General features: G+C 58.1%; 58 protein-coding genes and 1 pseudogene (2 of these 59 running past the window's edge). 27 read left to right on the top strand and 32 right to left on the bottom strand.

Going from position 1 to position 56,614, the window contains the following annotated elements:
• From alr to dadA, 3 genes are all read right to left on the bottom strand, one after another.
• Nucleotides 1-347, bottom strand: the beginning of a protein-coding gene (alr, locus tag ACWR1S_RS02255; protein ID WP_454562283.1) for an alanine racemase. 727 nt of this gene lie to the left of the window's left edge; the window shows 347 of its 1,074 coding nt (coding positions 1-347); the start codon lies at nt 345-347; its stop codon lies off the left edge, out of view.
• Between the two features lie 94 nt (nt 348-441).
• The gene (locus ACWR1S_RS02250) at nt 442-795 is read right to left on the bottom strand and encodes a RidA family protein (RefSeq protein ID WP_034152045.1); all 354 of its coding nucleotides are present in this window, start codon (nt 793-795) and stop codon (nt 442-444) included.
• On the bottom strand, nt 767-2,071 hold the full coding sequence (gene dadA / locus ACWR1S_RS02245; protein WP_064389549.1) for a D-amino acid dehydrogenase: 1,305 nt from the start codon (nt 2,069-2,071) through the stop codon (nt 767-769). The genes ACWR1S_RS02250 and dadA overlap by 29 nt, the downstream gene beginning before the upstream one ends.
• Before the next feature lie 156 nt (nt 2,072-2,227).
• On the opposite strand from dadA, the gene ACWR1S_RS02240 reads away from it, so the two are divergent.
• Nucleotides 2,228-2,716 carry an Lrp/AsnC ligand binding domain-containing protein gene (locus tag ACWR1S_RS02240; protein WP_003177284.1) on the top strand — a complete coding sequence of 163 codons (489 nt, stop codon included), beginning with the start codon at nt 2,228-2,230 and terminating at the stop codon, nt 2,714-2,716.
• 110 nt (nt 2,717-2,826) lie between these two features.
• Here ACWR1S_RS02240 and ACWR1S_RS02235 read toward each other — a convergent pair whose 3' ends face one another.
• Complete coding sequence (locus ACWR1S_RS02235) at nt 2,827-3,180, bottom strand: YkgJ family cysteine cluster protein (RefSeq protein WP_064389779.1); 354 nt, start codon at nt 3,178-3,180, stop codon at nt 2,827-2,829.
• Nucleotides 3,181-3,329: 149 nt separating this feature from the next.
• Between ACWR1S_RS02235 and ACWR1S_RS02230 the strand changes: the two genes are divergently transcribed.
• Nucleotides 3,330-4,640: an NAD(P)/FAD-dependent oxidoreductase gene (locus tag ACWR1S_RS02230; protein ID WP_454562282.1), complete on the top strand. Its 1,311-nt coding sequence runs from the start codon at nt 3,330-3,332 to the stop codon at nt 4,638-4,640.
• Between the two features lie 114 nt (nt 4,641-4,754).
• Here the strand turns inward: ACWR1S_RS02230 and ACWR1S_RS02225 are convergent, their stop codons facing one another.
• Nucleotides 4,755-4,997, bottom strand: a complete 243-nt coding sequence (locus tag ACWR1S_RS02225) for a DUF1127 domain-containing protein (RefSeq protein WP_007920387.1) — start codon at nt 4,995-4,997, stop codon at nt 4,755-4,757.
• A 179-nt stretch (nt 4,998-5,176) separates the two neighbouring features.
• Here ACWR1S_RS02225 and ACWR1S_RS02220 point away from each other — a divergent pair, with 179 nt between their 5' ends.
• Nucleotides 5,177-6,598, top strand: coding sequence for an aminotransferase-like domain-containing protein (locus ACWR1S_RS02220; protein WP_454562281.1), 1,422 nt, complete (start codon nt 5,177-5,179; stop codon nt 6,596-6,598).
• Nucleotides 6,599-6,658: 60 nt separating this feature from the next.
• Nucleotides 6,659-8,227, top strand: coding sequence for a phospholipase D family protein (locus ACWR1S_RS02215; RefSeq protein WP_454562280.1), 1,569 nt, complete (start codon nt 6,659-6,661; stop codon nt 8,225-8,227).
• Between the two features lie 86 nt (nt 8,228-8,313).
• Here the strand turns inward: ACWR1S_RS02215 and ACWR1S_RS02210 are convergent, their stop codons facing one another.
• Both ACWR1S_RS02210 and ACWR1S_RS02205 read right to left on the bottom strand, forming a co-directional pair.
• Nucleotides 8,314-9,459 (bottom strand): MFS transporter, encoded by a 1,146-nt coding sequence (locus tag ACWR1S_RS02210; protein WP_454562279.1) that lies wholly within the window; start codon nt 9,457-9,459, stop codon nt 8,314-8,316.
• Between the two features lie 188 nt (nt 9,460-9,647).
• Complete coding sequence (locus ACWR1S_RS02205) at nt 9,648-11,141, bottom strand: aldehyde dehydrogenase (RefSeq protein WP_454562278.1); 1,494 nt, start codon at nt 11,139-11,141, stop codon at nt 9,648-9,650.
• Between the two features lie 239 nt (nt 11,142-11,380).
• On the opposite strand from ACWR1S_RS02205, the gene ACWR1S_RS02200 reads away from it, so the two are divergent.
• Nucleotides 11,381-11,743 carry a cupin domain-containing protein gene (locus ACWR1S_RS02200; protein ID WP_397484126.1) on the top strand — a complete coding sequence of 121 codons (363 nt, stop codon included), beginning with the start codon at nt 11,381-11,383 and terminating at the stop codon, nt 11,741-11,743.
• Nucleotides 11,744-11,923: 180 nt separating this feature from the next.
• Here the strand turns inward: ACWR1S_RS02200 and rpmG are convergent, their stop codons facing one another.
• Together rpmG and rpmB are read right to left on the bottom strand one after the other, a co-directional pair.
• A complete protein-coding gene (gene rpmG / locus ACWR1S_RS02195; RefSeq protein ID WP_003177274.1) occupies nt 11,924-12,079 on the bottom strand; it encodes a 50S ribosomal protein L33 in 156 nt (51 codons plus the stop codon).
• A gap of 11 nt (nt 12,080-12,090) precedes the next feature.
• Nucleotides 12,091-12,324 carry a 50S ribosomal protein L28 gene (rpmB, locus tag ACWR1S_RS02190; protein WP_007920377.1) on the bottom strand — a complete coding sequence of 78 codons (234 nt, stop codon included), beginning with the start codon at nt 12,322-12,324 and terminating at the stop codon, nt 12,091-12,093.
• Between the two features lie 448 nt (nt 12,325-12,772).
• On the opposite strand from rpmB, the gene ACWR1S_RS02185 reads away from it, so the two are divergent.
• Nucleotides 12,773-14,359, top strand: a complete 1,587-nt coding sequence (locus ACWR1S_RS02185; protein ID WP_454562277.1) for an ABC transporter substrate-binding protein — start codon at nt 12,773-12,775, stop codon at nt 14,357-14,359.
• Between the two features lie 134 nt (nt 14,360-14,493).
• Here ACWR1S_RS02185 and radC read toward each other — a convergent pair whose 3' ends face one another.
• Entirely contained in the window at nt 14,494-15,168 is a 675-nt protein-coding gene (radC, locus tag ACWR1S_RS02180) for a RadC family protein (protein ID WP_454562276.1), read from the bottom strand.
• Between the two features lie 135 nt (nt 15,169-15,303).
• Here radC and coaBC point away from each other — a divergent pair, with 135 nt between their 5' ends.
• The 7 genes and pseudogenes from coaBC (at nt 15,304) to ACWR1S_RS02145 (ending at nt 21,019) form a co-directional block, all read left to right on the top strand.
• Nucleotides 15,304-16,512, top strand: coding sequence for a bifunctional phosphopantothenoylcysteine decarboxylase/phosphopantothenate--cysteine ligase CoaBC (gene coaBC / locus ACWR1S_RS02175; protein WP_454562275.1), 1,209 nt, complete (start codon nt 15,304-15,306; stop codon nt 16,510-16,512).
• A 5-nt stretch (nt 16,513-16,517) separates the two neighbouring features.
• Nucleotides 16,518-16,973: a dUTP diphosphatase gene (gene dut / locus ACWR1S_RS02170; protein WP_454562274.1), complete on the top strand. Its 456-nt coding sequence runs from the start codon at nt 16,518-16,520 to the stop codon at nt 16,971-16,973.
• Nucleotides 16,974-17,297: 324 nt separating this feature from the next.
• A pseudogene (locus ACWR1S_RS02165) lies at nt 17,298-18,674 on the top strand (phosphomannomutase/phosphoglucomutase); the annotation flags it as partial.
• Nucleotides 18,675-18,691: 17 nt separating this feature from the next.
• A complete protein-coding gene (gene argB, locus ACWR1S_RS02160) occupies nt 18,692-19,597 on the top strand; it encodes an acetylglutamate kinase (protein WP_003229488.1) in 906 nt (301 codons plus the stop codon).
• A gap of 209 nt (nt 19,598-19,806) precedes the next feature.
• Nucleotides 19,807-20,058: a hypothetical protein gene (locus ACWR1S_RS02155; RefSeq protein WP_454562273.1), complete on the top strand. Its 252-nt coding sequence runs from the start codon at nt 19,807-19,809 to the stop codon at nt 20,056-20,058.
• An 18-nt stretch (nt 20,059-20,076) separates the two neighbouring features.
• Nucleotides 20,077-20,649: a hypothetical protein gene (locus ACWR1S_RS02150; RefSeq protein ID WP_454562272.1), complete on the top strand. Its 573-nt coding sequence runs from the start codon at nt 20,077-20,079 to the stop codon at nt 20,647-20,649.
• On the top strand, nt 20,636-21,019 hold the full coding sequence (locus tag ACWR1S_RS02145; protein ID WP_454562271.1) for a hypothetical protein: 384 nt from the start codon (nt 20,636-20,638) through the stop codon (nt 21,017-21,019). The genes ACWR1S_RS02150 and ACWR1S_RS02145 overlap by 14 nt, the downstream gene beginning before the upstream one ends.
• A 102-nt stretch (nt 21,020-21,121) precedes the next feature.
• Here the strand turns inward: ACWR1S_RS02145 and pyrE are convergent, their stop codons facing one another.
• A complete protein-coding gene (gene pyrE, locus ACWR1S_RS02140) occupies nt 21,122-21,766 on the bottom strand; it encodes an orotate phosphoribosyltransferase (RefSeq protein ID WP_008078597.1) in 645 nt (214 codons plus the stop codon).
• Nucleotides 21,767-21,848: 82 nt separating this feature from the next.
• Here pyrE and ACWR1S_RS02135 point away from each other — a divergent pair, with 82 nt between their 5' ends.
• On the top strand, nt 21,849-22,628 hold the full coding sequence (locus tag ACWR1S_RS02135; RefSeq protein WP_007920349.1) for an exodeoxyribonuclease III: 780 nt from the start codon (nt 21,849-21,851) through the stop codon (nt 22,626-22,628).
• 78 nt (nt 22,629-22,706) lie between these two features.
• On the opposite strand, the gene gltS is transcribed toward ACWR1S_RS02135, so the two are convergent.
• From gltS to rph, 3 genes are all read right to left on the bottom strand, one after another.
• Nucleotides 22,707-23,915, bottom strand: a complete 1,209-nt coding sequence (gene gltS / locus ACWR1S_RS02130) for a sodium/glutamate symporter (RefSeq protein WP_454562270.1) — start codon at nt 23,913-23,915, stop codon at nt 22,707-22,709.
• A gap of 381 nt (nt 23,916-24,296) precedes the next feature.
• Nucleotides 24,297-24,665: a DUF4870 domain-containing protein gene (locus ACWR1S_RS02125; RefSeq protein WP_422610121.1), complete on the bottom strand. Its 369-nt coding sequence runs from the start codon at nt 24,663-24,665 to the stop codon at nt 24,297-24,299.
• Between the two features lie 28 nt (nt 24,666-24,693).
• Nucleotides 24,694-25,416 carry a ribonuclease PH gene (rph, locus tag ACWR1S_RS02120; RefSeq protein WP_277759837.1) on the bottom strand — a complete coding sequence of 241 codons (723 nt, stop codon included), beginning with the start codon at nt 25,414-25,416 and terminating at the stop codon, nt 24,694-24,696.
• A gap of 270 nt (nt 25,417-25,686) precedes the next feature.
• On the opposite strand from rph, the gene ACWR1S_RS02115 reads away from it, so the two are divergent.
• From ACWR1S_RS02115 to ACWR1S_RS02090, 6 genes are all read left to right on the top strand, one after another.
• A complete protein-coding gene (locus tag ACWR1S_RS02115; protein ID WP_454562269.1) occupies nt 25,687-26,550 on the top strand; it encodes a YicC/YloC family endoribonuclease in 864 nt (287 codons plus the stop codon).
• A 12-nt stretch (nt 26,551-26,562) separates the two neighbouring features.
• Complete coding sequence (gmk, locus tag ACWR1S_RS02110; protein ID WP_008078609.1) at nt 26,563-27,183, top strand: guanylate kinase; 621 nt, start codon at nt 26,563-26,565, stop codon at nt 27,181-27,183.
• 167 nt (nt 27,184-27,350) lie between these two features.
• Entirely contained in the window at nt 27,351-27,614 is a 264-nt protein-coding gene (gene rpoZ, locus ACWR1S_RS02105; RefSeq protein ID WP_016985812.1) for a DNA-directed RNA polymerase subunit omega, read from the top strand.
• A gap of 57 nt (nt 27,615-27,671) precedes the next feature.
• A complete protein-coding gene (spoT, locus tag ACWR1S_RS02100; protein WP_007920338.1) occupies nt 27,672-29,777 on the top strand; it encodes a bifunctional GTP diphosphokinase/guanosine-3',5'-bis pyrophosphate 3'-pyrophosphohydrolase in 2,106 nt (701 codons plus the stop codon).
• A gap of 24 nt (nt 29,778-29,801) precedes the next feature.
• Nucleotides 29,802-30,182, top strand: a complete 381-nt coding sequence (locus tag ACWR1S_RS02095) for a RidA family protein (RefSeq protein WP_003229509.1) — start codon at nt 29,802-29,804, stop codon at nt 30,180-30,182.
• A 67-nt stretch (nt 30,183-30,249) separates the two neighbouring features.
• Nucleotides 30,250-30,990 carry a hypothetical protein gene (locus ACWR1S_RS02090; protein ID WP_454562268.1) on the top strand — a complete coding sequence of 247 codons (741 nt, stop codon included), beginning with the start codon at nt 30,250-30,252 and terminating at the stop codon, nt 30,988-30,990.
• A 138-nt stretch (nt 30,991-31,128) separates the two neighbouring features.
• Here ACWR1S_RS02090 and ACWR1S_RS02085 read toward each other — a convergent pair whose 3' ends face one another.
• A complete protein-coding gene (locus ACWR1S_RS02085; RefSeq protein ID WP_454562267.1) occupies nt 31,129-31,986 on the bottom strand; it encodes an SDR family oxidoreductase in 858 nt (285 codons plus the stop codon).
• Nucleotides 31,987-32,174: 188 nt separating this feature from the next.
• On the opposite strand from ACWR1S_RS02085, the gene exbB reads away from it, so the two are divergent.
• From exbB to ACWR1S_RS02055, 6 genes are all read left to right on the top strand, one after another.
• Nucleotides 32,175-33,128 (top strand): tonB-system energizer ExbB, encoded by a 954-nt coding sequence (gene exbB / locus ACWR1S_RS02080; protein WP_454562266.1) that lies wholly within the window; start codon nt 32,175-32,177, stop codon nt 33,126-33,128.
• A 6-nt stretch (nt 33,129-33,134) separates the two neighbouring features.
• Nucleotides 33,135-33,563, top strand: a complete 429-nt coding sequence (exbD, locus tag ACWR1S_RS02075) for a TonB system transport protein ExbD (RefSeq protein WP_454562265.1) — start codon at nt 33,135-33,137, stop codon at nt 33,561-33,563.
• Nucleotides 33,560-34,312, top strand: a complete 753-nt coding sequence (locus tag ACWR1S_RS02070) for a TonB family protein (protein WP_454562264.1) — start codon at nt 33,560-33,562, stop codon at nt 34,310-34,312. Before exbD ends, ACWR1S_RS02070 begins: the two co-directional genes overlap by 4 nt.
• Before the next feature lie 183 nt (nt 34,313-34,495).
• Nucleotides 34,496-35,425: a hydrogen peroxide-inducible genes activator gene (locus ACWR1S_RS02065; protein WP_007920331.1), complete on the top strand. Its 930-nt coding sequence runs from the start codon at nt 34,496-34,498 to the stop codon at nt 35,423-35,425.
• 9 nt (nt 35,426-35,434) lie between these two features.
• A complete protein-coding gene (gene recG / locus ACWR1S_RS02060) occupies nt 35,435-37,510 on the top strand; it encodes an ATP-dependent DNA helicase RecG (protein WP_454562263.1) in 2,076 nt (691 codons plus the stop codon).
• 79 nt (nt 37,511-37,589) lie between these two features.
• Complete coding sequence (locus ACWR1S_RS02055; RefSeq protein ID WP_016985804.1) at nt 37,590-38,990, top strand: aminoacyl-tRNA deacylase and HDOD domain-containing protein; 1,401 nt, start codon at nt 37,590-37,592, stop codon at nt 38,988-38,990.
• A 157-nt stretch (nt 38,991-39,147) separates the two neighbouring features.
• Here ACWR1S_RS02055 and ACWR1S_RS02050 read toward each other — a convergent pair whose 3' ends face one another.
• Nucleotides 39,148-39,531 carry a helicase gene (locus ACWR1S_RS02050; RefSeq protein WP_016985803.1) on the bottom strand — a complete coding sequence of 128 codons (384 nt, stop codon included), beginning with the start codon at nt 39,529-39,531 and terminating at the stop codon, nt 39,148-39,150.
• A gap of 584 nt (nt 39,532-40,115) precedes the next feature.
• Between ACWR1S_RS02050 and ACWR1S_RS02045 the strand changes: the two genes are divergently transcribed.
• A complete protein-coding gene (locus tag ACWR1S_RS02045; protein ID WP_454562262.1) occupies nt 40,116-40,487 on the top strand; it encodes a DUF6124 family protein in 372 nt (123 codons plus the stop codon).
• Between the two features lie 115 nt (nt 40,488-40,602).
• Here the strand turns inward: ACWR1S_RS02045 and ACWR1S_RS02040 are convergent, their stop codons facing one another.
• The 16 genes from ACWR1S_RS02040 to ACWR1S_RS01965 all read right to left on the bottom strand — a co-directional run.
• The gene (locus ACWR1S_RS02040) at nt 40,603-40,764 is read right to left on the bottom strand and encodes a hypothetical protein (RefSeq protein WP_223026512.1); all 162 of its coding nucleotides are present in this window, start codon (nt 40,762-40,764) and stop codon (nt 40,603-40,605) included.
• Between the two features lie 280 nt (nt 40,765-41,044).
• Nucleotides 41,045-41,485 (bottom strand): hypothetical protein, encoded by a 441-nt coding sequence (locus ACWR1S_RS02035; protein WP_163004676.1) that lies wholly within the window; start codon nt 41,483-41,485, stop codon nt 41,045-41,047.
• A 58-nt stretch (nt 41,486-41,543) separates the two neighbouring features.
• Entirely contained in the window at nt 41,544-42,617 is a 1,074-nt protein-coding gene (locus ACWR1S_RS02030) for a tetratricopeptide repeat protein (protein WP_454562348.1), read from the bottom strand.
• A 2-nt stretch (nt 42,618-42,619) separates the two neighbouring features.
• On the bottom strand, nt 42,620-43,468 hold the full coding sequence (locus ACWR1S_RS02025) for a tetratricopeptide repeat protein (RefSeq protein ID WP_150749851.1): 849 nt from the start codon (nt 43,466-43,468) through the stop codon (nt 42,620-42,622).
• Entirely contained in the window at nt 43,455-44,000 is a 546-nt protein-coding gene (locus tag ACWR1S_RS02020; protein WP_454562261.1) for a hypothetical protein, read from the bottom strand. Before ACWR1S_RS02020 ends, ACWR1S_RS02025 begins: the two co-directional genes overlap by 14 nt.
• A gap of 4 nt (nt 44,001-44,004) precedes the next feature.
• A complete protein-coding gene (locus ACWR1S_RS02015) occupies nt 44,005-44,511 on the bottom strand; it encodes a hypothetical protein (RefSeq protein ID WP_454562260.1) in 507 nt (168 codons plus the stop codon).
• A 37-nt stretch (nt 44,512-44,548) separates the two neighbouring features.
• Entirely contained in the window at nt 44,549-45,253 is a 705-nt protein-coding gene (locus ACWR1S_RS02010) for a hypothetical protein (RefSeq protein ID WP_454562259.1), read from the bottom strand.
• 20 nt (nt 45,254-45,273) lie between these two features.
• Entirely contained in the window at nt 45,274-47,724 is a 2,451-nt protein-coding gene (locus tag ACWR1S_RS02005; RefSeq protein ID WP_454562258.1) for an alpha/beta hydrolase, read from the bottom strand.
• A gap of 9 nt (nt 47,725-47,733) precedes the next feature.
• The gene (locus ACWR1S_RS02000; RefSeq protein ID WP_454562257.1) at nt 47,734-49,128 is read right to left on the bottom strand and encodes a TIGR01777 family oxidoreductase; all 1,395 of its coding nucleotides are present in this window, start codon (nt 49,126-49,128) and stop codon (nt 47,734-47,736) included.
• 139 nt (nt 49,129-49,267) lie between these two features.
• Nucleotides 49,268-50,632 (bottom strand): lysozyme inhibitor LprI family protein, encoded by a 1,365-nt coding sequence (locus tag ACWR1S_RS01995; RefSeq protein ID WP_454562256.1) that lies wholly within the window; start codon nt 50,630-50,632, stop codon nt 49,268-49,270.
• A gap of 20 nt (nt 50,633-50,652) precedes the next feature.
• A complete protein-coding gene (locus tag ACWR1S_RS01990; RefSeq protein WP_454562255.1) occupies nt 50,653-51,114 on the bottom strand; it encodes an XAC2610-related protein in 462 nt (153 codons plus the stop codon).
• Nucleotides 51,115-51,122: 8 nt separating this feature from the next.
• On the bottom strand, nt 51,123-51,548 hold the full coding sequence (locus ACWR1S_RS01985; protein ID WP_454562254.1) for a hypothetical protein: 426 nt from the start codon (nt 51,546-51,548) through the stop codon (nt 51,123-51,125).
• A 47-nt stretch (nt 51,549-51,595) separates the two neighbouring features.
• The gene (locus ACWR1S_RS01980) at nt 51,596-52,345 is read right to left on the bottom strand and encodes a lysozyme inhibitor LprI family protein (protein ID WP_414894551.1); all 750 of its coding nucleotides are present in this window, start codon (nt 52,343-52,345) and stop codon (nt 51,596-51,598) included.
• 224 nt (nt 52,346-52,569) lie between these two features.
• The gene (locus ACWR1S_RS01975) at nt 52,570-52,974 is read right to left on the bottom strand and encodes a hypothetical protein (RefSeq protein ID WP_415761063.1); all 405 of its coding nucleotides are present in this window, start codon (nt 52,972-52,974) and stop codon (nt 52,570-52,572) included.
• An 8-nt stretch (nt 52,975-52,982) separates the two neighbouring features.
• Nucleotides 52,983-56,000, bottom strand: coding sequence for a pesticin C-terminus-like muramidase (locus ACWR1S_RS01970; protein WP_454562253.1), 3,018 nt, complete (start codon nt 55,998-56,000; stop codon nt 52,983-52,985).
• A protein-coding gene (locus ACWR1S_RS01965) for a sel1 repeat family protein (RefSeq protein ID WP_454562252.1) crosses the window boundary here: on the bottom strand, nt 56,000-56,614 show its 3' portion. Its footprint extends 387 nt past the window's final position; 615 of the gene's 1,002 nt are visible here — the last part of the coding sequence; its start codon lies beyond the right edge, outside the window — the gene reads right to left on this strand; it ends in the stop codon at nt 56,000-56,002. The genes ACWR1S_RS01970 and ACWR1S_RS01965 overlap by 1 nt, the downstream gene beginning before the upstream one ends.

The raw sequence follows: 56,614 nt of genomic DNA, 5'->3' as shown, positions 1-56,614 counted from the left end.
GGTTTGCTCAGCGCTGCCTGCTCGATCGCTTCGAGCTGCCAAAGCGAGTGCACCACCGTCCAGAAATCATGCTCGACGATCAACGCCAGCTCATCGGCCTCGAAAAAACCTTCCAGCAACAACACCGGCGCACGAATACCAGCGGCGCGCAGCTCCAAAGCCTCTTCGATGCAAGCCACGGCAAAACCGTCGGCCTCGGCTTTCAGCGCCTGGGCGCAACGCACCGCGCCATGGCCGTAGGCATCGGCCTTGATCACCGCAAGCGCCTTGGCGCCGGTGACTTCGCGGGCAATTCGGTAGTTGTGGCGCAGGGCTTCTAGGTCGATCAGGGCACGGGCAGGACGCATGGCGGCAGACTTCTAGGCGGTCATGGGAAGAAAAACCGGCGCCGACTGACGACGTGAACCGCCAACAGCGCCGGGAGAGGGATCTTTACAACGGTTACGGCAGCGCGGCGACGATGGAAATCTCAACGAGGATGCTCGGCTTGGCCATTTTCGCTTCGACGGTAGCGCGGGCCGGGGCAGCGCCTTTTGGCAGCCACTGATCCCACACCGAGTTCATCCCGGCGAAGTGCGCCTCGATGTCGTTCAGGTAGATCGTCGCCGAGAGCAGATGCTGTTTGTCGGTGCCGGCCAGATCAAGCAAACGCTCGATATTGGCCAGTACGTCGCGGGTCTGCTGTTCAATCCCGGCGTCGAAGTCGTCGCCGACCTGTCCGGCCAGATACACGGTGCCGTTGTGGCTGACGATCTGACTCATGCGCTCATTGGTGAGCTGGCGCTGGATTGACATGTTTTGCGGACTCCTGAATTTTGTTGCCGTAACGGGAAATATCGAGGCCTTCGGCGCTGATCTGCGGCTTTTTCTTCGCCATCAGGTCGGCCAGCAAACGGCCGGAACCGCACGCCATGGTCCAACCGAGCGTGCCGTGACCGGTGTTGAGGAACAGGTTCTTGAACGGTGTGGCGCCAACGATCGGCGTGCCGTCCGGGGTGGTCGGACGCAGACCGGTCCAGAAACTCGCCTCGGCCAGATTACCGCCCTGAGGATAAAGGTCGTTGACGATCATCTCCAGGGTTTCGCGGCGACGCGGGTTCAGCGACAGGTCAAAACCAGCAATCTCGGCCATGCCGCCGACGCGGATGCGGTTGTCGAAACGGGTGATCGCGACCTTGTAGGTCTCGTCGAGAATAGTCGAAGTCGGGGCCATCGCCGGATTGGTGATCGGCACGGTCAGCGAGTAACCCTTGAGCGGATACACTGGGGCCTTGATGCCCAGCGGCTTGAGCAGTTGCGGCGAGTAGCTGCCGAGCGCCAGCACGTAGCGGTCGGCGGTTTCCAGCTTGCCGTCGATCCACACACCGTTGATGCGATCACCGGCGTAGTCGAGTTTCTGAATGTCCTGGCCGAAACGGAATTCGACACCGAGTTTCACCGCCATTTCGGCGAGACGGGTGGTGAACATCTGGCAGTCGCCAGTCTGATCGTTCGGCAGGCGCAGGGCACCGGCGAGGATGTCGGTGACGCCCGCCAGCGCCGGCTCGACGCGGGCAATGCCGGCACGGTCGAGGACTTCAAACGGCACGCCGGATTCTTTCAGCACGGCGATGTCTTTGGCGGCGCCATCGAGCTGTGCCTGGGTGCGGAACAGCTGGGTCGTACCAAGGCTGCGGCCTTCGTAGGCGATGCCGGTTTCGGCGCGCAGTTCATCGAGGCAGTCACGGCTGTACTCGGACAGACGCACCATGCGCTCCTTGTTCACCGCGTAACGGTTGGCGGTGCAGTTGCGCAGCATCTGCGCCATCCACAGGTACTGGTCGATGTCGGCGGTGGCTTTGATCGCGAGAGGGGCGTGGCGTTGCAGGAGCCACTTGATCGCCTTCAGCGGTACGCCCGGCGCGGCCCACGGCGAGGCGTAGCCCGGCGAGACCTGGCCGGCGTTGGCGAAACTGGTCTCCATGGCCGCAGCAGGCTGCCGGTCGACCACCACCACTTCAAACCCGGCACGGGCCAGATAGTAAGCACTGGCGGTACCGATGACGCCGCTACCCAAGACCATTACGCGCATTTTTGTATCCCTCATCGCGGCAGGGCCGCGTACGTCTGTTGTTAGAGCAATGATGCGCGCAGTGTAAAAAAGAAATGCCAGTGCTTTTCACTATATAAGCGCCTATATTTGGCGACAATTCTCGGCAAAAACCCTTTTCACGGAGGCGCATCCCCTATGCGTACCAACACTCAGACCAAACGTGAGCTGGATAAGATCGACCGCAACATCTTGCGGATCCTGCAGGCGGACGGGCGGATTTCCTTTACCGAACTGGGAGAGAAGGTCGGCCTCTCGACCACGCCGTGCACCGAGCGGGTACGGCGTCTGGAGCGCGAAGGGATCATCATGGGCTACAACGCCCGGCTCAATCCGCAGCACTTGAAGGGTAGCTTGCTGGTGTTCGTCGAGATCAGCCTCGACTACAAATCCGGCGACACGTTCGAGGAGTTCCGCCGCGCGGTGCTGAAGTTGCCGCACGTGCTGGAGTGCCACCTGGTGTCAGGGGATTTCGACTATCTGGTGAAGGCGCGGATTTCCGAGATGGCCTCGTACCGCAAGCTGCTGGGCGACATTCTGTTGAAGCTGCCGCATGTGCGGGAGTCCAAGAGCTATATCGTCATGGAAGAAGTGAAGGAGAGCTTGAGCCTGCCGATTCCGGATTGAAGATCGGTGGCGCTCCATTCGCGAGCAGGCTCGCTCCCACAGGGGAACGCATTCCAAATGTAGGAGTGAGCCTGCTCGCGATGGCGTCGACTCGGTCCCGAGTGAAAGTGTTAAACCAGCACCTGCCGATTCGCCGCCATGTACTCGAATATCTGCTTCTCCACGCGCGGATGAATCAGTTCCACCGGCCGCCGCTCATTCGGGCAAGGCAAGGTTTTGGTCGTGCCGAACAACCGGCAAATCAGCGGCCGCTCTTCATACACCGTGCAACCATTCGGCCCCAGGTGCACGCAGTTCAACTCTTCCATCGCCGCATCCTGTTCGGCGCGGGTCTTGCGCGGCAAGCGGGCCATTTCTTCCGGCGAAGTGGTCACCGGCCCGCAGCAATCGTGGCAGCCGGGCACACACTCGAACGAGGGTATCTGCTGACGCAAGGTGCGGATTTTCTGGCTGTTGCAGCTCATCGAAGCGGTGGCCGAGGCGAATTAGGCGACAATTGTGCCGCAAAAGCCGTGTTCCAGACACCGCAGGCCGACCAGTGTTGCCCGCGTTCGGGCGTGCGGCTTATGCTCCGTCAAATTTTCTCGACACACCCCGCCTCAGGATGACGCCCATGACTGCCCGCGCCCACGCCTTCGCGAGCCAACCCCACGTTGCCTCTTACTACGCCGCCAGCAGCCTGCCGCAGCCCGATCACCCGGTATTGCAAGGTGAAGTGCTCGCCGATGTTTGCGTGGTCGGCGGCGGGTTTTCCGGGTTGAACACGGCGCTGGAACTGGCTGAACGCGGGCTCAGCGTGGTGTTGCTCGAGGCGCACAAGATCGGCTGGGGTGCCAGTGGCCGCAACGGCGGGCAGTTGATTCGCGGCGTCGGCCACGGTCTCGATCAGTTCACCAACGTCATCGGCGCCGACGGCGTGCGCGAGATGAAATTGATGGGCCTGGAAGCGGTGGAAATCGTCCGACAGCGTGTCGAGCGTTTTCAGATCGCCTGTGACCTGACCTGGGGCTACTGCGACCTCGCCAACAAACCCGCCGACCTTGAGGGCTTTGCCGAGGACGCCGAAGAATTGCGTGGCCTCGGTTATCGCTACGAAACCCGTTTGCTGCAAGCCAACGAGATGCACACGGTAGTCGGTTCCAAGCGCTATGTCGGTGGTTTGATCGACATGGGATCCGGGCATCTGCATCCGCTCAATCTGGCCCTCGGCGAAGCCGCCGCAGCGCAGCAATTGGGCGTCAAACTGTTTGAACACTCGGCGGTGACGCGTATCGATTACGGCCCCGAAGTCAAAGTCCACACGGCCCAAGGTTCGGTGCGCGCCAAGACCCTTGTGCTTGGCTGCAACGCGTATCTCAATGGTCTGAATCCACAACTCAGCGGCAAAGTCCTGCCAGCCGGCAGCTACATCATCGCCACCGAACCTTTGAGCGAAGAACAGGCACATAACCTGTTGCCGCAGAACATGGCGGTCTGCGACCAGCGTGTAGCGCTGGATTACTACCGACTCTCGGCGGATCGGCGCTTGTTGTTTGGCGGTGCCTGCCATTATTCGGGACGCGATCCGAAAGATATCGCCGCGTACATGCAGCCGAAGATGCTCGAAGTATTCCCGCAACTGGCCGGGGTGAAGATCGATTATCAGTGGGGCGGCATGATCGGCATCGGCGCCAACCGCTTGCCGCAAATCGGCCGGCTCGCGGATCAGCCGAATGTGTATTACGCCCAGGCCTATTCAGGCCACGGGGTAAACGCCACGCACCTGGCAGGCAAGTTGCTGACCGAGGCGATCAGCGGGCAGCACAGCGGTGGCTTTGATCTGTTTGCCAAGGTGCCGCACATCACTTTCCCGGGCGGCAAGCATTTGCGCTCGCCGCTGTTGGCGTTGGGGATGTTGTGGCATCGGATGAAAGAGTTGGTCTGATTGATCGTTCCCACGCTCTGCGTGGGAATGCATCCAGTGACGCTCTGCGTCACAGCGGACGCGGAGCGTCCGGGGCGGCGTTCCCACGCAGAGCGTGGGAACGATCAGTGGTTATCAGATCCGCCAGAACGGCTTCAACCCCTCCTCCTGCGCCTGTTCACGCGTCAGCCCGATGTCCTTGAGCTGATCCGCCGTCAGCGCCAGCAACGCCTTTCGCGTGTGCAGACGATGCCAGAACAGATTCCAGCGACTCAGGCCGGATGGCGCGTTACGCATGAGATTGCGCGCGTTGTCCTTCTGCCCTGCCGCCAGTTCCTGACTGTGTAACGTCAGCCGCACATCGCTCAAGCCGTTCATTTTCGTTGCTCCTGTTTACTTGGGTAGCCAGAGATTCCATGATGCGCGGGCGAGCAAAACCGTTACAGATTCAAAGCAACTGTATTAACTCCATACAGATTTGCCGCTCTGAAGACTGAATTGTCGATTTCTGCCGCATCTGTACTGGTTTATCGAATCACCTGCACCGAGGCAGTGCCATGACCCTTTACGTAAACCTTGCCGAATTGCTCGGCACGCGCATCGAAAACGGCTTCTATCGACCCGGCGATCGGTTGCCGTCGGTACGTGCCTTGAGCGTCGAACACGGGGTCAGCCTGAGCACGGTGCAGCAGGCTTATCGCATGCTGGAAGACAGCGGTCTGGCCACGCCGAAACCCAAATCCGGCTACTTCGTGCCGGTCGGTCGCGAGCTGCCGGAGCTGCCCGCCGTCGGCCGTCCGGCGCAACGACCGGTGGAAATCTCGCAATGGGATCAGGTGCTGGAATTGATTCGCGCCGTGCCGCGCAAGGATGTCGTGCAACTGGGTCGCGGCATGCCCGACATCAGCTCGCCAACGATGAAACCGCTGCTGCGCGGACTGGCGCGAATCAGCCGCCGTCAGGACATGCCCGGCCTGTATTACGACAACATCCACGGCACCCTCGAACTGCGCGAGCAGATCGCCCGACTGATGCTCGACTCCGGCTGCCAGTTGAGCGCCAGCGACCTGGTCGTCACCACCGGTTGCCATGAGGCGCTGTCCACCAGCATCCATGCGATCTGCGAGCCGGGCGACATCGTCGCAGTGGACTCGCCAAGCTTTCACGGCGCCATGCAGACGCTTAAAGGCCTGGGCATGAAGGCCCTGGAAATCCCCACCGATCCGCTCACCGGCATCAGCCTGGAGGCCCTGGAACTGGCGCTGGAGCAATGGCCGATCAAGGTCATCCAGATCACCCCCAACTGCAATAACCCGCTCGGCTACATCATGCCGGAGTCGCGCAAACGCGCCCTGCTCAACCTCGCGCAGCGCTTCGACGTGGCGATCATCGAGGACGATGTGTATGGCGAACTGGCCTACACCTACCCGCGCCCACGCACGATCAAATCTTTCGACGAAGACGGCCGCGTGCTGCTGTGCAGTTCGTTTTCCAAGACCCTGGCGCCGGGGCTGCGTATTGGCTGGGTCGCACCGGGTCGATACCTCGAGCGCGTGCTGCACATGAAATACATCAGCACCGGATCAACCGCGCCGCAGCCGCAGATTGCGATTGCCGAATTTCTCAAGGCCGGCCATTTCGAACCGCATTTGCGGCGCATGCGCACGCAATATCAACGCAATCGCGACATGATGATCGACTGGGTGACTCGCTACTTTCCTGCCGGCACTCGCGCCAGCCGCCCGCAAGGCAGCTTCATGTTGTGGGTGGAATTGCCGGAAGGTTTCGACACCTTGAAACTGAATCGTGAGTTGCATGACCAAGGCGTACAGATTGCCGTCGGCAGCATCTTTTCCGCCTCGGGCAAATACCGCAATTGCCTGCGAATGAACTACGCTGCCAAACCGACAGCGCTGATCGAAGAGGCGGTGCGCAAGGTTGGCGAGACCGCCATTCGATTATTGGCCGAAGCCGACTGACCTTTTTCCAGAGACCCGCGTCCATATGCCGTCCCTTGCCGCCAACCGGAATGATCCTACGTGAGCTTCAGACAGCCCCTGTTCGCTTTGCTGTTACTCGCCTCGTTCCTGAGCGGCTGCGCCAGTCTCGATGTTCCGCGCGAGCCGAGTCAGGCCTTGCCAGCGGCAGATTCCAGCTTCGGCCGTTCAATCCAGGCGCAAGCGGCGCCCTATCAAGGCCGTTCGGGTTTTCGCCTGCTGTCCAACAGCAGCGAGGCATTCACCGCGCGGGCCGAGCTGATTCGCAACGCCCAGACCAGCCTCGATCTGCAGTACTACATCGTCCATGACGGCATCAGCACGCGGATGCTGGTGGAGGAACTGCTCAAGGCTGCCGATCGCGGGGTGCGTGTGCGCATTCTGCTCGACGACACCACCAGCGATGGTCTCGACCAGATCATCGCCACGCTGGCGGCGCATCCGCAGATCCAGATCCGCCTGTTCAACCCTTTGCATCTGGGTCGCAGCACCGGCGTCACCCGCGCGGCGGGGCGCTTGTTCAACCTGTCACTGCAACATCGGCGCATGCACAACAAACTATGGCTGGCGGACAACAGCGTGGCCATTGTCGGCGGGCGCAATCTGGGCGACGAGTATTTCGATGCCGAGCCGAACCTGAATTTCACCGACATCGACATGCTCAGCGTCGGGCCGGTGGCCGAGCAGCTCGGGCACAGTTTCGACCAGTACTGGAACAGCGCCCTGAGCAAACCGATCGACGAATTCCTCGCCAGCCAACCCACCGCCAAGGATCTGCAGAACACCCGCACCCGCCTGGAAGAATCGTTGGAAGACACCCGTAAACAGAATCACGCGCTGTATCAGCAGTTGATGACATTCAAGACCGCGCCGCGCATGGACATCTGGCGCAAAGAGCTGATCTGGGCATGGAATCAGGCGTTGTGGGATGCGCCGAGTAAAGTGCTGGCCAAGGGCGAACCGGATCCGCAACTGCTGCTGACCACGCAGCTGGCACCCGAGCTCAGAGGCGTGAGCAAAGAGCTGATCATGATTTCGGCGTACTTCGTACCCGGCCAACCCGGACTGGTGTACTTGACCGGGCGCGCCGATGCAGGTGTTGCAGTGAGCCTGCTGACCAACGCGCTGGAAGCCACCGACGTGCCAGCGGTGCATGGCGGCTATGCACCGTATCGCAAAGCCTTGCTCGAGCATGGCGTAAAGCTGTATGAACTGCGGCGCCAGCCTGGGGATAACTACGGCAGTGGTCCGCATGTGTTTTACAGCAAGTCGTTTCGCGGCTCGGATTCAAGCCTGCACAGCAAAGCGATGATCTTTGATCGGCAGAAGTCGTTTATCGGCTCGTTCAACTTCGATCCGCGCTCGGTGTTGTGGAACACCGAGGTCGGGGTATTGGTCGACAGCCCGGAGCTCGCCGAGCATGTGCGCGAATTGGCCTTGCAGGGTATGGCGCCGGCGCTGAGTTATCAGGCAAAACTGGAGAATGGCCAGATCGTCTGGGTCACCGAGGACAATGGGCAGATGCATACGCTGACCAAAGAGCCGGGGAGTTGGTGGCGACGGTTCAATGCGTGGTTCAGCACCACCGTCGGCCTGGAACGCATGCTTTAAAAAGCAAAAGATCGCAGCCTTCGGCAGCTCCTACAGTTGAAATGCATTCCTCCTGTAGGAGCTGCCGAAGGCTGCGATCTTTTGATCTAGGCAGGCTCGGTCACTGGGCCAAACGCACCCTGACGCAAAAGAAGCAGAACCAACCCAAACGCTCCAATTGCCATCAACAGCGGCAACGCATGCCCGCTGATCCACTGACTGCCCGCCCCGGCCGCCAGCGGCCCGACCAGACAACCCACGCCCCATAGCTGCGCAATGTGCGCGTTCGCCCGCACCAGCGCATCGTCGCGATAACGCTCGCCAATCAGAATCAGCGACAAGGTAAACAACCCACCGGCACTGGCGCCGAACAGCACCCACAACGGCCAGATCAGCAGCGTATCGAGCAACAACGGAATCGCCAGACTCGACAGCATCAACACCACCGCGCACCCGGCAAACAACGTACGGCGCGACAAGTAATCTGCCAACGCGCCAATCGGCAATTGCAGCAGTGCATCGCCGACCACCACCGTGCTGACCATCGCCAGAGCGATCTCGGCCGTGAAACCCTGTTGCAGGCAATACACCGGCAACAGCGTCAGGATCATCGCTTCGAATGCCGCAAATAATGAGACCGCCCAGGCAATCGCCGGCAGCTTACGGGCGAAGCTCCACAACTCTCTGAACGTTACGCTGCTGGCCTCACTGCTTGGCGCACCGCTGCGACCCAGCAACAGCAGCGGCGAAACCAGCAGCAAGCCAACACCGACCCAGAAACCGTAATCATGCTCGGTGCCCAACGCCCCCAATAACAACGGGCCCGACAGTTGGCTCAACGCGTAGCTGCTGCCATACAGCGCCACCAACCGCCCGCGCCAGTGCTCGACCACCAGTTGATTGATCCAGCTCTCGCCGAGGATGAACACGATGGTCAGGATCACCCCGATCATCAGCCGCAGCACCAGCCAGATCGGGTAGCTCGGCAGCAGCGCCAGCAAACCGATCGACAACGCCCCGGCCCACAGGCACAGGCGCATCAGGTTCGCCGTGCCGAAGCGCGCCGCCAGATGACTGGAAATCTTCGCGCCGAGCAACACGCCAATCGCCGGCATCGCCGCCATCACGCCGATGGCGAAGGCGCCGTAGCCCCAACCCTCCAGACGCAACGATACCAACGGCATGCTGACCCCCAGGGCCAGGCCGACACTCAAGACAGACGCCAACACGGCGAAATACGTCGCCCACCGCATGTTCCACGCTCCTGTGGATAATTATTATGTGCAACACAAAACCACTGTGGGAGCGAGCTTGCTCGCGAATACGGTTTCACATTCAGCAGGTCTGCTGAGTGATACACCGCATTCGCGAGCAAGCTCGCTCCCACAGGGAATCTCTGTCTGGTTTGAGAGCCTGATTGAATCAGGCTCCCCTCAGCGGCTTACAGCTTGATCCACGTCGCCTTCAGCTCGGTGTACTTGTCGAACGCGTGCAGCGACTTGTCGCGGCCGTTGCCCGACTGCTTGAAGCCACCAAACGGTGCGGTCATGTCGCCGCCGTCGTACTGGTTGACCCACACGCTGCCAGCACGCAGAGCCTTGGCGGTCAGGTGTGCCTTGGAGATGTCCTGGGTCCAGACCGCAGCGGCCAAGCCATACGGGGTGTCGTTGGCGATCTCGATCGCTTCTTCAGCCGTATCGAAGGCGATCACCGACAGCACTGGCCCGAAGATCTCTTCCTGAGCAATCTTCATCGCGTTGCTCACGCCGTCGAAAATCGTTGGCTCGACGTAGGTGCCACCGGTTTCCTGCAGAATGCGCTTGCCGCCCGCGACCAGTTTGGCGCCGTCGGTATGGCCGGATTCGATGTACGACAGCACAGTGTTCATCTGCTGCGTGTCGACCAGTGCACCAACGTTGGTCGCCGGGTCCAGCGGGTTGCCCGGTTTCCAGGCCTTCAGCGCCTCGATCACCATCGGCAGGAATGTGTCTTTGATCGAACGTTCGACCAGCAGACGCGAGCCGGCGGTGCAGACTTCGCCCTGATTGAAGGCGATGGCGCTGGCGGCGGATTCGGCAGCCGCTTGCAAGTCCGGCGCATCGGCAAAGACGATGTTCGGGCTCTTGCCGCCGGCTTCCAGCCAGACACGCTTCATGTTCGATTCGCCGGAGTAGATCATCAGTTGCTTGGCGATCTTGGTCGAACCGGTGAACACCAGTGTGTCGACATCGTTGTGCAGGGCCAGCGCCTTGCCAACGGTGTGACCGTAACCCGGCAGCACGTTGAGCACGCCTTTCGGAATACCGGCTTCAACAGCCAGCGCAGCGATGCGAATGGCGGTCAGCGGGGATTTTTCCGACGGTTTGAGGATCACCGAGTTACCGGTCGACAATGCCGGGCCGAGTTTCCAGCAGGCCATCATCAATGGGAAGTTCCACGGCACGATGGCGCCGACCACACCCACTGGCTCGCGGGTCACCAGACCCAGTTGGTCGTGCGGCGTAGCGGCCACTTCGTCGTAAATCTTGTCGATCGCTTCACCGCTCCAGCTCAGCGCTTGCGCCGCGCCCGGGACGTCGATGTACAGCGAATCGCTGATCGGCTTGCCCATGTCGAGGGTTTCGAGCAGGGCCAGTTCTTCGGCGTGCTGCTTGAGCAGGCCGGCGAAACGGATCATGGTGGCTTTGCGTTTGGTCGGCGCCAGGCGCGACCAGACGCCGGAATTGAACGTGGCGCGGGCGTTTTCCACGGCACGCTGGGCGTCGGCGGCGTCACAGCTGGCAATCTTGCCGAGCAGACGGCCATCGACCGGGCTGATGCACTCGAAGGTCTCGCCGGAGACGGCGTCGGTGTATTCGCCATTGAGGTAGGCGCGGCCTTCGATCTTCAGGTCGCGGGCGCGTTGTTCCCAGTCGGCACGAGTCAGGGTGGTCATTCGAGTGTCCTCCGCTTGTTGAATACGAGCGCCGCGCGATCTTCGCCAGCGTCCTCAAAAATTCTGCCCGGCCAGCCGGTTTTTCGGCCAGAGGCACCCGCCACCCTAAACCAGCGGCCGGGGTTGTTTCAATATATTTGACATAAGGTGGTCATACAGCCTTGCGGTGTTGATTTTAATCAACATAGACTTTGGCCCTTTCCAGCCAATCGCGCCGTATTCACGGGGGGATAACAACAATGAACATCCAGAACGTCGTCGACATCAGCCTTACCAGCAGCGAAGCCGAACGCTATCGCCCGGACCCGGCGAAAGTACTCAAGGGTGACCCTGAACAAGCTGTGTTCCATCAATACGACAGCCCGTGTGGGCAGATGGGCGTTGGCGTGTGGGAAGGTGCGGTTGGGCAGTGGACGGTGAATTACACCGAGCATGAATACTGCGAGATTTTGCAGGGGGTTTCGGTACTGCGTGATGGCGATGGCAATGCCAAGACGTTGCGTGTTGGCGACCGGTTTGTGATTCCGGCGGGGTTTCGTGGCACCTGGGAAGTGCTGGAGGCTTGCCGCAAGATATATGTGATTTTCGAACAGAAGGCCTGAGGACTTTCGCTGGCTGATCCGGCCCTATCGCGAGCAGGCTCACTCCTACAGGTGACCGCATTCCAATGTAGGAGTGAGCCTGCTCGCGATGAGGCCCGGACAGGCGATGCAAATCCGAAGGCAACAAAAAAGGCCCGTATCGTGAGATACGGGCCTTTTTCGTAAGTCGGGAAAAATCAATTACTTGATTTTGCCTTCCTTGTAGATCACGTGCTTGCGAACAACCGGATCATATTTCTTGATCTCGATTTTGTCCGGGGTAGTACGCTTGTTCTTGTCGGTAGTGTAGAAGTGACCAGTACCGGCGCTCGAGATCAAACGAATCAATTCACGCATGATTAGCTCCCTTAAATCTTGCCATCGCGGCGAAGTTCGGCGAGCACGACAGTGATGCCACGCTTGTCGATGATACGCATGCCTTTGGCAGATACGCGCAGACGCACAAAACGTTTCTCTTCTTCAACCCAGAAGCGGTGATGCTGCAGGTTCGGCAGGAAACGACGACGGGTTTTGTTGTTTGCGTGGGAAATGTTATTCCCAGTCACCGGACCCTTACCGGTAACTTGACATACTCTCGACATGCCTCAGCCCTCTAAAACCACATGCCCAACCCGGCATGGGTTGGCCGCTTAATCTCTCAGTCATTTGGCGCCAGGCGCCGCGTTTCTTTAGAGGTCTTACCGGCTACACCTACAGTGAAGGAACCGGGCCCCTAGAAAAGAGCGCTGCTTTATACCAGAAAGACTTCGGAGCAACAACATTCGGTGTGCAAACAATCCACAAAAAGGCGCTTTTTCAGCCTGCGAACGCCTTGGATAAAGGCTGGCATCGATTTTTACCACTCGTCGCAGAAAAGCATCCTTGCGCGCAATTCAGACTTTTCGCTGCGCACCACGGTCTGAAAAATCGCCATCACTGTGCCCCGAAAATGCAAAAGGGGGATAGTCATTTGTAATCCAGACCTCTAGGGTAGGCCTTTTCCAGACTGCACTTGCAGATGGGCCTTCGATCTGTAAAAGGAAACCGACCATGCGCCTCGCTGCCCTACCCCTGTTGCTCGCCCCGCTCCTGCTGAGCCCTCTGGCCCAGGCCGCCGCGCTGAGCGTCTGCACCGAGGCCAGCCCGGAAGGGTTCGACGTGGTGCAATACAACTCGCTGACCACCACCAATGCCTCGGCCGACGTGCTGATGAACCGTCTGGTGGATTTCGATACCACCAGCGGCAAAGTCGTGCCTAGCCTGGCCGACAGCTGGGAAGTCAGCACCGACGGCCTGACTTACGTGTTCAAGCTGCATCCGCAGGTGAAATTTCACACGACTGATTACTTCAAACCGAGCCGCGAGTTGACCGCTGAAGACGTCAAATTCAGCTTCGACCGCATGCTCGACCCGGCCAACCCGTGGCACAAGGTCGCTCAGAGTGGCTTCCCGCATGCGCAGTCGATGCAGTTGCCCGCACTGATCAAGAAGATCGACGCGCTCGATCCGCTGACCGTGCGCTTTACCCTTGATCACCCGGATTCAACTTTCCTGGCGACCCTGAGCATGGGCTTCGCCTCGATCTATTCCGCCGAGTACGCCGACAAACTGATGAAGGCCAACGCCACGGACAAGCTCAACAGCCAGCCGATCGGCACCGGCCCGTTCGTGTTCAACCGGTTCCAGAAAGATGCAGCGATTCGCTACAAGGCCAACCCGGATTATTTCGGCGGCAAGCCTGCGGTCGACCCGCTGATTTTCGCCATCACCCCGGACGCCAACGTGCGCCTGCAAAAGCTGCGACGCAATGAATGCCAGATCGCCCTGTCGCCAAAACCACTCGACGTACAAGCCGCGCTGAAAGAACCGACGCTGAAAGTCGAAAAAACTGACGCGTTCATGACCGCTTTCGTCGGCATCAATAGCCAGCATCCACCGCTGGACAAGCCGGAAGTACGCCAGGCGATCAACCTCGCGTTCGACAAGGCCAACTACATCAAAGCGGTGTTCGAGGACACCGCTGAAGCGGCCAACGGCCCTTATCCGCCGAACACCTGGAGTTACGCGAAGAGCCTGCCGGGTTACCCGCACGATGTCGCCAAAGCCAAGGCGCTGCTGGCCAAGGCCGGATTGAAGGACGGTTTCCAGACCACAATCTGGACGCGCCCGTCAGGCAGCCTGCTTAACCCGAATCCAAGTCTTGGAGCACAAATGCTGCAATCGGATCTGGCGGAAATCGGCATTCAGGCGGAAATCCGCGTGATCGAGTGGGGTGAATTGATTCGTCGCGCCAAGGCGGGCGAACATGATCTGCTGTTCATGGGGTGGGCCGGCGATAACGGCGACCCGGACAACTTCCTCACGCCGCAGTTTTCCTGCGCGGCGGTCAAATCGGGCACCAACTTCGCACGGTACTGCAATGCCGATCTGGACAAGCTCATCAGCGCTGGCAAGACCACCAGCGAACAAGGCGTACGGACCAAGCTGTATGAGCAGGCGCAAGCACAGATTCAGCAGCAGGCGTTGTGGCTGCCGCTGGCGCACCCGACTGCCTATGCACTGACGCGCAAAGACGTGCAGGGTTACTCGGTAAGCCCGTTTGGCCGCCAGGACTACTCCAAGGTCAACCTGAAATAACCTGCCCTGCACATCACCTGTAGGAGTGAGCCTGCTCGCGATGGCGTCATTTCAGTCAACCCATTCGGTGACTGGAGAATGGCTATCGCGAGCAGGCTCACTCCTACAAGGGTTTAGCGTTTTTCCCCTGAGCTTTACATCCAGCCGCACTCCGCCATCGACAGCGGCTCACCATCGCCGATGATGAAGTGATCGAGCACCCGCACATCAATCAACTCCAGCGCCTTTTGCAGACGCTTGGTCAGTAACCGATCTGCCTGGCTGGGGTCGGTGCTCCCCGACGGGTGGTTATGGCACAGGATCACCGCCGCTGCGTTGTTGGCCAACGATCGCTTCACCACCTCACGGGGATGCACACTGGTGTTGTCGATCGAGCCGCGAAACAGCGCCTCGAAATTCAGTACCTGATGCTTTGAATCGAGGAACAGACAGCCGAACACCTCATGGGGCTCATGCCGAAGCATCGCTTTGAGGTAATCGCGCACGACTTGCGGATTCTCCAGCGCCGGCTTCTTGCGCATGCGCTCGGCCAGATGCCGCCGCGCCATTTCCAGCACCGCTTGCAGCTGGGCATATTTCGCCGGGCCAAGGCCCAATTGTTCGCTGAACGCGGCAAGATCGGCTTCGAGCAAAACCCGCAGGCTGCCAAACTGGTTCAACAGGTGTCGCGCCAAGTCCACAGCGCTTTTGCCGGAGACCCCGGTGCGTAGAAAAATCGCCAGTAATTCGGCATCGGAAAGGCTTCCCGAGCCCTGTTCAAGTAGCTTTTCCCGCGGACGTTCCGCCGCAGGCCAATCGCGAATACTCATAGCACTTCCCTGTCTGTGGGCGCCGCTGTTCCGTAGCGGTCGCTGTGATATCTTAGCCCATCTTTTTTGCGGGCGAATTCACCCTGGGGAGGGGGTTTCGCCACGTATGTCACCCACGAAATCAAAGGCAGACCTATGCAGCGGCTGTATCGGAAACGCATCGTTCTGGGCGTCGGCGGCGGCATCGCGGCCTACAAGAGCGCTGATCTGGTTCGTCGCCTGATCGACCAGGGCGCCGAAGTGCGCGTGGTCATGACCCATGGCGGCGCCGAGTTCATCACCCCGCTGACCATGCAGGCCTTGTCCGGCCACCCGGTGCACCTCGACTTGCTCGACCCTGCCGCCGAAGCCGCGATGGGCCACATCGAGCTGGCCAAGTGGGCCGATCTGGTGCTGATCGCCCCGGCTACCGCCGACCTGATCGCCCGTCTGGCCCAAGGCATCGCCAACGATTTGCTGACCACTTTGGTGTTGGCCACCGACGCTGTCGTCGCCGTTGCTCCGGCCATGAATCAGGCGATGTGGCGCGATCCGGCGACCCAGGCCAACCTGCAACTCCTGCAAAGCCGTGGCCTGAAGACCTTCGGCCCAGCCTCCGGCAGCCAGGCCTGCGGCGACGTCGGCATGGGCCGGATGATGGAAGCCACCGATCTGGCGCAATGCGCGGCCGACTGCTTCCAGCGCCAGGCGCTGACCGGTAAACACGTCGTGATTACTGCCGGCCCGACCCAGGAAAACATCGACCCGGTGCGCTACATCACCAACCACAGCTCCGGGAAAATGGGCTTCGCCCTCGCCGAAGCTGCGGTGGAAGCCGGCGCCCGCGTCACGCTGATCAGCGGCCCGGTGCACTTGCCAACGCCAGATCGCGTTACGCGCATCGACGTGGTCAGTGCCCGCGACATGCTCGCGGCGTGTGAATCGGCGATCCCGTGCGACGTGTTTATTGCCTCGGCAGCCGTGGCGGACTACCGCCCAGAAGTTGTCGCCCCGCAAAAACTCAAGAAAGATCCTACGAGCGGTGACGGCTTCGTCCTGCAAATGGTGCGTAACCCGGACATCCTGGCCACCATTGCGACCCGTCCCGATCGTCCGTTCAGTGTCGGCTTTGCCGCCGAGACCGAACACCTGCTCGACTACGCTGCACGCAAGCTGAAGGACAAGAATCTCGATTTGATCGTCGCCAACGACGTCGCCAACCCGAGCATCGGTTTCAACAGCGAAGAAAACGCCTGCAGCGTGATTGACCGTGCGCTGCACGCCACGGTTTTCGCCCAGACCAGCAAGAGCAAGATCGCTCGCCAACTGGTCACCTTTATCGCCGAACGTCTGAACCAGGTTTAATTTACATGCACGCTTTGCAAGCCAAGATCCTCGACCCACGCATCGGCAGCGAATTCCCGCTGCCGCAATACGCCACCCCGGGTTCCGCCGGCCTCGACCTGCGCGCCATGCTGGATCAGGACATCGTGATCAAACCGGGGGAAACCGTACTGATCCCTACCGGCCTGTCGGTTTACATCGGCGACCCGAACCTCGCCGCGCTGATTCTGCCGCGCTCGGGCATGGGCCATAAACACGGCATCGTGCTGGGCAACCTCGTCGGCCTGATCGACTCCGATTACCAAGGCCCACTGATGGTGTCGTGCTGGAACCGTGGCCAGAGCGATTTCACCATGACCGTCGGCGAACGTCTGGCGCAACTGGTGCTGGTACCGGTGGTGCAGGCGCACTTCGAAATGGTTGAAGAGTTCGTCGAAACTGAACGCGGCACCGGCGGGTTTGGCCATACCGGCACCCAGTAACCGGCGTCATCATCTGTTGGAGCTACCGAAGGCTGCGATCTTTTGATTTGGTTTTCTACGATCAAGATCAAAGATCGCAGCCTGGGGCAGCTCCTACAGGGGGAAATTTCAGGCAGATCGGCTGAAAGGTTTACCGCCGTAAATCAAGGTTTTGCCGGCCGAAAGCCACGCCAGCCGAGGCGTCATGGCCCTTTCACACCACGAACTCTCTGTGGAAAACGCCGTCATACCCTTCAGTTTGAGCCTGCCGTCGAATGATTCGTCGGTCTGTCCCGCCACTTTCGAGATGGAGCATTTGTGCAGATGAGCACCCCAGCCAAGATCGCCCCGAAGCTGCCCGACAGCATTTTCCGCGCCTATGACATTCGCGGCACCGTGCCGGAATTCCTCAATGCCGAAACCGCTTACTGGATTGGCCGCGCCATCGGTTCGCAGAGCCTGGCCCAAGGTGAACCAAATGTTTCCGTCGGTCGCGACGGTCGCCTGTCCGGCCCGGAGCTGGTGGCCGAGCTGATTCGCGGTATCGCCGAAAGCGGCTGCCATGTCAGCGACGTTGGCCTGGTGCCGACGCCGGCGCTGTACTACGCCGCCAACGTGCTGGCCGGCAAGTCGGGCGTGATGCTCACCGGCAGCCACAACCCGTCGAACTACAACGGCTTCAAGATCGTCATCGCCGGCGACACCCTCGCCAACGAACAGATTCAGGTGCTGCATGAGCGCATCAAGACCAACAACTTGAGCAGCGGCACCGGCAGCGTCACCCAGGTCGAAATCCTCGACCGCTACAACACCGAAATCGTCCAGGACATCAAACTGGCCCGGCGTATGAAGGTCGTGGTCGACTGCGGCAACGGCGCCGCCGGCGTGATTGCCCCGCAACTGATCGAAGCGCTGAACTGCGAAGTGATTCCGCTGTTCTGCGAAGTCGACGGCAACTTCCCGAACCATCACCCGGATCCGGGCAAGCCTGAAAACCTTGTCGACCTGATCGCCAAGGTCAAGGAAACCAACGCCGACATCGGCCTGGCGTTCGACGGCGACGGTGACCGTGTCGGCGTGGTGACCAACACCGGCAGCATCGTCTACCCGGATCGCCTGCTGATGCTGTTCGCCCGCGACGTGGTGGCGCGCAACCCGGACGCCGAGATCATTTTCGACGTCAAATGCACCCGTCGTCTGGTGCCGCTGATCAAGGAATACGGTGGTCGCCCGCTAATGTGGAAGACTGGTCATTCGTTGATCAAAAAGAAAATGAAACAATCCGGTGCTCTATTGGCCGGTGAAATGAGCGGGCACATCTTCTTCAAGGAGCGCTGGTTCGGTTTCGATGACGGCATCTACAGCGCCGCACGGCTGCTGGAGATCCTCAGCAAGGAAAAATCCACTGCGGAAGAGCTGTTTGCGACCTTCCCGAACGATATTTCTACGCCGGAAATCAATATCCATGTGACCGAAGAGAGCAAATTCAGCATCATTGATGCTCTGCACGACGCACAGTGGGGCGCAGGCGCTGACCTGACCACCATCGACGGCGTGCGAGTCGATTACGCCAAAGGCTGGGGCCTGGTGCGCGCGTCCAACACCACACCGGTGCTGGTGCTGCGTTTCGAGGCCGATGACGAGGCTGAATTGCAACGCATCAAGGATGTGTTCCACGCCCAACTGAAACGCGTTGCACCTGATCTCCAACTACCGTTCTGATCCACCCGGAGCCCTGAATGACCCTCGAACGCGAAGCCGCCGCCCATACCGCCCAGGTCCTGTCCGAAGCGTTGCCTTACATCCGACGCTATGTCGGCAAGACCCTGGTGATCAAATACGGCGGCAACGCGATGGAAAGCGAGGAGCTGAAAACCGGCTTCGCCCGCGACATCGTGTTGATGAAAGCCGTGGGCATCAACCCGGTGGTGGTTCATGGCGGCGGCCCGCAGATCGGTGATCTGCTCAAGCGCCTGTCGATCGAAAGCCACTTCGTCGATGGCATGCGCGTCACCGACGCCGCGACCATGGACGTGGTGGAAATGGTCCTCGGCGGCCAGGTCAACAAAAGCATCGTCAACCTGATCAACCGTCACGGCGGTAGCGCCATCGGCCTGACCGGTAAAGACGCCGGGCTGATTCGCGCGAAGAAACTGACCGTCACCCGTCAGACCCCGGAGATGACCCAGCCTGAAATCATCGACATCGGTCAGGTGGGCGAAGTGGTCGGCATCAACACCGAACTGCTGAACCTGCTGGTCAAAGGCAATTTCATCCCGGTGATCGCGCCGATTGGCGTCGGTGAAAACGGCGAGTCCTACAACATCAACGCGGATCTGGTGGCCGGCAAAGTCGCCGAAGCGCTGAAAGCCGAGAAGCTGATGCTGCTGACCAACATCGCCGGCCTGATGGACAAGTCGGGCACCGTGTTGACCGGCCTGAGCACGCAACAAGTCGACGATCTGATCGCCGACGGCACCATCTACGGCGGCATGCTGCCGAAGATCCGTTGCGCGCTGGAAGCGGTTCAGGGCGGCGTGGGCAGCTCGCTGATCATCGACGGTCGTGTACCGAACGCGATCCTGCTGGAAATCTTCACCGACACCGGTGTGGGTACGCTGATCAGCAATCGCAAGCGTCCTTGATCGGTAATCGCTGAAAAGCAAAAGATCGCAGCCTGCGGCAGCTCCTACAAAAGCGAATTTCGTATGTATGAAATTTCTGTAGGAGTTGACGAAGTCTGCGATCTTTTTTATGCGCGAAAGAAACGTCCGACTTAACACAGCGAAACGTCCGACATCACCTCAGAACAAATCTCCCTAGGATCTTCCCTTCATCCACCGGAGATTGACTCATGCAAAAAGACTACGTCCCTTACGGCAGCGATGTTTCCCCAGGCACTTACGAGTGCGTTGATTGCGGCCATCAGTATTCCAATCAAGCCAAAACCTCGATGCCACCGTGCCCACAGTTTCGCAAAACGGCGCATGCGTTAAATGGCTGGAAAATCCTCACCGGGCAAGGTGATGCGATCAAAGACCCTTATCCAGAACAGTCTGCCAACATCAAAAGCGCCGAGGTCATCACGCCCTCGAACAAAAAATAACCCCGGAGCGCCTGAGCCATGCGGATCTCGTTCACGATCGACGCCGACGCTTTCGAGCTGGAACAAAAGGAACCGGTCAAGAAAACCTTGCGCATCGGCGACGCGGAAATCGCCCACGCCTTGCAGCGTATCGCCAAGGCCAGCCTGACCGAGTACCTGAAAATGCTGGTCGAGGGCAGCATGCCCAGCCGTGCTGACGAGGCCAAGCAGGATCGTCTGCTTTATCTGATTCAAAGCTACTTCGGGCAGACACTGCCGATGGAATCGCAGATCTCGACGATCTTTCAGCTGACCCAAAGCCAAAGCAAAACCTTGCTGAAGAACACCGTGTCGCGTTTTCGCAATCAGCTCGACGACATCCTCCAGCACAGCATGCGTGCCGTGATCGAGACCGCAGAGCACGCGCAAACCGTGTTTCTGGTGGTCATCAGCTCGGACGTGATACGCGATGAGCTGAACATGCTGATCACGCAGAATGAGCCGACCTTCAAACCCATTACCAAGCGCAAGGGCAGCGCCGGGCAGTTCGAGATCAGCGAGGACTCTCACGCCTTGCTCTGCGCGACGCTGGGGCTCAATGCCGTTCAGTGACATCGTCGCGGTCAGTGGCTTGCTGCTGACCCTGACCACGTTCATGTTCAATCTGGCGTGGCCGGCGCTCAGTGAGGCGTTGGCGCTGGATGAATACCAGTCTGGTCCGCTGAACCGAAAACGCAGCAGGGACAAGGTTCGAGAGGCTTTTTACGGGCGGGCGCTGCCGTTGACGTGCGCGTTTGTGGCGCTGTTTTACGTCAACTTGCCGGCTGCGGTGGGGATTATTCGCAGCAGCACGCTGGATCTATGGGATTTTGATGTGGATCGCACGTTGTACGTGATGGTGGTGTTGGCGTTGCTGGCGTTTGCGCTGATCAACGCAGGATTGACCCTGAAACTGCTGAAAAAATGGAGAAACCTGCGCTGAATCGAAACCCCTGTAGGAGCTGCCGAAGGCTGCGATCTTTTGATTCTGTTTTTAAGATCAAAAGATCGCAGCCTCCGGCAGCTCCTACAGAATGATGTCGTATCAGACGCCAAACTGGGCGCGATACGCTTCCACAGCTGGCAGATGCTGCTTGAGCTGCGGATCATCGGCGAGGAATTCCAGCACCTGATTCAGCGAAACAATGCTGATCACCGGGATACCGAAGTCGCGCTCGACTTCCTGGATTGCCGACAACTCACCGTTGCCACGCTCCTGACGGTTCAGGGCGATCAGCACACCGGCAGCCTTGGCGCCGTCCTGCGAAGCAATGATTTGCATCACTTCACGGATCGCGGTGCCTGCGGTGATCACGTCATCAATGATCAGCACGTCACCGGTCAACGGCGCGCCGACCAGACTGCCGCCTTCGCCGTGGGCCTTGGCTTCTTTGCGGTTAAAGCACCATGGCAGATCACGGTCGTGGTGTTCGGCCAGCGCCACGGCAGTCGTCGCCGCTAACGGAATGCCTTTGTAGGCCGGGCCGAACAGAACGTCGAAAGGAATACCGCTTTCAGCGATGGCTGCAGCGTAGAAACGCCCTAGCTGCGCCAAGGCCGAGCCCGAGTTGAACAGGCCGGCGTTGAAGAAGTAAGGACTGGTGCGCCCGGACTTCAGGGTGAACTCACCGAAGCGCAAAACGCCGCGATCGATGGCAAAACGAATGAAATCGCGCTGATACGCTTGCATGAAAAAAACCCCAAATACCACGGATTTAGCTAATTAGCTTGACGCCGTGTATCATACACGCACGCGATTTTTGGGGCCATTTATGCGGATCATCAGTGTGAACGTCAATGGTATTCAGGCTGCAGTCGAGCGTGGTTTGCTCAGTTGGCTGCAAGCACAGAATGCCGACGTCATCTGCCTGCAGGACACCCGTGCCTCCGCCTTTGAACTGGATGACCCAGCCTTCCAACTGGATGGCTACTTCCTTTATGCCTGCGATGCTGAAGTCCCTGCCCAAGGTGGCGTGGCTTTGTATTCGCGGTTGCAACCGAAGGCTGTCATCAGCGGTCTCGGTTTCGAGACGGCCGACCGCTACGGGCGCTACCTGCAAGCAGATTTCGACAAAGTCAGTATTGCCACCTTGCTGCTCCCTTCGGGGATGAACGGCGATGAGGACTTGAACCAGAAGTTCAAGCTCATGGACGACTTCGGCAAGTACCTGGACAAACAGCGACGCAAACGTCGCGAGTACATTTATTGTGGCTCGCTGTACGTGGCGCAGCAGAAGCTCGACATCAAGAACTGGCGCGACAGCCAGCAATCCCCGGGCTTCCTGGCGCCAGAACGCGCCTGGATGGACGAGATTGTCGGCAATATGGGCTATGTCGATGCCCTGCGCGAAGTCAGTCGCGAAGGCGACCAGTACAGCTGGTGGCCGGACAACGAACAGGCCGAGATGCTCAATCTGGGCTGGCGCTTCGACTACCAGATCCTGACCCCAGGCCTGCGACGCTTCGTGCGCAGCGCACGCCTGCCACGTCAGCCACGGTTCTCGCAGCACGCGCCGCTGATCGTCGACTACGACTGGACGCTGACCATCTAAGCGTCGTTTCGCAGTAAAAAATGCCCGTATCGCAAGATACAGGCATTTTTTTATGCCGGCGCTCGAGCGGAATCGAACTCAGACGACAGCGAAGAACGGCAACATCAAGTACAGCTTGATCACGACGACATTAATAATGTCGATGAAGAACGCCCCCACCATCGGCACCACCAGAAACGCGATCTGCGAGGGACCGTAACGCTGCGTCACGGCCTGCATGTTGGCAATGGCAGTCGGCGTGGCACCCAGGCCGAAACCGCAGTGCCCCGCAGCCAGCACGGCGGCATCGTAGTTGCGGCCCATCACCCGGAACGTCACGAAGATCGCGAACAGCGCCATGACCATGGCCTGCACCGCCAGAATGATGAAGATCGGCAAGGCCAATGCGGCCAGATCCCACAACTTCAGCGACATCAAGGCGATCGCCAGGAACAACGACAGACTGACATTACCGAGCACCGAGACTTCACGCTCAAACACCTGATACAGGCCAAGCGCCGAAAGACCATTACGCAGCACCACGCCGACGAACAGGACGCAGACGAAGGTCGGCAACTCGAACGCCGTTCCGTGCAACAAACCATTCAACAGATTGCCAACCAGCAGACTCACCGCAATCAGCGCCAGCGTTTCGATAAACGAAAACGGTGTGATCGAGCGCTCTTTGTTCGGCTGCTCAAAACCCTTGGGCAGTCGCGGCGCTTCCTGTTGATTGCATCCAGGCACTTCCACGCGCTTGATGAGCAAACGAGCGACCGGTCCACCGATCAAGCCACCGAGCACCAGCCCGAACGTCGCGGAAGCCATTGCCAGCTCGGAGGCAGACGCCAGACCGTACTTCTCACTGAACACCGTACCCCACGCCGCACCGGTACCGTGACCACCCGCCAGAGTGATCGAGCCTGTCAGCAAACCCATCAAGGGGTCGAGCCCGAGCATTGTGGCCAGCCCGATACCCATCGCATTCTGCACCACCAATAGCCCGGTGACGGCCAACAGGAATATCCCCACGACCCGCCCGCCTTTCTTCAGACTGGCAAAATCCGCACTCAGACCAATAGTGGCAAAGAAAGCCAGCATCAAAGGCATTTGCAGTGAGGTTTCAAAACGCACCTCAATATCAAACGCTCGCAATAACAACAAACCCACGGCAACTACCAGGCCGCCTGCCACAGGCTCGGGAATATTGTAACTGCGCATAAAACCAACACGTGTAACAAGTCCGCGCCCCAGCAATAGCACCAGAGACGCGGCCACCAGCGTTCCATAAAAATCGAGCTGTATCATTTGGATTGTTCTTGGCTAAATATTCAAAGGCGAACTTTTTACCTGGACACGCCCATGAATCGGCTGATTGTCTCAACACTGATTAATTTGGAATTCAAGTACCTTCGATGGCTTGAATATATCGAAATATTTCAGAAGCAATATCACGCCGGGCAACTTTAACAACCGCCAAGTCCCGTTGCCAAGGATATGAGCGCGCATGCAGGCGCACAGTTGTGACCAAAGATGTAAGAACGGAATATATATAAACTCACACGCTACCGCTGATCGCAGACAGACTATTCCTACACCCTGTAGCTGCTTATTTAATTGCAAAAACGCAAATGCCCTGACAAGTCAGGGCATTTATTCAACATTTCGAATTGCGCCAAGGCGTGACGATTATTTAATCAGTCGCCAAGTGAACGGATAACGGTAGGGAAACCCTTTATTAGCCTTCACCGCACCCACAATCGGCAGTACCAATGCACAAACAACCACCGGAACAATCAAAACATACCCGATAAGCACCGCCATCATTGCCACACTGATGACCATGGCAATAGTCATGGTGATCTGGAAGTTCAACGATTCCTTGCCCTGCGCATCGATAAACGCGTCACTCTCACGCTTCACCTGCCAGAGGATCAGTGGCCCAATCAGATTGCCAAATGGAAACATGCTCCCCAAAAAGCTGGACAAGTGACAAAGCATTGCCCATTGGCGAACCTCCTGGCTCGGTTTGGGCAGCAGCTCTTGCTCGTCACTCATCGCGTCCTCCTTGCGGTTATGAACCTGCTCAGTCGGCCAGTGCAGCCTTTTGCAGTTCGAAGATTTCGTTCATGCCTTTCTTCGCCAGATCCAGCATGGCGTTAAGGTCTTCAGGCTGGAATGGCGCGCCTTCGGCAGTACCCTGCACTTCGATGAAACCACCGGTGCTGGTCATCACCACGTTGAGGTCAGTCTCGGCGGCGGAGTCTTCAAGATAGTCCAGATCGAGCACGGCCTCGCCCTGATACATACCGACCGATACGGCACCGATCATTTGCTTGAGCGGATCGCCGCCCTTCAGGCCGCCACGCTTCTTGATCACTTTCAGCGCATCAACCAGTGCAACCATGGCGCCAGTGATGGAAGCGGTGCGAGTGCCGCCGTCGGCCTGGATCACGTCGCAGTCGACGTACAGGGTCACGTCACCCAATTTGGACATGTCCAGCGCCGCGCGCAGGGAACGACCGATCAGACGCTGGATTTCCAGGGTGCGACCGCCCTGCTTGCCACGGCTCGCTTCACGCTGGTTACGCTCGCCGGTGGCGCGCGGCAGCATGCCGTACTCGGCGGTCAACCAGCCTTGACCCTGGCCTTTGAGAAAGCGCGGTACGCCGTTTTCGACGCTGACGGTGCAGATGACTTTGGTATCACCGAATTCGACCAGTACAGATCCCTCGGCGTGTTTGGTGTAGTTGCGGGTAATGCGGATCGAGCGGAGCTGATCGGCAGCGCGACCACTTGGACGTTTCATAGGGAATACCTGTACTGGGGACGGAAAACTGCCGAGCATTATAGAGCGCTGCACCGCGACTGGGCACTCGTTAAAAATCCCGACCGACGATCGAAGCCCCTGAAACACCCATTACCGACGGGCTGCAGTCCTTTGTCACACCGTGTGTTTGGGCGCATTCGCCGCACTGCGCTACAATCCTGCGCCTTTGCTGCCAGTCGGCTTAAATTCATTGATATCGAGCCTGCGGAACATCCCTGCGGCGCCGATCTGCATTGCGAGGTCACCGCCATGGTGCACAGCATGACCGCCTTCGCCCGCGTCGAGAAAGCCGGCGCACAGGGCACCCTGAGCTGGGAACTGCGCTCGGTCAACAGCCGCTACCTTGAACCGCACCTGCGTTTGCCGGAGTCGTTTCGCGACCTCGAAGGCGCGGTGCGTGAAGCCCTGCGTCAGGGTCTGTCGCGAGGCAAACTCGAATGCACCCTGCGGTTCACCGAAGAAAGCACCGGCAAAACACTGCAAGTCGATCGCGAGCGCGCCGCGCAACTGGTCGCTGCGGCCGAGACCGTTGCCGGTCTGATCAAGAATCCTGCCGCACTCAATCCCCTGGAAGTGCTGGCCTGGCCCGGCGTGCTGGTAGGCGATGCGACTGACCCGCAGGCACTGAACGCCGACGCACTGGCCCTGTTCAATCAAGGCCTGAAAGAGTTGAAGGCCGGCCGCGAGCGCGAAGGCGCGGAGCTGGCACGCCTGATCAACGAGCGCCTGACATCCATTGAAGAAGACGTCGTGACCCTGCGTGAACTGGTCCCGCAGATGCTCGCCACCCAACGCCAGAAAGTCCTCGATCGCTTCACCGACATGAAGGCCGAGCTGGACCCGCAGCGCCTGGAACAGGAAATGGTCATGCTCGCGCAGAAGAGCGACGTGGCCGAAGAACTGGATCGCCTGAGCACCCACATTATCGAAGTACGCCGGGTGCTCAAATCCGGCGGCGCGGCCGGGCGTCGCCTGGACTTCCTGATGCAGGAACTCAACCGCGAAGCCAACACACTGGGCTCTAAAGCCTTCGACCCGCGCAGCACCCAGGCCGCCGTCAACCTCAAGGTGTTGATCGAGCAGATGCGCGAACAAGTGCAGAATATTGAGTAAGGCAACCCCGACATGACCCACAGCACCGGCACCCTGTACATCATTTCCGCGCCCTCTGGCGCGGGCAAGAGCAGCCTGGTCAAGGCGTTGACCGACGCCATACCGGAAATTCGCGTTTCGGTTTCCCACACCACCCGCGCCATGCGCCCGGGTGAAGTGGACGGCGTGAACTATCACTTCGTGACCCGCGAAGAGTTCGTGAAGATGGGCGAGCATGGCGACTTCCTCGAACGCGCCGAGGTCTTCGGCAACTTCTACGGCACTTCGCAAAGCCGCCTGCAGCAAACGCTGGACGAAGGTCACGACCTGATTCTGGAAATCGACTGGCAGGGCGCCGAGCAAGTGCGCAAGCTGATGCCGCAAGCACGCTCGATCTTTATCCTGCCGCCGTCGCTGCAGGCCCTGCACCAGCGCCTGACCAATCGCGGCCAGGACAGCGACGAGATCATTGACGGGCGGATGCGCGAAGCGGTCAGCGAGATGAGTCACTATGTCGAGTACGACTACCTGATCATCAACGACGACTTTGCTCACGCACTGGACGATCTGAAGGCGATTTTCCGCGCCAATCAACTCCAACAGAAACGCCAGCAGGTACGTTTCGGCAAATTGCTGGCCGAATTGCTCGGTTAATCAGCACTTCCCAAAACCGCTGCAAGCGCTTTACATTGGTGCTTGCAGCGCGTTGAAGAGCTTGGTCAAAAAATCAGCGCTTCCCTAATCGCTGGTGATTTTTTAAACTGTTGAGTCCGCTCGCCCAACCGGGCAGCGCGCATATTGCATTCGCTCCGAGGAATACCATGGCCCGCGTAACCGTTGAAGACTGCCTGAACCACGTGGAAAACCGTTTTGAGCTGGTCATGCTCTCTACCAAACGTGCCCGTCAACTGGCCACCGGCGGCAAAGAGCCACTGGTTCAGTGGGAAAACGACAAGCCTACCGTTGTAGCGCTGCGTGAAATCGCTGAAGGCCTGATGAGCTACGAGTTCATCGCCGAGCAGGAAATCGTCCAGGATGAGCCGCTGTTCGCAGCGTTCGAGGACGAGTCCAACGAGGCCGTCTAAGCCTATGCCTGGTCGACGTAGCACGGCGCGGGGTCACAACCTACGGCAGGAATTATCATGCCGAGCATAGACGCCCTCGCCGATCGCTTATCGACCTACCTCGGCAACGACCAGGTCAACCTGGTCCGCCGAGCGTATTTCTACGCCGAACAAGCCCATGACGGTCAACGCCGTCGCAGCGGCGAGGCGTACGTCACGCATCCTCTTGCCGTGGCCAATATTCTTGCCGACATGCACATGGACCATCAGAGCCTGATGGCCGCGATGCTGCATGACGTGATCGAAGACACCGGTATCGCCAAAGAAGCGCTGCAAGCGCAGTTCGGTGAGACCGTGGCCGAATTGGTCGACGGGGTCAGCAAACTGACCCAGATGAATTTCGAGACCAAGGCCGAAGCTCAGGCTGAAAACTTTCAGAAAATGGCCATGGCCATGGCGCGCGACATTCGCGTGATCCTGGTCAAACTCGCCGACCGCCTGCACAACATGCGCACGCTGGAAGTGCTGTCCGGCGAAAAACGCCGCCGGATCGCCAAGGAAACCCTCGAAATCTACGCGCCCATCGCCAACCGGCTGGGCATGCATGCGATCCGCATCGAATTCGAAGACCTCGGCTTCAAGGCCATGCACCCGATGCGTTCCGCGCGGATCTACCAGGCGGTCAAACGCGCCCGGGGCAACCGCAAGGAAATCGTCAACAAGATCGAAGAATCCCTTGGCCATTGCCTCGCCATCGACGGCATCCAGGGCGAAGTCAGCGGTCGTCAGAAACACCTCTACGGCATCTACAAGAAAATGCGCGGCAAGCGTCGGGCCTTCAACGAGATCATGGACGTCTACGCGTTCCGGATCATCGTCGACAAGGTTGATACCTGCTACCGCGTGCTAGGCGCTGTACATAATTTGTACAAACCGTTGCCGGGGCGCTTCAAGGATTACATCGCGATCCCCAAGGCCAACGGCTATCAGTCGCTGCACACCACGCTGTTCGGCATGCACGGCGTACCGATCGAGATCCAGATCCGCACCCGCGAAATGGAAGAGATGGCCAACAACGGCATCGCTGCCCATTGGCTGTACAAGTCCAGCGGTGACGAGCAGCCGAAAGGCACTCACGCCCGCGCCCGCCAGTGGGTCAAAGGCGTACTGGAAATGCAGCAACGTGCCGGCAACTCGCTGGAATTCATCGAGAGCGTGAAGATCGACCTGTTCCCGGACGAGGTCTACGTGTTCACGCCCAAAGGCCGCATCATGGAGCTGCCGAAAGGCTCCACGGCGGTCGACTTTGCCTACGCGGTACACACCGACGTCGGCAACAGTTGCATCGCCTGCCGGATCAACCGCCGTCTCGCGCCGCTGTCCGAACCGCTGCAGAGCGGCTCTACGGTCGAGATCGTCAGCGCCCCCGGCGCCCGACCGAATCCGGCGTGGCTCAACTTCGTGGTCACGGGCAAGGCGCGCACGCACATCCGTCATGCGCTGAAACTGCAACGCCGCTCCGAATCCATCAGCCTCGGCGAGCGCCTGCTGAACAAGGTACTCAACGGCTTCGACAGTTCGCTGGAGAAGATCCCGGCCGAACGCGTCAAAGCCATGCTCACCGAGTACCGCCTCGAACTGATCGAAGACTTGCTCGAAGACATCGGCCTCGGCAATCGCATGGCTTACGTCGTCGCCCGCCGCCTGCTCGGCGAAGGCGAACAGTTGCCAAGCCCGGAAGGCCCGCTGGCGATTCGCGGTACCGAAGGCCTGGTGCTGAGCTACGCCAAATGCTGCACGCCGATCCCGGGCGACCCGATTGTCGGGCACCTGTCAGCGGGCAAAGGCATGGTCGTGCACCTGGACAACTGCCGCAACATCAGCGAAATCCGGCACAACCCGGAAAAATGCATCCAGCTCTCGTGGGCCAAGGATGTCACCGGCGAATTCAACGTCGAACTGCGCGTCGAACTGGAACACCAGCGCGGCCTGATCGCCCTGCTGGCCAGCAGCGTCAATGCTGCCGACGGCAATATCGAGAAAATCAGCATGGACGAACGCGATGGTCGCATCAGCGTTGTCCAGTTGGTGGTCAGCGTCCACGACCGTGTGCACCTGGCCCGCGTGATCAAGAAGCTGCGCGCCTTGACCGGGGTGATCCGCATCACCCGCATGCGTGCATAACCTGCCTATTACAAGGAGTCATTCATGACCAAAACCGTAATCACCAGCGACAAGGCCCCGGCCGCCATCGGTACTTACTCCCAGGCGATCAAGGCAGGCAACACCGTTTACATGTCGGGTCAGATTCCTCTGGACCCAAAAACCATGGAACTGGTTGAAGGCTTCGAAGCCCAGACCGTCCAGGTGTTCGAGAACCTCAAAGCCGTGGCCGAAGCGGCCGGCGGTTCGTTCAAGGACATCGTCAAACTGAACATCTTCCTCACCGACCTGAGCCACTTCGCCAAGGTCAACGAGATCATGGGCAAGTACTTCGACCAGCCTTACCCGGCCCGCGCCGCCATCGGCGTGGCTGCCCTGCCAAAGGGTTCGCAGGTTGAAATGGATGCCATTCTGGTCATCGAGTGATGCGCACGGCGCGGCCTTCAAACGCCGCGCCGACTGCTGCAAGAAAAGGTTTTGAAAGGATTCCACCATGCGCAAAGCGCTAGCTCTCCCGCTGCTCGCCATTTTCCTCGGCGGCTGCGCCAGCAACCCTGCCGACCATGACATCAGCGGCACCTGGATCAATCAGGTGGCGATCGATGCCGCAGCCAAGGGCGGCCCCCTGCGCGAAGCGCTTCAGGCCTACGGCCCGAACCTTGAGTGGGACGTCAACACCAAGGCCAGTCAGGCCCGCTACACCAACGGTTTTGAGAACGTCGAAGGACGGCTGCTGGGTGAAAAATCCGGCGCCTGGAAAGTCGACTTCTATGGCAGCTCCGCCAGCGAGCTGAAACGCGACGGCGGGCAACTGCAGCAAGCCGCCAGCGACAACGAACCCGAGCAGGTGTTCGACCGTGCACAGATTCCGGTGCCGGAAGGCGCACCGATTGGTGCCAGTTTCGAACGGGCGCTGTATTCCGCCTACATGGGCGGCAGCTGGACAATTGCCAGTGGTCAGGGCGAAGGCAACACCGTGCAGTTCCAGGCTGATGGCCAGGTGTCCGGTTTGCCGGGTGCCGACCGTTATGCCCTGTGCCTGGCGGGTGACTGCGCGTCGATGAGCAGCACCAACGACAACATGTGGTTGCAGCTCAACGGTCAAGGCAATGCCTACATCTTTGCGCGCAAGGGCAAGGAACTGGAGATTTTCCAGGCCGTGAACACCGCGCTGGCGGATGAAATGCCGCAGTACACGCCGGGCGAGCGCAAATGGTTGCTGGAGAAGCAGTAACCCGCTTCTGAATTCGCAGATACCCCTGTAGGAGTGAGCCTGCTCGCGATAGCGGTGTAACAGTCAGCACAAGTGTTGAATGTTATGACCTCATCGCGAGCAGGCTCACTCCTACAGTTGTTTTGTGTTGTTAGGAAGTCAGCATTTACCTTCGAGGATCGCAGCGTAGCCTTCGCGGTAACTCGGGTACGTTGGCGTCCAGCCCAACGCCTTCGCCCGGGCATTGCTGCAACGCTTGCTGCCGGTACGCCGAACGCTGGCGTCTTCCGCCCATTCGGTAACGCCCAGATACTCACGCAGCCAGCCCACCACTTCGGCCAACGGCGCCGGTGCATCGTCCACGCCGATGTAGAAATCCTCCAGCTTCACACCCTGCCGAGCCTTCTCCAACAGGAACGCCAGCAACCCTGCCGCGTCGTCAGCATGAATCCGATTGCCATACAGCGGAGGTTCGACCGCCACGCGATAACCGCGACGCACTTGAGTCAGCAGCCATTCGCGGCCCGGGCCGTAAATACCGGTCAGACGCAAAATACTCGCCGGAATGCCACTGTTCAGCGCGACCTGCTCAGCCTCCAGCATCAACCGCCCGGAGTATCCGGTAGCGATGGTCTCTGAGCGCTCATCGACCCACTCACCCTCCTGCTGCCCATAAACACTGCTGCTGGACACGAAGATCAGCCGCTCAGGCACCTGTCCATAGTCGTCGAGCCAGCTCAGGACATTCTGCAAACCCTGGACATAAGCCGCGCGATAACCGGCCTCATCGTGATCGGTTGCCGCTGCGCAATACACCAGATAGTCCACGGCGCCCACCGGCCAGGTCGCCGGGCAGTCCTCATTGAACAGGTCGCCGGCAACGCCGATCACCCCAGCAGGCAGCTTCGAAACGTCACGGCGCAGGCCATGAACTTCCCAGCCGGCCGCCAGCAATTGCTTGGCCAGACGACTGCCGACATCACCACAACCGGCAATCAAAACAGAAGGCGCGGACATCAAAAAACTCCTATCGGAAAGGCACAGACTAGCGCTGGCGAAGGACGAACGGCTAGCAATGAAGGAAAAAAAGATACTCTATTACTTTTGTTAACAAGAATTACTTGCAATAATGCCTGCCACTTTTGTTCTCGGCCTTACGAGGCCTGGAAGAGCATCAACGTTTTTCTATCTCAGGTCCGGCCAGCATGACACGTAATCAAATCCCCGCTTCGCCAACCAATCGACCTCGCGCCTGGCGCGCAGTGGCGGCTCTGCTGCTCAGCCTGATGCTGGCACCGACTGCCGCTTTCGCCGACGCCCAGGCACCTGCAACGCCAGCCGCCTCCGAGCAAAGCGCACCAGCCGCCGCTCCTGCTACCCCGGCCGCTACCGATCCGGTGCAAGCGGTTGACGCTGCCGATGTCCCTGAAGTCCTCGAAGCCGACAACAGCCTGGGCATGGCCCACGACCTGTCGCCATGGGGCATGTACCAGAACGCCGACATCATCGTAAAAATCGTGATGATTGGTCTGGCCATCGCTTCGATCATCACCTGGACCATCTGGATCGCCAAAGGCTTCGAGCTGATGGGCGCCAAGCGTCGTCTGCGTGGCGAAATCGCTGCCCTGAAAAAAGCCACCACCCTTAAAGAAGCCAGCGCCACCGCCGGCAAGGAAGGCACCCTCGCCAACCTGCTGGTGCACGACGCGCTCGAAGAGATGCGCCTGTCGGTCAACAGCCGCGAGAAGGAAGGTATCAAGGAACGCGTCAGCTTCCGCCTCGAGCGTCTTGTAGCGGCCTGCGGTCGCAACATGAGCAGCGGCACCGGCGTCCTCGCCACGATCGGTTCCACCGCACCGTTTGTCGGCCTGTTCGGTACCGTGTGGGGCATCATGAACTCCTTCATCGGCATCGCCAAAACCCAGACCACCAACCTTGCCGTTGTGGCTCCAGGCATCGCCGAAGCACTGCTGGCCACTGCATTGGGTCTGGTTGCGGCGATTCCTGCGGTAGTGATCTACAACGTCTTCGCCCGCTCCATCGCCGGTTACAAGGCGCAGGTTTCCGATGCATCGGCAGAAGTGCTGCTGCTGGTCAGCCGCGACCTCGACCACCAGCCTGAGCGCAGCTCGCAGCCGCACATGGTCAAAGTGGGGTAATCGGCCATGGGCCTGCATTTGAAAGAAGGCGCAGACGACGATCTGGCCGAGAACCACGAAATCAACGTCACGCCGTTCATCGACGTGATGCTGGTGCTGTTGATCATCTTCATGGTGGCCGCTCCGTTGGCCACTGTGGATATCAAAGTCGACCTGCCCGCCTCGACCGCCAAACCGGCGCCGCGGCCAGAGAAACCGGTGTTCCTCAGCGTAAAAGCTGATCAGCGCCTGTTCATTGGTGAAGACGAAGTGAAGCCCGAAACCCTCGGCGCCTTCCTCGACGCCAAGACTCAGGGCAAGAAAGACACCACTATCTTCTTCCAGGCCGACAAAGGCGTGGATTACGGTGACCTGATGAGCGTGATGGACAAGCTGCGCTCCGCCGGTTACCTGAAGGTCGGTCTGGTCGGACTTGAGACGGCAGCCAAAAAATGATCACAACGCGCCATAAGCTGACGCGTTACAGCGGTAGCCTGGCCGTGGTGCTGGGCGTTCATGCGCTGGCCATCGCGCTGGCGCTGAACTGGACTGCCCGCCCGCCCATCGAATTGCCGCCGCAGGCAATGTTGGTCGAGCTGGCCCCGGTTCCGGCCCCGCCACCGCCTGCTCCGCCGAAAGTCGTCACACCGCCGCAGCCACCGGCTCCGGCTCCGGTGGAAGAGTTGCCGATTCCGAAGCTGGCCGAAGCACCGAAAGCGGAAATCGCGGTGCAGAAACCCAAGCCGAAGCCCAAGCCTAAACCGCCGAAGCCGGTCGAGAAGAAGCTGCCCGATCCACCGAAGGAAAAACCTTCCGAGGAGAAGCCGGCCGACACCCAACCGACTCAGGCACCGACGGAGAAATCCGCCCAGCCTGCACCGGGTCCTTCGCCTGCACAAATGGCGGCCAAAGCCAGTTGGCAAGGCACCCTGCTCGCGCATTTGGCCAAGTACAAAAAGTACCCGGCCAGTGCTCAGGCACGCGGCAAGGAAGGCTTGAACCGTCTGCGTTTCGTGGTGGATGCCGAAGGTAATGTACTGTCGTTCGAACTGGTGGGCCGCTCCGGCAACGCTGATCTGGACCGGGCCACCCTGGAAATGATCCGCCGCGCACAACCGCTGCCCAAGCCACCGGCTGACATGCTCAACAACGGCTCGATCGAAATTGTTGCGCCGTTTGTTTACTCGCTCGAACGCCGCCGCTAAGTAGCAAGATCAAAAGATCGCAGCCTTCGGCAGCTCCTACATTGGAATGCATTTCCCTGTTGGAGCTGCCGAAGGCTGCGATCTTTTGCTTTATGACGTAGTCGCATTGGGCCCTCAGTCTGATAACGTGCGTCTATCGATTGCAGCCGGTATGCTTGGCCCGCATCTTCATGGACGCTTGCTATGACCCTCACAGAATTACGCTACATCGTTACCCTCGCCCAAGAGCAGCATTTCGGCCACGCCGCCGAACGTTGCCACGTCAGCCAGCCGACCCTGTCGGTGGGCGTGAAAAAGCTTGAAGACGAACTCGGTGTGCTGATTTTCGAGCGCAGCAAAAGCGCCGTGCGCCTGACCCCGGTCGGCGAAGGCATCGTCGCCCAGGCGCAGAAAGTCCTCGAGCAAGCGCAAGGCATCCGCGAACTGGCCCAGGCCGGCAAGAACCAGCTGACCGCACCGCTGAAAGTCGGCGCGATCTACACCGTCGGCCCGTACCTGTTCCCGCACCTGATTCCGCAACTGCACCGGGTCGCCCCGCAGATGCCGTTGTACATCGAAGAAAACTTCACCCACGTGCTGCGCGACAAACTGCGCAACGGCGAGCTCGACGCGATCATCATCGCGCTGCCGTTCAACGAAGCCGACGTGCTGACCCTGCCGCTCTACGACGAGCCGTTCTACGTCCTGATGCCGGCGCAGCACCCGTGGACGCAAAAAGAAACCATCGACGCCGGCCTGCTCAACGACAAGAGCCTGCTGCTGCTCGGCGAAGGCCACTGCTTCCGCGACCAAGTGCTGGAAGCCTGCCCGACCCTGACCAAGGGCAACGATGGCGCCAAGCACACCACGGTTGAATCCAGCTCGCTGGAAACCATCCGCCACATGGTCGCGTCCGGTCTGGGCATCTCGATCCTGCCGCTGTCGGCGGTCGACAGCCATCACTACGCCCCCGGCGTGATCGAAGTGCGGCCGCTGTCGCCGCCGGTGCCGTTCCGCACCGTGGCCATTGCCTGGCGCGCGAGCTTCCCACGGCCAAAAGCCATCGAGATCCTCGCCGACTCCATTCGCCTGTGTTCGGTGGCCAAGCCAGCGGCACCGGTTACAGCCGGTTAAGCGAGCGTCATGACGGAGCTGTCGCAAGTGTCGGTGACGGCACTCAAGGGTGTCGGCGAAGCCATGGCCGAGAAATTGGCCAAGGTCGGTCTGGAGAATCTGCAGGACGTGCTGTTTCACCTGCCGCTGCGTTATCAGGATCGCACCCGCGTGGTGCCGATCGGCGCGTTGCGGCCGGGGCAGGACGCCGTGGTCGAAGGCACCGTCAGCGGCGCCGACGTGGTCATGGGCCGCCGGCGCAGCCTGGTCGTGCGTTTGCAGGACGGCACTGGCGGCCTAAGTCTGCGCTTCTACCATTTCAGCAATGCACAGAAAGAAGGCCTCAAACGCGGCACGCGGGTTCGCTGTTACGGCGAAGCCCGGCCCGGCGCGTCAGGACTGGAAATCTACCACCCGGAATACCGCGCCATTACCGGTGACGAACCGCCGCCCGTGGATGAAACCCTGACCCCGGTCTACCCGCTCACCGAAGGCCTGACCCAAGCGCGTCTGCGTCAGTTGTGCATGCAAACGCTGACCCTGCTCAAGCCAGACACCCTGCCCGACTGGTTGCCGACCGAGCTGGCGCGCGACTATCAACTGGCGCCGCTGGCCGATGCGATCCGCTACCTGCACAACCCGCCCGCCGACGCCGACGTCGACGAACTCGCCCTCGGTCATCACTGGGCGCAACATCGCCTCGCTTTCGAAGAACTGCTGACGCACCAACTGTCGCAACAGCGTCTGCGCGAAAGCATGCGTTCGCTGCGCGCGCCCGCGATGCCGAAAGCCAAAAAGCTGCCGCCGAAATACCTGGCCAACCTCGGCTTCAACCCGACCGGCGCGCAACAGCGTGTCGGCAACGAAATCGCCTACGACCTCAGTCAGCACGAACCGATGCTGCGGCTGATTCAGGGCGACGTCGGCGCCGGTAAAACCGTGGTCGCCGCCCTTGCGGCACTGCAAGCGCTGGAGGCCGGTTATCAGGTTGCGCTGATGGCGCCAACCGAGATCCTCGCCGAACAGCACTTCATCACCTTCAAGCGCTGGCTCGAACCGCTGGGCATCGACGTCGCCTGGCTGGCCGGCAAGCTCAAGGGCAAGAACCGCGTCGCCGCACTGGAACAGATCGCCAGCGGCACGCCGATGGTGGTCGGTACCCACGCGCTGTTTCAGGACGAAGTGCAGTTCAAGAATCTGGCGCTGGTGATCATCGACGAACAACACCGCTTCGGCGTGCAGCAGCGTCTGGCGCTGCGGCAGAAAGGCGTCGGCGGACGCATGTGTCCGCACCAGCTGATCATGACCGCCACGCCGATTCCTCGAACACTGGCGATGAGTGCCTACGCCGACCTCGACACCTCGATCCTCGACGAACTGCCGCCCGGTCGAACCCCGGTCAACACCGTGCTGGTCACCGACACCCGCCGCGTCGAAGTCATCGAACGCGTGCGCGGTGCCTGCGCCGAAGGCCGTCAGGCCTATTGGGTATGCACGTTGATTGAAGAATCCGAAGAGCTGACCTGTCAGGCGGCCGAAACCACCTTCGAAGACCTCACTCTCGCCCTCGGCGAGCTGAAAGTCGGGCTGATCCACGGGCGCATGAAACCCGTCGAGAAGGCCGCCGTCATGGCCGAATTCAAGGCCGGCAACCTGCAACTGCTGGTCGCCACCACGGTGATTGAAGTCGGCGTCGACGTGCCCAACGCCAGCCTGATGATCATTGAAAACCCCGAGCGTCTGGGCCTCGCGCAACTGCACCAGTTGCGTGGTCGGGTCGGTCGGGGCAGCGCCGCCAGCCATTGCGTGCTGCTCTACCATCCGCCGCTGTCGCAGATCGGTCGTCAGCGCCTGGGCATCATGCGCGAGACCAACGACGGTTTCGTCATCGCCGAAAAAGACCTCGAATTGCGCGGCCCCGGGGAAATGCTCGGCACCCGCCAGACCGGTCTGCTGCAATTCAAAGTGGCCGACCTGATGCGCGACGCCGACCTGCTGCCCGCCGTCCGCGACGCCGCGCAAGCCTTGCTGGAACGCTGGCCAACCCACGTCAGCCCATTACTCGATCGCTGGTTGCGTCACGGGCAGCAATACGGCCAAGTGTGAGCACCGTCGCAGTTTCTGACAGATCGTTCTGACCAAGCTGGTTATACTCCTGCCATTGTTTCAAAAACGGATACAGATCATGACCGAAGCCGCTCTCGCCCCCGAATCCCCGCACGCGCCGTCTGTCATTCGGCTGCTGCTAGGCAAGCTGGGCATCGCCTACGAAGAAGTGCTCGACCACCACGGCCTCAATGCCTCGCGCAAGGTACAAGCCGTGTTGCTGGACGACGCCGTCGGCGCGCTGATGGTGCTGTTTCCGCAGAGCCAATTGCTCGACCTCAACCGCCTCGCCGAACTCACTGGCCGGCGCCTGACCGCCGTGTCCACCGAGCGCCTGGAAAAGATGCTCGGCAAGCACAGCCTGAGCCTGCTGCCAGGCCTGCCGGCGCTGACCAGTTCGCCGTGCCTCTACGAAGAGAGCCTGCTGCGCGAACCGAAGTTGCTGATCAACTCCGGCGAGCCGGGCCTGCTGCTGGAAATCGCCAGCGAAGACTTCAAGACCATGCTGACCAAGGCCAGCGCCGCCAATTTCGGCGAAGCCCTGAGTAGCATCCGTCCGAACCTCGACCGCCCGGACGATGACCGCGAGGAAATCACCCAGGCCGTACAAGCCTTCACTGCGCGGCGCATTCAGCAGCGTCTGGAAGCGACCATCGAGATTCCGCCGCTGGCCGAGACTGCGCAAAAAATCATCAAACTGCGCGTCGACCCCAACGCCACCATCGACGACATCACCGGCGTCGTTGAAACCGACCCGGCACTGGCCGCACAAGTGGTGAGCTGGGCGGCGTCGCCGTACTACGCCTCGCCGGGCAAGATTCGTTCGGTGGAAGACGCGATCGTCCGCGTACTCGGCTTCGATCTGGTGATCAACCTCGCGCTGGGCCTGGCCCTCGGCAAGACCCTGAGCCTGCCGAAAGACCACCCGCAACACACCACGCCGTACTGGCAGCAGTCGATCTACACCGCCGCCGTCATCGAAGGTCTGACTCGCGCCATGCCGCGCGCCCAGCGCCCGGAAGCCGGCCTGACGTACCTGGCTGGTCTGCTGCACAACTTTGGTTACCTGCTGCTGGCCCACGTGTTCCCGCCGCACTTCTCGCTGATCTGCCGCCACCTGGAGGTCAACCCGCACCTGTGCCACAGCTACATCGAGCAACACCTGCTCGGTATCAGCCGTGAACAGATCGGCTCGTGGCTGATGCGCTACTGGGACATGCCGGATGAGCTGGCCACCGCCCTGCGCTTCCAGCACGACCCAAGCTACGACGGCGCCTACGCCGAATACCCGAACCTCGTCTGCCTGGCCGTGCGCCTGCTGCGCAGCCGTGGTATTGGGTCCGGCCCGGATGAAGACATCCCCGACGCGCTGCTTGAACGTGTGGGCCTGACTCGCGACAAGGCCAACGACGTCGTCAGCAAAGTCCTCGAAGCCGAAGTGCTGCTGCGTGAACTGGCCTCGCAGTTCAGCCAGGCCTAAAAGCTTCGCGAGCAAGCTCGCTCCCACAAGGTTTCGGTGACCTCCTGTGGGAGCGAGCTTGCTCGCGAAGAATCCAACTCGGTCTACCAGACCGCCCCTGATCGTTCCCACGCTCCGCGTGGGAATGCATCCCGTGACGCTCCGCGTCAGCAAAGGCTCAAGCCTTAGGCTTAGCCTTCCTCGGCACCAAATACTTCATCAACCCCTGAAACCACATCACCAGCGCCGGATTACCCTTGAGCTGGATCGACTTGTCCTGAATCCCCTGCATAAACGCCAACTGCTTGTTCTTCGCCTGCATCGTCGCAAAGCCATAACCGGCATCTTTAAACGCAATCGCAAACGCCGGCTCAGCCACCACGCCAGACTTGCTGGTAATGCGCTGATCCTTGACCACGAAATGCCGCGCCACTTTCCCGTCCAGCGTCTGCAGCTGAAACACCAGATCCTTGTCACCCAACTGCTGCTGGAACGCAGGATTTGTCCGGCTGGCCTTACCCATCAACAAACCCATCATCCACAGAAGAAAACGAAATTTCATGCGCACAGCCTCAAAAGGAAAATGAACGGCCGGGGCAGTGTAAGGGATTCGGACGATAACGCCAGTATCTGACGCTGTTGGAAGAGGATACGGACCATTTCCCGCACGATGACCACCAAGTCACGGTTCAGCGCTCGCCCACTGATCGTTCCCCGCTCCGCGTGGGAATGCATCCCGAGACGCTCCGCGTCTCACCACTCACCTTTCCTACACCTGTTGAAACACATCCCTGTAGGAGCCGGCGAAGCCTGCGATCTTTTGATCTTCCGGCCCGCGAATCTATGGGAAATTTCCTGCAAAGTGCGGTGCTGTCCATGAACTAGGCGAGTTGCCCGTCTATCGATAGGCTCTGTGTGTCGCCGCAAAATCGGCGATACGGACGTGCAAGTCCGCATCGGCACACTATCGGTTATAGCTATTCACCGAGCGTTTTCTTATGCTCGCAAATCGTTATGGCAGCTGTGTGTGGGAGACCTTCGGGTCTGCCGGTTTGCCGATTGCCGGTCTTGCACACCTATACACAGCTGCCACCTAATTCGAAGTGCGAGCGAAAGGGTGTTAGCTCCTTAATCGGTATATTCAAAATGATCAAACCAACACCCAATCCGCCAGAATCCCCAGACGTTTCGCCCTACGAAACCCTGGAATCAAAGAAATTCCACGAAGCCGCCGAGCGCGCCCTCGACCACCATTTCAAACCAGCCGTCGATCCACACCCCAAACGCGAGAACGGCCTCTTCAAACTCTCCCCCGGCACCGACGCCGAAGCCCTCATGGCCAACGCCTCCGAAGACCTCCTGTCCATCAGCGTCATCGCCTGCGACCTCGCCGACGACCTCCACGGCTCCCGCCGCTCGGTAGCGCTTGCCCTGAGCAGAATGGCGGACGGTGTGCGACTGATGGTGGAAGGGACGCTCGACCAGATTGAAGTGCGAAACGTGGCGGCCAAGCCGTAGCGAGATTTGCGGATGAAAAAAAGGGGACGTTAAGTCCCCTTTCTGCAACTACCTGTAAAAACCCAGACACAAAAAAGCTGCCAATCACGGCAGCTTTATTGAGAATCCGAAACCTTCAGCCGGCCAGTCGACCGACAGGCTCGAAGTCACTGCCATTGGACAGAGCAACATCCAGAAAGCGGCTGCGCTTACCAGAGCGCTTGGCCAAAACTTCGCGAGCTTCAGCCTGCAACCGGGCAGCCATCACAGGCTTTGGTTCATGTTTGGACTTTTTCATGGAAACCTCTCGGGTCTCGAAATCTGACTGGATCGCCCTGTCTGGCGGCGCCACCCGCCCCCTTGATTCTTGGGCATGGATAATCAATGGCAATTTTGAAGGTCCAGAGAGTAGCGATATTTGAAAGCTCTTGAATACCCGCCGGAAACACCCCGACATTGATTATCTGATCGAAGCAAACCGCAGATTCAATCCCTGTCGCTGACTCATCACGCATCGGCGAGACGGGATTGACTACCCATAAAGGGACGTTAAGTTCCCTTCCTGAATATTCTCTGCCTCACCATTGGCAACCCGTTTCAGGTTTCGAATCCACGTTGTAATCGTTTTCAAAAGAATACTTCTTTGCGGATTTGTAATTCGTATACGACATCGCATCAACCCGGCCTCCCTGAGTGACCATCTGATACTCACCTGTCAGTGCGCCATCAACTACTTCAACCCAAGTTGTCGTGTACTGGTAGGGCCGGCCATACACGAGTTCTTCTTGTTCAGTACTGCGATGAACCAACCCAATAGCCTTTTTTGACTTGCTGTATTTGACGCCAGCACCGCTCCATTTGGCGACAGAGTCGTAATAGGTTCTGAATTCAAAATTTATGGGTTTGCCTTCGTAGGAGCGGAAGCAAAAAACCTCGGTCGTGACCTCGCTATGAGCCGCCAGAGGAACGAAAACGAGCAACGCGGAAAACAATGCAGACGAAAATTTCAAACCGAACATTCCTTTAGCGGTTCATGGGTAATAAAAAACATGCTTTCAGCAACTCACCGAGCGCTGGTCACGCCTCGGGCGCCACAGCGCTGCGCTCAACCACCCTCGCCGGGATCTTCGAAGCCTTTCCCGCTTCCGACATACGCGATGCGTATTGCTTGTACGCCGGCACCGCTCGCTCTTTATCGTTCATAGCCCAATAGCTATCTGCGAGATTCAGGTAAGCCACCGTCCGCTCTGGGTTGTGTGCAATTACCGCATTCAACAGTTCAATGGACTCTGCGTAGTAACCCGCCTCGCCGAGCAGAAAACCGAGGTCGTTGGACCAGCCGGGACGCTGCGGGTAGTAGTACTTTGCGGCGATATAGCTATCCGGGGGACAAGTGTCATGTGAACCACCACCCATCAACGCGTAGCTCATCGTATCCTTGAAGGAAGAGTCATCACCCTTTCGGTAGGCTGCCAGCGCCATATCCAGCAGATCAGCTGAATCGACGGTCATCAATTTCTTTCTAACGCCCTCAATACTGCCAGTACGAGCAACCTGCAGCTTCTGCAGCGCCTCACGCCCATCGAAAGAGGCGAGAGTGATCGGACCCAATGTCTGCACTGGCAACTCCACTACGCTGACAAGCGACCGATCACAGGAGTCGTTGTTCGCCACTTCCAGTAGAGCTTTCAGCTCAAACTGCTTTGAGCCTCTATTGAAGGCGAACAACAGGTTGAAGTTGTAAACCGCGTTATCTTCCTCGCTGGTTACCAGCGCGATGTAATCCCCAGCCTCAACGAACGGCTGCTTGACCACAGCTTCCTCAGCCTGCGGATCAATGACAGTCATGACGCCAGGGCGACCTTTGAGTACATGGACGCTGAAGACACCCTGAAGCGCAGACGAGTACTGACTCTTGATCAGAGGCAGCGCCTTCGACGTATCGAGCAATATGTCCTCGTTACGTGCTTGTTCCGGCGCAATCAACAATCGGTTAGAAACTTCGTCCGCATCACCCGCCAGCACAAACACCTTTTGCCGTGATACATCACCCAGCAAGCTAGCCGGAATTTCTTTCAGGACTTGTGGGGCAGCGAGTGCGTATGAAGTGGTTAGCAGCCCAAGGCTCAACACGATAAAGCGGAAGAACATATTCACTGTCTCAGTCCCTGAATTTCAGATCGCTCAACGACTCGTTGCGGAATTTTCTGCGCTTTACCAGCAGCAGTCATCGCTTCGCCGTACTCGCGGTAATAACGCTGCGCTTCTTCTTGCCGATCAAGTCGCCACAGCGAATCAGCCATGTTCAGCATCAGCACCGTGCGTTTGCCGACTGCTTCAACGCCTCGATAAAACTTCAACGCCAACTCATCGTTGCCGCCCTCGGCCAAGTAGAAACCGAGGTCGTTGTAAGTCTGAACATTTTGCGCCGGGGGATGACACGCCATGTAGGATTCCGGGCTTAAAAAGCTCAGGCTCCATTCGATGGACTCTGCTCGGGACTGCGCAGGCTGGATACTCGAAGCATTTTTCAGCAGGTCCTTGGGTGACTTAGTCTCCAAGACAGGATTGAGCACCCCGCCCTCTTCGGAAACCCATTGCTTGCCTACCCATTTTCCCTCACAAAACCGCTCGTAACTCTCAGCAAGCACGCAACCGGTTTCCATCGAGATCACATCGCAATGCCCTTGTGATGTCGCTATTTCCTCACCGCCCTCACCTATGACTACGCCGTACTCCACCGCAGTCGCCAGTAGAAATTTTTTGTCAGGGCTGAGCCATTCAGGATAAGCCTGGGCACCAATGCCGGCATGAAACAACGGGAACGTTTTTCCATTCGCGGTGAACCAGGCAGTGGTAGATTCCACGACGGGTGATGTCCATTTTTTTGCCTGGAACGTCACTGTGTTTCCGGCGGCTCCCACTATTGGCGGGTCAACGGCAAAGACATTGGTAGCGCTGAACAAACCGCCGATCATCAACACCCACTTAAGGCTGGCCATAGACGATCCTTTTCACCGCTGGGCTTTCTGACATTAGCTGTCTCTTCGTAACGCCATAGGCCTTGATCAGCTCTTCCCGAGATCCCTTCGAGCCAAAAGAGCGCTGGTTATTATCGAAGCTGTATTGCTCCAATCGCCCTACTGTCGAGTAATACCCGTGCCACTCCGCGCAGGCACCACAACCGCCATATCCGCCTATCGAAACAAGGCTGCCCTTGGCGCCATCCACGCAATCCATCGCCACAACAACATTGCTCAACATCTTCGTCTTCGCACCGTCGGAAGTGAGTTGTGAAACTTTGCTGATATCGCGTCGAAGCACCTTGCTACCGATGTTGATGGTCTGGTCGGAGCAGACCGGGATGACGTGGGTTTCCGTGTCCTGCACTGTCACGGATCGGCAGGACGAAACCAACACCACTTCAACACCGCCACACTGCATGATATCGCGCTGGGTAAAGGCGTCCGAAGGCGCGGCGAAGGCTGGCAGAGAGAGCAGCAGCGAAAGGCTGCCCGCGAGAAGACGGATCATCCACTCACTCCTCATCCATCGGCGACGATTCCACGTCGGTCATGCTCAGCAGCCGGAATTCGTTGTTCACAAACTCGTAGTAACGATCCCGGTTACCGCTTTCCAACGCATTCCCTTGGGCGTCCTCTTCACCGTCGAGCGTGACGCCGGAGACGATGATCAAGCGGCTGTCGGGCTGGTAGACCATGCCGAAGGTGCTGCCGTCGTAAGCATTCGGCAGACCGCCAACGACTTCCCCAGTCTGGGCGTCCAGCACTTCGCCGCAAATGGCGCTGCCGCCACAACCTAACCGGTGCAGGATGTAATGGCCGGCGAAGTTGACCTTGCCTTTCAGGGCTTGCACCCGTGCTTGGTCCATCATTGGGCTGCTGTTTTCTTGCCGCACCAGCTTATGGTTGGGGCCGGTGAAAACTGGCGTGACGTTGTAATCCTTGAAGGCTGGATCGGCCGCGAATGCTATGGATGCGGCAACCAATAACAGGCTGCCGAGAAGAACCGAAAATCCTTTCACGCTGTAACTCCATCGACGCAAGTCATTTTGGGTGTGTTCATTCGAAGGCAATGCCGCGCACCGCTTTCCTGATTTGCTCGAATCCTTCGTTGCTGATCGCCAACGGGGCGGATGAACCTGATTCCGCCGAGCCGATCAGCACGTCTTTGCCCCTCAGCAGGCAAAAAGCGATGCGGGTAATGTGCCGTCGTGATTTGTCGTGGAAACCGAAGATAAAACCCGAAGAATTCTCCCCTCCCCATTGTTCGAAGGTGTAGGTATTCGCACGACCCGCCAGAGAGTTGGGCACCCAGCCCTGATCGGTACGAGTCGCCGGACACCTGCGGTCGTTGTCGTCACGCAGGACTTGCACCGCAAACACATCGTCTACCGGGGGTTTCCAGTCGGTGAGAAGCGAAAAGTACTCCGAGTTTTCACACATCAAACCAAACCACGGCTGGCTCAGGTCACCGTGTTTCTCGAAGTGCCAGTCGGCACCACTCGACGTCTGCGCTTGCCACAAGCTGGGGGCGCTTGACGGTTTGGGCAGTTGTTTGGCTGCGATAAATACCGAATAGAAATCGTCGAACTTCAGCCATTGGTTCTGCAGCAGTGGCATGGAGAACCGACACGAACCCATGTCTACAGTTGTCTCGGTCGGGCCTTGCGCAACCGGCGACTGGCCGGGCTCGTTACCGACCAATACAGGACCTGCGGCAGTCACATATTCCACCTGTAAAAACGCGACCAGACCAAAGATCAATTCGCGGAGGTATCGTAGTTTCACTTCGCATCCTTCGAATTAATCAATTGCAACTCACCATCCCTATACAACACCTCACACCCCACCCACGCCGAATCCACCTGCGGCATCACCGCCGACGGCTTGCGCAATTCGCGCAACAACGTCGAACCGTGCGACAAGCGCCCGCCCATCCGCGCAATCACCGCCCGCGCGGTTTGGTAATGCGCATGCCGCCCCGGATCGAGGGTGTCTTCGAGCAGGATGTCGGCGCCGAGGATGCCTTGCACCTGCCCCGGATAAATCATGAACCCGGTGGCCTGCTCCGTACCTTCGCGACCGTCCTGCCAGAAGCTGCCGCCTCGGGTGCGCACCTCGGGATGCGCCGCAAACCAGTGCTCGCGGTCCGCCAACGGCATTGCGTGGTGCAGACGAAAGAAGATGCGCATGAGGTTGTCGCGATACCACTCGCGTACTTGCAGGTAGTAACCGCGCAGGCCCGGCAGGCCGGTCGAATGCGCGAAGCGGATCAGCCCTGACCATTGCGGGAATGGCTGTAGCGGCAGTTCGCTCGACGCGGGTCGAGGTGTAGCCGGATCGGTTTCCCACGGCAATCGATGCGGACTGTTTTCAAGGTTGTCGTACGCGGTCGGCGGGCGCCCAAGCCAGTCGCCGCCGCTGCTGGCTAGCGCCGTGGCGATGCACAGATTGCCTTGCACCACGAACACGTAAAACCGGGTGAACCAGTCCGCGAGTTGTTGGCCATCGGCGCCTTGGGCGACAAGTTCGGTCAGCTCCCGATCGAAGCGCTGCAAGCCGTTTTCAAGGCTCAGCAAATGGCCGCGAGCCTTGCGTTGCATACGCAAAAACAGCGGCAACGAACGCAGCATCTTCAGCGGTCGCCACGGCAGATGCGGAGTCGCCCCGCCAACTTCACCGGCGTAGTTGCTGGCGCTGATGCCCCAGTCGGCCAGCCGGGCGAGAAACAGATCATTGTTGATATAGGACGCGCCGCCGAACACCGCAGTGAACGGCTCGTTGTCCTGCAACACCCGCGCATCCCAACGCGCCATGATCGCAGGGATACTCGCTGCCGCGCGGCGCTGGGCGTATTCCACCAGAACGCTCGGTTGCGGCGGCAGGATCTCGGCGATGTTCGCGGCGGTCAGGTGCCGGCGCCAGCCGTAGTCGCTGATCGGTCGGTATTGCAGCAGCCACAGTTGCGCGCCATCCCAGGCCCATTCGACGTCGCCGGGCACGTAGTGGAACACGCGCAGCACGTCTTGCAGAAAGCGCCACAGCAGGTCCTCGGTCAAGCCGTGGGACGGCGTGAACGTGCCGCTTCGCCACGCATCGCCGAGCCGCGAAAGCGTTGCTCGCGAAGGGCTGACGTGACCGTCGGCCAGCGATTCGAGATGGCCTTCAACCCACTCCAGTTCTACCGAGAGATGGCGCACAAAAGCGATCCCGGAAACTACCGGGGTGATGAAGCGCTGCACCACCACTTCCTCGACGCCTTCGGCCGTCAGTTCGGCGATGCGTTTCGGCACATTGGCGGTCGGCTCGCGCAGATAGGTGGTGCTCAAACCGGCATTCGCCGAATCAGCCTGATCTTCGCCATAACTGGAGGAGCGCACCGCCCAGGTCACATCAGGTTGGGCGGCGAGAAATGCCGGCAGACGCGGATCGCTGCAATCGTTGAGCGTCAGCGCTGCCGGCACCGGTTGCCGGGCCAGTTCAGCCAGGCGCAAACGCCCGCCCTTGGTGTGCGCGACAAACCCGCGCTCGCCCGACTCCAGCCACTGCGCGAATTCGGCGGGCGAGTCGATCCACGGGTAATGACCCCAACCAGATTTGAGGCTGATGGTCAGATCAGCGCGCGCAAGAATCGCCGACCACGCCGCCGCTTGCTCGATGCCGAGCACAGCGTCCTGATCGCCCCAAACCAGCTCGACCGGATCGGTGATCCACTCCAGCAGCGGCAACGCGGTATCGGCGCGAATCAGATCCCAGTGCGGCACAAACGCACGGCAGCGCGCATAGCCGGCGCCCATGCGCTGGTACTGCGCGGGCGTCCAGGTCTGGTTGGAAAACTTGCGCGCGAACAGCGTGGGTTTGTTCGACAACAGCCAGTGAATGGTCTTACGAATCGGCAGCGGCGACATCAGCGCCGGCAAACGCCGCTGCCACAAAAACGCCCCCACCGGCGCCAACAAAACGCTGCGGGAAAAATGCCCGGGCCGACGTTGCAACGCATGCAACACCAGCAACGCATTGACCCCGACTGCCATGATCGCGCTGCCCTTCTGCGTCATCGCCAACAAGGTCTGCGCGTAGTCCGCCAGATCCTCGCAGGGTGGCAGCGGATTGGCGCCGAAGCCCGGCAACTCCAGCGGCACCACGTCGTAACGCTGGAAGTGCGGCAGTGCGTCATCCCACCAATCGGCAGCGCTGCCATTGCCGGCCAGCAGGTACATCAACGGCTTGCTCATGAGCGGCACTCAGGTCAGATCGCGCAGAGCGGCGTCGAGGGTTGGAAAACGGAATGTGTAGCCAGCCTCAGTCAAACGCTGCGGCACCACGCGCTGACCATCGAAAAACAGCTGCGCCATTTCCCCCGCCATTGCACGCACTGGCGCGGCGGGAATGTGCAACCACACCGGACGCTTGAGGACCTTGCCGGCCTGCTCGGCGAACGCTGCCTGACTGACCGTCTCGGGCGCGACCATGTTGTAGGTGCCACGCAGATTTTCGTCGTTGAAAGCCCGCGCGATCACCTGAAGCACATCGTCGCGATGCACCCAACTCATGATCTGCTGACCATCGCCCATGCGCCCGCCGAAACCCAGGCGGAACGGCAGCAGCAACGGCGTCAACGCACCGCCGGGACCGAACACTACGCCTAGGCGCAGCACCACCTGACGCACGCCAAACTCGGTGGCCGGTTGCGCGGCGGCTTCCCAACGCGCACAGAGTTCGGCCATGAAACCGTCACCCTTGCTGGCGTGTTCGTGGAGGCTTTCACTGGCATCGCGCACGCCGTAGAAACCGATGGCCGAGGCTTGAATCCACAGCGTTGGTTTTTGCTTGGTGTTCTTCAGCCAGGTCATCAGTGCTTCGGTTGTGCCGACTCGGCTGGCGAGCAGTTGCGCCTGACGCTTGGGAGTCCAGCGTGGGCCGGCGACGGGCGCGCCGGCGAGATTGATCACCACGTCGAAGGTTTCGTCGTGGCTGAGTTCGCTGAGCGAATGTACACAGCGGATGCGACCGTTGAATAGATTGGCCGCGGTCAATGGATCGCGCGTTAGAACGCTGACCGAATGGCCGGCATCGAGCATTAGGTTGACCAAGGCTTCGCCGATAAAACCGGTGCCGCCGGTGATTAGCACTCGTTTGTAGGCGCCATCGGAAAACGGGTTGGATTGGCTCGGTGCCTTTACTGAAGGGGATTTTCGGCGGTCATGCCGATACAACCAGAACAGCGGCGGCAACAACACCAGCAAAGCAAAACCGTCGAGCCACAGGTGCGACCAGACCTGTTGTTGCGCCGAGAGCCACATGTCCTGCGGCGCCCATAACAGGATGCCGGCGATCAACCAGACCCACACTGCCGGGGCTTTCGAGCGATTGCCCAAGTACACCAGCGCGAGCATGTACAGCGAATAACTTTGCAGCGTCGCGCCGAACAGCGCGAGCCACCAGACTTGTTGTTCGTGGCCGGCGACGGGCACCGGGTCGGCGCCCCAGAATGTGAGTTCGAGGGTGTGCAGATAGCCGTCGAGTAAGCCGGAGTGACCGGCCCAGGTCAGGGTGAGACCGGCGAGAATGTGCACGATTGCGGCGGCGTATAGCCAGAGCACTAACGCTGGGCGAAGGGAGTTCGAGGGGGCTGGCATTCCGTGTCCTGAGCGCATTCCTTGGGGGTGGGGAGTTTAAAGGAAAATCGCAGTCGTCAGATGCTCAAGTATTAAACGTTTAAGCGTGAAGGATTCAGGCAAAACTCCTGCAAAACCGCCTCAAACATGCCCTCGAAATTCAAATGCAGTGGCTGGCTTTGATCGGCGCTGTGCCTGACGATCCCAATCGCCCCACGTTGAAGAGGCCCAACTGATTACCTTTGTCAGCCGCCATCTGATAACAGGCTAACGCTCGGGACATATCCTTCGTTCCAAGCTCCCCACCTTCAAAGGTCGAGGCCAGATAATTCATCGCGTCTGTGGAACCCATGGTGATCGCCCGAATGACCTGCTCTTTTGCCTGCTCGGGATGGAGGCAAGGGCCGTTATAGTCGGTGGAGTTTCCGACACAAAAAAACGTGGCATAGGCCAACGCGCCACTCGGTATTTTCGAGGCCGCTTTGAACAGCGCCTCAACCTTAGGGGTTTCCAACTGAGACGCCATTTGCGAAAGGCTCAGGCTTGCCGCCGACAGGCTCGCCTGTGCATCACCCGACTCTGCAGCACAGACAAAATTTTCCAGCGACGCTTCAATCAACTCCACCGTCAGCGGGTATTGCTCAAGAAACCCTAGCCCGCCCAACGCTTCTGCACGCTGATAACAGAAGTTCTCGGCGCGGCTCATTCCCGGGTTATCTGTTGCGACAAGATCCTTCTCACTGATCGACCAATCCTCAATCCCCTCAAGCACCCAGCACGCCTGACGAGAGAAGTTGAAGATCTTGATATTGCTGTTGCCCGCCCGTTTATCCACCACGTTGACGTGACTGTCGTCGACCTCTTCGATCTCGACACCTGGTGTCTTGCCGGGTGTGATGGCGGCCATCAGCGGATAGGTAAAAGTAGTTCCACTGACACCCGAAGTCGAAGGCTCAAAGGTACTTCGATCCTTTCCTGCTACCGGTTTCAACACCAGCGACTTGACCGTCATCGCAGTGAGACGGCGCTGTGATTCGCTGTTGGCGGAAAACGCCGTCAGGAACGGCGCGAACTCCTCCGAGGGGCAAGCGTCGCTGGTCGGTGCCGTCGAAGCGCTCTTATCGGATGCAAGCGCTGGGACAATCTTGTCCAGATACGCCGAGCGCTCGCGACTCATTCTGGCGATGCACAAGTTGCTGACCGCCACGTAAGCAGGCTTACCCACCTCGATCTCGAATGCCTCCAATGGACAGTTCGCGTCGCGCAATTTCAACCACGCCCGTTGCGACTCTTTGACCTTCGCAGCGTACTCCGCGCCCAATGCCGAATCTGCTCGATAGTCAGACTCAAGTCGCGTCATTAGCTGCTTGTAACTGACATTCAACTGCGCATCGGCAGCCTTCCTCGCCGACTCCGAGCAGGGCACCATTTCCAGACTTGAGGTGACATTGCTGCAGTCTTCCTGCGCATAGGTAGCTGTAGCCGGCAGCAATACGGCCAGCAGGGTTAAAACAAAACGGTTCACTGTGTTCATCCTTGAGTCATTCAGGCTTTGCGTTTGGTGAATCGGGTGATGCATTGCTTGGGTATGTTCATTTCCCAGTAAGTGCTGAGCAACGCCTTACGTTTTTTGTCGACGCGCAGGTTAACGAAGCCATCGCCGCAGTCCGGCTGCAACTCTTCGAACGTGCCGGTTTTGGCTTGGTAAATGAATACCCGGTAGTAGTGGTAAGTGCCCATGCCGTCATCGAGTTGCCAGATCGCGAAATCCTTGGCGCCGTCGAAATTGAAATCGTCGAACTGCATGTGGAGTTCGTTTTCGGCTTCAAAATCGATGGTTCGCGACTCGCTGTGCGTTTCACTTTTTACCGCGATGTTCAGCTTGGAGCCTTCTAGAACCAGCGTCGCGTCGACGCCTTTGGTTGGGCTGAACGTGGTGGTTTCGGCTAACGCCGGGATCGTCCACATCAGGCCGAGCAGTGATACCGCTAGAGTTTTGAATTGCATGTACTGCCCTACTCCCACTTGCATCCGGACTCGAGAGAGGAGTCGATGCTGGTGCTGATTCCGAAGCTATAAGCCTTACCGTTGGACTGCTTTGTGTAAGACATCGAGACGATCTGCGAGCCTTGCGTCATCAACTCATAAGTCCCCGTGACCTTGCCGTTGACGATTTCGGACCAGATTCTGGTGTGCTGCCAAGGCGCGTCGGGATCGAGGACTTCATTCTGAGAATCCGTCAACACAATGGAAATGGGCTCACTTAATTTGGCGTACTTCACGAAACCACCAGACCATTTGCTGGCTTCGTCGTAGTAGGTACGGAGTTCGAACTTTACCGGGCTCGATTGGGATAGTTCGAAGCAAAGTGATTCGGTGGTGACTGCGCTTTGAGCGCCTAAAGGAAATAGCGCAAAAAAGAGAAAGAAAAGTTTGTTCATGCTCATCCAAGTCGACGCTTTCGCGCGAATGCACTGGCTTGTCCGTTTCAACGTCTGCTCTTGTCCGGTGCCAAAGCCAATTGGCGAGCACGCTCTATCGTCGCGCGAATCAGGCAGGCATCGGACCACTCACCGAAAACTGATTTATGCAATTTCGGGTCGGCCTGGCACTCCGCATCTCGAAATTTCATCCAGGCTCTTTGAGTTTCCCTCAGTGCTTTCTGACCGCTTTCGTCCAGCCGGCTCATACGATCCCGAAATACAGAATTCAACAATGCATCCGCGTCAGGAACCATCAGATCAAGAACACCATTTCCCGAGGGAAACCACTCTACGTCCGCCAATGCCTGTTCGCTCTCATTGTTCCAATTGTAGAGGCCGTTTTCTTCGATCTTCAGTGTGGCGGATCGCTGATGGTGATTCGTCGGATCGCTTTCGCTGACCTCCGAGCGATAAACAATTTCCAAATAGATAGGGTCGGTTGTGCGCTGAGGATCATTCAATAGCGTTTGCCGAACAATGGCCCGTTGCTTATCGCTCTCAGTGATCTCTATCGAAAAGCACGGATCCGGCCCAGGACGTTCTGCGGACGCCTTCCTCTCCAGGCATTGATTACGAACCGCCATGGAAGGGGTATCCGAACCGCCACCCACATCAACGACTCTGACAAGCAACCGGACTTCCGGGTCCTTGGAAAAGTCGGCCTGAAGGATGGTGGCAATCATCGTGCCCTCAGCCATGACCACAGGCGACAGTATTGAAAGAAAAAAAATGAGGCTGAATTTGAAAATCTGCATTCCTTGGCGTCCGTAAAAGATTCAGTAATCCGTTCAATTCTCAACGGGCTTGCGACAGAAGATAGAGTCAGAACCGACAAACGGGCCAGATCTATTTAAACTTTCAACTAAATTCAAAGCAGTCGAGCGCAACAAATAAATCCGTCCCCTTTAACACTAGAAAGTAGCCTGCTCTCATTCCCTCTCGTTATTCGCCACTTTAATCCGCCGTCTTTAATTTTCCGCTACTTAACACTACACTTCGGCCCACTTAGCGCCTCACCTTCAATCTTAAAGCTGCATACTTCAACGACATCTGGACCTTCAGTCAGAGGCATAAGCTTCAAAGTGAGCGAAAGACCTTCATTTGAAAATTCCCCACGGTCCAAAATAACTTCAGAAAAGTCATCACTAAAACTTTTTCCTGAGACATTACAGAATTTTTTTGAATTACTTGCAGCACCTCCTCCACCCGGCACGAGAATCTGTACCATAATGCATGGACTAGATAAAGTTTGATAATAACGAACCAACTTGCCTGCGACCATAGCTGTATCTGCCTTGTATACATCTACAGCTGTTTTTTTCTCATCTGTAGCAAATACACAGCAGGAGAAAGCCAAAGCCATCAATAGAAAAATATTTTTCAATTTCCACCTCATAAATAGTTTTTACGTGCAGCGAATCTGGCAGCAGGCACTCCTGGCCAATTGCTTTCGAGAGACATAACAGTCTTCAATTCTGCTTTATTATTCTCAACAAACGGCCGCTGAACAATTTCTCTTGTCGTCGGCTTATAATCGCCACGATAAATCAAGTCAACAATCATGTCTTGGATCTTAACATCAACAGCATCCCAATTCAGCGTGCCATAGTGACCGACATTGAAAGGCTGTTGAGAAATCGTCACAACTTTATTTTTCATTATTTCATAGACAGAAACAAACAGCTTATATTGTTGCTTTCGCGTAATGAATGTCTTCCGAATTTCAGGGCTAGCATTATTAAGATAATCTCTTGCGGCATTACCGCTTAGACCTTTTGCTCCAACCAACCAACTCAATAATGGTTCTGGAACACCTACGGCAGTGAGATCGCTCATTGGATCCGATTTTTGACCAAGGTCATATCCTCTCCCAATCGTAATTCCGGATGCTCCGCCTGGCCAATGTGCTTTTCTACTAAAATACATGTGTAAAGAATTCGACGAATCCTCTATGTCATTTCCTTCCACATCAAAAGTAAGTTGTCCCTTCTCAACCTTTAGCCACTTCAGATCATTATCATCCTCCATCGCGAGGAAGTTTGAAACGAAACCTATAGGGTGAAAATGATAAATCAACCCCGTTCCTGCCGGGGTCTTATCAGCCAACTTATCCCAAAAAACGTATGAATCTATCCTTTCTTTTTCATGTTTTAGTAATTTTTCAGAACCTTCTAGAAGAGTGTCTAATCTCTTCCATTTCTCTGATTTTGTATCATCCTTCCACTCCGTAGGATGGTGTGCCACTAATTTTGACCAGTGCTGCCTTGTCTCCGTACTTTTCAATGCGTCAGCGAGTTCAGATGGTTCAACCTTTCCGTCATGGTTTTTGTCTATTTTCTTCAAGAGGTCTTTAAAAAACTGGGGCATATCATCAGGATCGAGGAAACCGTCGGAGGCTGAGTTGCTTTCCTCTACAAGCTGAAAACCCATTTTCGTCCAATCGTGTGGAGTGATAACTTTTGCATCAGATTTTTTGACCAATCCAGAGACCGGCTGATCTTCATCATTTACGGAGAGCTCATACCAATCCTCATTGCCTTCCTTGACAACCGGCACCTTACCTAGGTCAATAGCGTGTTCTTCTTTTAAAGGTTCACTTGTTCCAGTAGCAGGCATTTTTTTCTTAAGTTGAGCACCTTTCGGCAGATGCAAATACTGACGCCCGACTTTTAATGCAGCTACATTATCTAGAAAATCTTTCACCTCAGCCTGAGTTGTAAATATCTCGATATGAACTTGAAATTTACTATCGGCAAGGCCGTTTTCAGTTACTAGATTTTCAGTTTTACCCAAATAGCCAATAGGGTCACCAGCCTTGATTCCGACACTGGTCGTCACAACATCAAAATTTGTAGGAGTGAGTGATTCCCATTGCGTGTACTGACTATCTTTCTCACTTTCGATAATCGCCCAAAAATTACTTGGGGCAGCTCCATTATCGTTCCAGATGCTGGCAACTACTGGAACGCAGGGCGCCATACGCCGCAGCTTGTTACCAACCACCAAATTCAGTACATCTTTGCTATCGAACTCAATGACACTACCTACTGTAATCTCTCGATTATTTTCGATGCGTGCACCTGCAGGTTGTCCGTTAGCAAGGTTCGTTGGCGCGCCGTACATAGCTAAACGCTGGGTAGTTTTAGCCTTTACCTTGCCTTGCCAATATTTTGGCCTAGCACGCTCGGGTATCGCATCTGCAACCCAAATAGCCTTGTGGCTGGAGTTTTGATATGGCTCATCATTCTTTAAATATGCAAACCAAACTTCTTGCCCTACGTCGCGGACTTTAGTTGACCCATGTTTTACGCTACCGAAAAGGATTTTCCCCTTAGCATAAGTAACATCCTCAACTGATCTTTTTTCCAGAATTTCAAGCTTGGTGTGCTTCGCCAATTTTCCTGGATATGGAAAGTTATTCGACGCAGGAAAATCATCATACGCCTTGAAATCTTTTACAGTCATCGTCACTATCGGGTTCGGCTTTTCATTCTCCGCTAACGGATAGTGCTTATAAGGCAAAAGATGCATATATAGGCTATAAAAAATCAGACCGTTCTGCTTTCCTTTATTAGGTCCATCTTCTGGGTTTGGCGCCGATTTGTATTCATGTCGCACCAAACAGAAGGAACTAGAATAATCCAGGTTTTTCGCCGTTTCTCCTGTACCAAACGTCGACTTTAGATAATCCTCGTTGAGGCGGTAGGCCACCACCTCGCCATCGGCCATGCAGCGAATCGGTTCATTCAAAATGCATTGGGGAGCGCTGGCATTGCTGATGTGAATGCCACCGTGCCAGAACTTATTGCTGCCCAGCAAATAATGCCCGGCACTCTCGTTTTCGAGAGCCTTGTAAATCTCATCCGCATCAGAAAACTGCTTACCGTCAGCTTTTCTGACTGGATATTGGAAGCTCATCAGCGGAGTTAGGCCTGCCGGTGCAGGGGCCGGCGCAGGATTAGGTGCGGGTGCTGGTTGTGCGCCTCTGAATTGGGGCCTCGGGCGTAAAAACTTTTCAGGCATTGGCCAGTAACCACTGCCCACCCCATATTTGGCAGATTTCGGTCCGTTTGAAGACTGTGAACCGAAGAAATTCCCCCGATCTCGAACAGGCGATCCGGAGATGTCTTCGATGACCCCAGTGTGCCCATGAAAGTTTATCCACAGCGCAATATCGCCAGGCTGTACTTCCGCGAGTGGGATCACATCAAAATAAGTAGTGTCGGTATTTAACCCTGATGTTGTGAGGTAAGGGATCGTATATCCAGCATCCTTAAGCATTCGATACAGAAGCCCGGAGCAGTCAATTTCCTTCTTGCCATTGTTATCATGGTCAGTCTCGCCCTTGAAAGGGCCATACTCATAACCAGTGCGATATTGCTGCCTTTGCTCAAGTAGTCCTGTGCTCATCAAAAGCTTCCTACTTCAAAACATTGAATAGAGTTATCGCTGACGACGCCTCGGGCTGCCAAGCGCTCAACCAACGCGGTAGCCGTGTTAGGATCGGTTTTCTGGATCTTCCGGTAACACGCCATCGCGCGAGGCAAGTCAGCAGCTACGAGGGCTCCCGCTTCGTACACTTCACCTAATCGAATCAGTGCGTTAGTCGAACCTAGGCGGGCGGCACGCTCCAATGTCGCTATTGATTCTTTGGGGTTAATACAACCGTGATTTTCGTCGTACTCACCCTCATCGCAATAAAAATCTGCGAGAGTCAAGCCGGCATCCGGAACTTGTTCTGAAGCTTGAATCAATAACGCCAGGATTCTGAAATTCTCCAAGCGTGGCGCTTGCCCAGAAAGACTGATTCCCGCAGCAGCAAATGCTGCTTGCGCCGAACCCTTCTGGGCACCATCTAAATAGCTATCCAATGCCGCAGCGTATAAAGAGATACCTGATGCTGGAGACGCCTTATTGACCAGTCTGTCAAATATGACGCCTTTTTTGAGTTCTAGCTCACCTGGCGTTAGTTTCTCAGACTGAGTGATCTCTTCCATGACCGCATCGATTGCCCAGTTCTCCAC

This window comes from Pseudomonas sp. AIG (genome assembly GCF_977020205.1).
This window is presented reverse-complemented; position numbering and strand designations above follow the sequence as displayed.

Coding starts and splice junctions, on each gene's coding strand:
- ACWR1S_RS02205 (WP_454562278.1), bottom strand. CDS start 11,141: ATGACCACCCTGACTCGTGCCGACTGGGAACAACGCGCCCGCGACCTG.
- ACWR1S_RS02225 (WP_007920387.1), bottom strand. CDS start 4,997: ATGAACGGCTTGAGCGATGTGCGGCTGACGTTACACAGTCAGGAACTG.
- coaBC (WP_454562275.1), top strand. CDS start 15,304: ATGCAGCGGCTGTATCGGAAACGCATCGTTCTGGGCGTCGGCGGCGGC.
- pyrE (WP_008078597.1), bottom strand. CDS start 21,766: ATGCAAGCGTATCAGCGCGATTTCATTCGTTTTGCCATCGATCGCGGC.
- ACWR1S_RS02210 (WP_454562279.1), bottom strand. CDS start 9,459: ATGCGGTGGGCGACGTATTTCGCCGTGTTGGCGTCTGTCTTGAGTGTC.
- ACWR1S_RS02145 (WP_454562271.1), top strand. CDS start 20,636: ATGCCGTTCAGTGACATCGTCGCGGTCAGTGGCTTGCTGCTGACCCTG.
- ACWR1S_RS01990 (WP_454562255.1), bottom strand. CDS start 51,114: ATGCAATTCAAAACTCTAGCGGTATCACTGCTCGGCCTGATGTGGACG.
- ACWR1S_RS02065 (WP_007920331.1), top strand. CDS start 34,496: ATGACCCTCACAGAATTACGCTACATCGTTACCCTCGCCCAAGAGCAG.
- ACWR1S_RS02235 (WP_064389779.1), bottom strand. CDS start 3,180: ATGAGCTGCAACAGCCAGAAAATCCGCACCTTGCGTCAGCAGATACCC.
- ACWR1S_RS02185 (WP_454562277.1), top strand. CDS start 12,773: ATGCGCCTCGCTGCCCTACCCCTGTTGCTCGCCCCGCTCCTGCTGAGC.
- ACWR1S_RS01980 (WP_414894551.1), bottom strand. CDS start 52,345: ATGCAGATTTTCAAATTCAGCCTCATTTTTTTTCTTTCAATACTGTCG.
- ACWR1S_RS02070 (WP_454562264.1), top strand. CDS start 33,560: ATGATCACAACGCGCCATAAGCTGACGCGTTACAGCGGTAGCCTGGCC.
- rpmG (WP_003177274.1), bottom strand. CDS start 12,079: ATGCGTGAATTGATTCGTTTGATCTCGAGCGCCGGTACTGGTCACTTC.
- exbB (WP_454562266.1), top strand. CDS start 32,175: ATGACACGTAATCAAATCCCCGCTTCGCCAACCAATCGACCTCGCGCC.
- gmk (WP_008078609.1), top strand. CDS start 26,563: ATGACCCACAGCACCGGCACCCTGTACATCATTTCCGCGCCCTCTGGC.
- ACWR1S_RS02250 (WP_034152045.1), bottom strand. CDS start 795: ATGTCAATCCAGCGCCAGCTCACCAATGAGCGCATGAGTCAGATCGTC.
- rpoZ (WP_016985812.1), top strand. CDS start 27,351: ATGGCCCGCGTAACCGTTGAAGACTGCCTGAACCACGTGGAAAACCGT.
- ACWR1S_RS02150 (WP_454562272.1), top strand. CDS start 20,077: ATGCGGATCTCGTTCACGATCGACGCCGACGCTTTCGAGCTGGAACAA.
- ACWR1S_RS02030 (WP_454562348.1), bottom strand. CDS start 42,617: ATGTTCTTCCGCTTTATCGTGTTGAGCCTTGGGCTGCTAACCACTTCA.
- ACWR1S_RS02135 (WP_007920349.1), top strand. CDS start 21,849: ATGCGGATCATCAGTGTGAACGTCAATGGTATTCAGGCTGCAGTCGAG.
- rpmB (WP_007920377.1), bottom strand. CDS start 12,324: ATGTCGAGAGTATGTCAAGTTACCGGTAAGGGTCCGGTGACTGGGAAT.
- dut (WP_454562274.1), top strand. CDS start 16,518: ATGCACGCTTTGCAAGCCAAGATCCTCGACCCACGCATCGGCAGCGAA.
- ACWR1S_RS02055 (WP_016985804.1), top strand. CDS start 37,590: ATGACCGAAGCCGCTCTCGCCCCCGAATCCCCGCACGCGCCGTCTGTC.
- ACWR1S_RS02085 (WP_454562267.1), bottom strand. CDS start 31,986: ATGTCCGCGCCTTCTGTTTTGATTGCCGGTTGTGGTGATGTCGGCAGT.
- ACWR1S_RS02125 (WP_422610121.1), bottom strand. CDS start 24,665: ATGAGTGACGAGCAAGAGCTGCTGCCCAAACCGAGCCAGGAGGTTCGC.
- ACWR1S_RS01985 (WP_454562254.1), bottom strand. CDS start 51,548: ATGAACAAACTTTTCTTTCTCTTTTTTGCGCTATTTCCTTTAGGCGCT.
- exbD (WP_454562265.1), top strand. CDS start 33,135: ATGGGCCTGCATTTGAAAGAAGGCGCAGACGACGATCTGGCCGAGAAC.
- ACWR1S_RS02040 (WP_223026512.1), bottom strand. CDS start 40,764: ATGAAAAAGTCCAAACATGAACCAAAGCCTGTGATGGCTGCCCGGTTG.
- spoT (WP_007920338.1), top strand. CDS start 27,672: ATGCCGAGCATAGACGCCCTCGCCGATCGCTTATCGACCTACCTCGGC.
- argB (WP_003229488.1), top strand. CDS start 18,692: ATGACCCTCGAACGCGAAGCCGCCGCCCATACCGCCCAGGTCCTGTCC.
- dadA (WP_064389549.1), bottom strand. CDS start 2,071: ATGCGCGTAATGGTCTTGGGTAGCGGCGTCATCGGTACCGCCAGTGCT.
- ACWR1S_RS02035 (WP_163004676.1), bottom strand. CDS start 41,485: ATGTTCGGTTTGAAATTTTCGTCTGCATTGTTTTCCGCGTTGCTCGTT.
- ACWR1S_RS02020 (WP_454562261.1), bottom strand. CDS start 44,000: ATGATCCGTCTTCTCGCGGGCAGCCTTTCGCTGCTGCTCTCTCTGCCA.
- ACWR1S_RS02000 (WP_454562257.1), bottom strand. CDS start 49,128: ATGCCAGCCCCCTCGAACTCCCTTCGCCCAGCGTTAGTGCTCTGGCTA.
- ACWR1S_RS02230 (WP_454562282.1), top strand. CDS start 3,330: ATGACTGCCCGCGCCCACGCCTTCGCGAGCCAACCCCACGTTGCCTCT.
- ACWR1S_RS02220 (WP_454562281.1), top strand. CDS start 5,177: ATGACCCTTTACGTAAACCTTGCCGAATTGCTCGGCACGCGCATCGAA.
- radC (WP_454562276.1), bottom strand. CDS start 15,168: ATGAGTATTCGCGATTGGCCTGCGGCGGAACGTCCGCGGGAAAAGCTA.
- ACWR1S_RS02095 (WP_003229509.1), top strand. CDS start 29,802: ATGACCAAAACCGTAATCACCAGCGACAAGGCCCCGGCCGCCATCGGT.
- ACWR1S_RS02115 (WP_454562269.1), top strand. CDS start 25,687: ATGGTGCACAGCATGACCGCCTTCGCCCGCGTCGAGAAAGCCGGCGCA.
- ACWR1S_RS02025 (WP_150749851.1), bottom strand. CDS start 43,468: ATGGCCAGCCTTAAGTGGGTGTTGATGATCGGCGGTTTGTTCAGCGCT.
- ACWR1S_RS02005 (WP_454562258.1), bottom strand. CDS start 47,724: ATGAGCAAGCCGTTGATGTACCTGCTGGCCGGCAATGGCAGCGCTGCC.
- recG (WP_454562263.1), top strand. CDS start 35,435: ATGACGGAGCTGTCGCAAGTGTCGGTGACGGCACTCAAGGGTGTCGGC.
- ACWR1S_RS02200 (WP_397484126.1), top strand. CDS start 11,381: ATGAACATCCAGAACGTCGTCGACATCAGCCTTACCAGCAGCGAAGCC.
- gltS (WP_454562270.1), bottom strand. CDS start 23,915: ATGATACAGCTCGATTTTTATGGAACGCTGGTGGCCGCGTCTCTGGTG.
- rph (WP_277759837.1), bottom strand. CDS start 25,416: ATGAAACGTCCAAGTGGTCGCGCTGCCGATCAGCTCCGCTCGATCCGC.
- ACWR1S_RS02090 (WP_454562268.1), top strand. CDS start 30,250: ATGCGCAAAGCGCTAGCTCTCCCGCTGCTCGCCATTTTCCTCGGCGGC.
- ACWR1S_RS02240 (WP_003177284.1), top strand. CDS start 2,228: ATGCGTACCAACACTCAGACCAAACGTGAGCTGGATAAGATCGACCGC.
- ACWR1S_RS01970 (WP_454562253.1), bottom strand. CDS start 56,000: ATGAGCACAGGACTACTTGAGCAAAGGCAGCAATATCGCACTGGTTAT.
- ACWR1S_RS02050 (WP_016985803.1), bottom strand. CDS start 39,531: ATGAAATTTCGTTTTCTTCTGTGGATGATGGGTTTGTTGATGGGTAAG.
- ACWR1S_RS02155 (WP_454562273.1), top strand. CDS start 19,807: ATGCAAAAAGACTACGTCCCTTACGGCAGCGATGTTTCCCCAGGCACT.
- ACWR1S_RS02045 (WP_454562262.1), top strand. CDS start 40,116: ATGATCAAACCAACACCCAATCCGCCAGAATCCCCAGACGTTTCGCCC.